53 protein-coding genes, 1 pseudogene and 1 CRISPR repeat array are annotated in these 57,671 nt (G+C 54.0%); of the genes and pseudogenes, 13 read left to right on the top strand and 41 right to left on the bottom strand.

Annotation, left to right across the window (positions count from 1 at the left end; genetic code table 11):
* The first annotated feature begins 84 nt into the window (after positions 1 to 84).
* The 3 genes and pseudogenes from L2W48_RS10985 to L2W48_RS10995 all read left to right on the top strand — a co-directional run bounded on the left by L2W48_RS10985 (position 85) and on the right by L2W48_RS10995 (position 3,392).
* Positions 85 to 1,983, top strand: a complete 1,899-nt coding sequence (locus L2W48_RS10985) for an ATP-binding cassette domain-containing protein (protein ID WP_236099120.1) — start codon at positions 85 to 87, stop codon at positions 1,981 to 1,983.
* Between the two features lie 12 nt (positions 1,984 to 1,995).
* Positions 1,996 to 2,418 (top strand): MarR family winged helix-turn-helix transcriptional regulator, encoded by a 423-nt coding sequence (locus L2W48_RS10990; RefSeq protein WP_236099121.1) that lies wholly within the window; start codon positions 1,996 to 1,998, stop codon positions 2,416 to 2,418.
* A 154-nt stretch (positions 2,419 to 2,572) separates the two neighbouring features.
* Positions 2,573 to 3,392: pseudogene (locus tag L2W48_RS10995) on the top strand (transposase).
* A 215-nt stretch (positions 3,393 to 3,607) separates the two neighbouring features.
* Here the strand turns inward: L2W48_RS10995 and L2W48_RS11000 are convergent.
* The 11 genes from L2W48_RS11000 to L2W48_RS11050 all read right to left on the bottom strand — a co-directional run bounded on the left by L2W48_RS11000 (position 3,608) and on the right by L2W48_RS11050 (position 17,484).
* Positions 3,608 to 4,144 (bottom strand): GNAT family N-acetyltransferase, encoded by a 537-nt coding sequence (locus L2W48_RS11000; protein WP_236099122.1) that lies wholly within the window; start codon positions 4,142 to 4,144, stop codon positions 3,608 to 3,610.
* Between the two features lie 138 nt (positions 4,145 to 4,282).
* Positions 4,283 to 5,035, bottom strand: a complete 753-nt coding sequence (locus L2W48_RS11005; protein WP_236099123.1) for a substrate-binding periplasmic protein — start codon at positions 5,033 to 5,035, stop codon at positions 4,283 to 4,285.
* A gap of 150 nt (positions 5,036 to 5,185) precedes the next feature.
* The gene (locus L2W48_RS11010) at positions 5,186 to 5,938 is read right to left on the bottom strand and encodes a substrate-binding periplasmic protein (protein WP_236099124.1); all 753 of its coding nucleotides are present in this window, start codon (positions 5,936 to 5,938) and stop codon (positions 5,186 to 5,188) included.
* Positions 5,939 to 6,031: 93 nt separating this feature from the next.
* Entirely contained in the window at positions 6,032 to 6,322 is a 291-nt protein-coding gene (gene cas2, locus L2W48_RS11015) for a CRISPR-associated endonuclease Cas2 (protein ID WP_236099125.1), read from the bottom strand.
* 21 nt (positions 6,323 to 6,343) lie between these two features.
* Positions 6,344 to 7,372 (bottom strand): type I-C CRISPR-associated endonuclease Cas1c, encoded by a 1,029-nt coding sequence (gene cas1c / locus L2W48_RS11020; RefSeq protein WP_236099126.1) that lies wholly within the window; start codon positions 7,370 to 7,372, stop codon positions 6,344 to 6,346.
* The gene (cas4, locus tag L2W48_RS11025; protein ID WP_236099127.1) at positions 7,369 to 8,037 is read right to left on the bottom strand and encodes a CRISPR-associated protein Cas4; all 669 of its coding nucleotides are present in this window, start codon (positions 8,035 to 8,037) and stop codon (positions 7,369 to 7,371) included. The genes cas1c and cas4 overlap by 4 nt, the downstream gene beginning before the upstream one ends.
* A gap of 47 nt (positions 8,038 to 8,084) precedes the next feature.
* Positions 8,085 to 9,884: direct repeats of the CRISPR family, unit length 31 nt; unit sequence GTTTCAATCCACGCTCCCGTGAGGGAGCGAC.
* A 231-nt stretch (positions 9,885 to 10,115) separates the two neighbouring features.
* Positions 10,116 to 10,955: a type I-C CRISPR-associated protein Cas7/Csd2 gene (gene cas7c, locus L2W48_RS11030; RefSeq protein WP_236099128.1), complete on the bottom strand. Its 840-nt coding sequence runs from the start codon at positions 10,953 to 10,955 to the stop codon at positions 10,116 to 10,118.
* Positions 10,955 to 12,991 carry a type I-C CRISPR-associated protein Cas8c/Csd1 gene (gene cas8c / locus L2W48_RS11035; protein WP_236099129.1) on the bottom strand — a complete coding sequence of 679 codons (2,037 nt, stop codon included), beginning with the start codon at positions 12,989 to 12,991 and terminating at the stop codon, positions 10,955 to 10,957. The genes cas7c and cas8c overlap by 1 nt, the downstream gene beginning before the upstream one ends.
* A complete protein-coding gene (cas5c, locus tag L2W48_RS11040; protein WP_329604260.1) occupies positions 12,975 to 13,706 on the bottom strand; it encodes a type I-C CRISPR-associated protein Cas5c in 732 nt (243 codons plus the stop codon). Before cas5c ends, cas8c begins: the two co-directional genes overlap by 17 nt.
* The gene (locus L2W48_RS11045) at positions 13,703 to 16,282 is read right to left on the bottom strand and encodes a CRISPR-associated endonuclease Cas3'' (protein ID WP_236099130.1); all 2,580 of its coding nucleotides are present in this window, start codon (positions 16,280 to 16,282) and stop codon (positions 13,703 to 13,705) included. The genes cas5c and L2W48_RS11045 overlap by 4 nt, the downstream gene beginning before the upstream one ends.
* Before the next feature lie 347 nt (positions 16,283 to 16,629).
* A complete protein-coding gene (locus tag L2W48_RS11050) occupies positions 16,630 to 17,484 on the bottom strand; it encodes a GNAT family N-acetyltransferase (RefSeq protein ID WP_236099131.1) in 855 nt (284 codons plus the stop codon).
* A gap of 128 nt (positions 17,485 to 17,612) precedes the next feature.
* On the opposite strand from L2W48_RS11050, the gene L2W48_RS11055 reads away from it, so the two are divergent.
* Both L2W48_RS11055 and L2W48_RS11060 read left to right on the top strand, forming a co-directional pair.
* Positions 17,613 to 18,731 carry an aminotransferase class I/II-fold pyridoxal phosphate-dependent enzyme gene (locus L2W48_RS11055; protein ID WP_236099132.1) on the top strand — a complete coding sequence of 373 codons (1,119 nt, stop codon included), beginning with the start codon at positions 17,613 to 17,615 and terminating at the stop codon, positions 18,729 to 18,731.
* 332 nt (positions 18,732 to 19,063) lie between these two features.
* Positions 19,064 to 20,410 carry a sodium-dependent transporter gene (locus L2W48_RS11060; RefSeq protein WP_236099133.1) on the top strand — a complete coding sequence of 449 codons (1,347 nt, stop codon included), beginning with the start codon at positions 19,064 to 19,066 and terminating at the stop codon, positions 20,408 to 20,410.
* A 41-nt stretch (positions 20,411 to 20,451) separates the two neighbouring features.
* Here L2W48_RS11060 and L2W48_RS11065 read toward each other — a convergent pair whose 3' ends face one another.
* The gene (locus L2W48_RS11065; RefSeq protein ID WP_236099134.1) at positions 20,452 to 21,489 is read right to left on the bottom strand and encodes a methyltransferase; all 1,038 of its coding nucleotides are present in this window, start codon (positions 21,487 to 21,489) and stop codon (positions 20,452 to 20,454) included.
* Between the two features lie 271 nt (positions 21,490 to 21,760).
* Here L2W48_RS11065 and L2W48_RS11070 point away from each other — a divergent pair, with 271 nt between their 5' ends.
* Positions 21,761 to 22,870, top strand: coding sequence for a linear amide C-N hydrolase (locus L2W48_RS11070; protein ID WP_236099135.1), 1,110 nt, complete (start codon positions 21,761 to 21,763; stop codon positions 22,868 to 22,870).
* Between the two features lie 161 nt (positions 22,871 to 23,031).
* Here L2W48_RS11070 and L2W48_RS11075 read toward each other — a convergent pair whose 3' ends face one another.
* The 8 genes from L2W48_RS11075 to L2W48_RS11110 form a co-directional block, all read right to left on the bottom strand.
* Positions 23,032 to 24,264 (bottom strand): HAD-IIA family hydrolase, encoded by a 1,233-nt coding sequence (locus L2W48_RS11075; RefSeq protein WP_236099136.1) that lies wholly within the window; start codon positions 24,262 to 24,264, stop codon positions 23,032 to 23,034.
* 79 nt (positions 24,265 to 24,343) lie between these two features.
* Entirely contained in the window at positions 24,344 to 25,906 is a 1,563-nt protein-coding gene (gene aroB, locus L2W48_RS11080) for a 3-dehydroquinate synthase (protein WP_236099137.1), read from the bottom strand.
* Positions 25,899 to 27,068: a chorismate synthase gene (gene aroC, locus L2W48_RS11085; protein WP_268906567.1), complete on the bottom strand. Its 1,170-nt coding sequence runs from the start codon at positions 27,066 to 27,068 to the stop codon at positions 25,899 to 25,901. Before aroC ends, aroB begins: the two co-directional genes overlap by 8 nt.
* Before the next feature lie 8 nt (positions 27,069 to 27,076).
* Positions 27,077 to 28,360 (bottom strand): 3-phosphoshikimate 1-carboxyvinyltransferase, encoded by a 1,284-nt coding sequence (gene aroA / locus L2W48_RS11090; protein WP_236099138.1) that lies wholly within the window; start codon positions 28,358 to 28,360, stop codon positions 27,077 to 27,079.
* Complete coding sequence (locus tag L2W48_RS11095; RefSeq protein ID WP_236099139.1) at positions 28,357 to 29,226, bottom strand: prephenate dehydrogenase; 870 nt, start codon at positions 29,224 to 29,226, stop codon at positions 28,357 to 28,359. The genes aroA and L2W48_RS11095 overlap by 4 nt, the downstream gene beginning before the upstream one ends.
* On the bottom strand, positions 29,202 to 30,242 hold the full coding sequence (gene aroF, locus L2W48_RS11100) for a 3-deoxy-7-phosphoheptulonate synthase (RefSeq protein ID WP_236099140.1): 1,041 nt from the start codon (positions 30,240 to 30,242) through the stop codon (positions 29,202 to 29,204). Before aroF ends, L2W48_RS11095 begins: the two co-directional genes overlap by 25 nt.
* A gap of 122 nt (positions 30,243 to 30,364) precedes the next feature.
* The gene (locus L2W48_RS11105; protein WP_156775076.1) at positions 30,365 to 30,514 is read right to left on the bottom strand and encodes a hypothetical protein; all 150 of its coding nucleotides are present in this window, start codon (positions 30,512 to 30,514) and stop codon (positions 30,365 to 30,367) included.
* A 118-nt stretch (positions 30,515 to 30,632) separates the two neighbouring features.
* Positions 30,633 to 31,562: a helix-turn-helix transcriptional regulator gene (locus L2W48_RS11110; protein ID WP_236099141.1), complete on the bottom strand. Its 930-nt coding sequence runs from the start codon at positions 31,560 to 31,562 to the stop codon at positions 30,633 to 30,635.
* 98 nt (positions 31,563 to 31,660) lie between these two features.
* Between L2W48_RS11110 and L2W48_RS11115 the strand changes: the two genes are divergently transcribed.
* A complete protein-coding gene (locus tag L2W48_RS11115; protein ID WP_236099142.1) occupies positions 31,661 to 32,218 on the top strand; it encodes a flavodoxin family protein in 558 nt (185 codons plus the stop codon).
* 184 nt (positions 32,219 to 32,402) lie between these two features.
* On the opposite strand, the gene L2W48_RS11120 is transcribed toward L2W48_RS11115, so the two are convergent.
* The 5 genes from L2W48_RS11120 to L2W48_RS11140 all read right to left on the bottom strand — a co-directional run bounded on the left by L2W48_RS11120 (position 32,403) and on the right by L2W48_RS11140 (position 35,192).
* Positions 32,403 to 33,227: an aldo/keto reductase family protein gene (locus tag L2W48_RS11120; protein WP_236099143.1), complete on the bottom strand. Its 825-nt coding sequence runs from the start codon at positions 33,225 to 33,227 to the stop codon at positions 32,403 to 32,405.
* Positions 33,228 to 33,290: 63 nt separating this feature from the next.
* Entirely contained in the window at positions 33,291 to 33,905 is a 615-nt protein-coding gene (locus L2W48_RS11125; RefSeq protein ID WP_236099144.1) for a flavodoxin, read from the bottom strand.
* A gap of 18 nt (positions 33,906 to 33,923) precedes the next feature.
* Positions 33,924 to 34,412 carry a flavodoxin gene (locus tag L2W48_RS11130; protein ID WP_236099145.1) on the bottom strand — a complete coding sequence of 163 codons (489 nt, stop codon included), beginning with the start codon at positions 34,410 to 34,412 and terminating at the stop codon, positions 33,924 to 33,926.
* 35 nt (positions 34,413 to 34,447) lie between these two features.
* Positions 34,448 to 34,768, bottom strand: coding sequence for a carboxymuconolactone decarboxylase family protein (locus L2W48_RS11135; RefSeq protein ID WP_236099146.1), 321 nt, complete (start codon positions 34,766 to 34,768; stop codon positions 34,448 to 34,450).
* 16 nt (positions 34,769 to 34,784) lie between these two features.
* Entirely contained in the window at positions 34,785 to 35,192 is a 408-nt protein-coding gene (locus tag L2W48_RS11140; RefSeq protein ID WP_236099147.1) for a cupin domain-containing protein, read from the bottom strand.
* Positions 35,193 to 35,460: 268 nt separating this feature from the next.
* Between L2W48_RS11140 and L2W48_RS11145 the strand changes: the two genes are divergently transcribed.
* Positions 35,461 to 36,378 (top strand): AraC family transcriptional regulator, encoded by a 918-nt coding sequence (locus L2W48_RS11145; RefSeq protein WP_236099148.1) that lies wholly within the window; start codon positions 35,461 to 35,463, stop codon positions 36,376 to 36,378.
* A gap of 38 nt (positions 36,379 to 36,416) precedes the next feature.
* Here the strand turns inward: L2W48_RS11145 and L2W48_RS11150 are convergent, their stop codons facing one another.
* The gene (locus L2W48_RS11150) at positions 36,417 to 37,391 is read right to left on the bottom strand and encodes a PLP-dependent cysteine synthase family protein (protein ID WP_236099149.1); all 975 of its coding nucleotides are present in this window, start codon (positions 37,389 to 37,391) and stop codon (positions 36,417 to 36,419) included.
* Positions 37,392 to 37,480: 89 nt separating this feature from the next.
* Between L2W48_RS11150 and L2W48_RS11155 the strand changes: the two genes are divergently transcribed.
* Positions 37,481 to 38,032, top strand: coding sequence for a helix-turn-helix domain-containing protein (locus L2W48_RS11155; RefSeq protein ID WP_236099150.1), 552 nt, complete (start codon positions 37,481 to 37,483; stop codon positions 38,030 to 38,032).
* A gap of 63 nt (positions 38,033 to 38,095) precedes the next feature.
* Here L2W48_RS11155 and L2W48_RS11160 read toward each other — a convergent pair whose 3' ends face one another.
* Together L2W48_RS11160 and L2W48_RS11165 are read right to left on the bottom strand one after the other, a co-directional pair.
* Positions 38,096 to 39,142 (bottom strand): linear amide C-N hydrolase, encoded by a 1,047-nt coding sequence (locus L2W48_RS11160; protein ID WP_236099151.1) that lies wholly within the window; start codon positions 39,140 to 39,142, stop codon positions 38,096 to 38,098.
* Between the two features lie 82 nt (positions 39,143 to 39,224).
* A complete protein-coding gene (locus L2W48_RS11165; RefSeq protein WP_236099152.1) occupies positions 39,225 to 40,025 on the bottom strand; it encodes a 4Fe-4S binding protein in 801 nt (266 codons plus the stop codon).
* 125 nt (positions 40,026 to 40,150) lie between these two features.
* Here L2W48_RS11165 and L2W48_RS11170 point away from each other — a divergent pair, with 125 nt between their 5' ends.
* The 3 genes from L2W48_RS11170 to L2W48_RS11180 all read left to right on the top strand — a co-directional run bounded on the left by L2W48_RS11170 (position 40,151) and on the right by L2W48_RS11180 (position 44,678).
* Entirely contained in the window at positions 40,151 to 41,392 is a 1,242-nt protein-coding gene (locus L2W48_RS11170; protein WP_236099153.1) for a cation:proton antiporter, read from the top strand.
* A gap of 36 nt (positions 41,393 to 41,428) precedes the next feature.
* Positions 41,429 to 42,517: a prephenate dehydratase gene (gene pheA / locus L2W48_RS11175; protein WP_236099154.1), complete on the top strand. Its 1,089-nt coding sequence runs from the start codon at positions 41,429 to 41,431 to the stop codon at positions 42,515 to 42,517.
* A gap of 64 nt (positions 42,518 to 42,581) precedes the next feature.
* A complete protein-coding gene (locus tag L2W48_RS11180) occupies positions 42,582 to 44,678 on the top strand; it encodes a diguanylate cyclase domain-containing protein (protein WP_236116548.1) in 2,097 nt (698 codons plus the stop codon).
* Between the two features lie 26 nt (positions 44,679 to 44,704).
* Here L2W48_RS11180 and L2W48_RS11185 read toward each other — a convergent pair whose 3' ends face one another.
* From L2W48_RS11185 to L2W48_RS11245, 13 genes are all read right to left on the bottom strand, one after another.
* Positions 44,705 to 45,181 carry a putative PDDEXK endonuclease gene (locus L2W48_RS11185; protein WP_236099156.1) on the bottom strand — a complete coding sequence of 159 codons (477 nt, stop codon included), beginning with the start codon at positions 45,179 to 45,181 and terminating at the stop codon, positions 44,705 to 44,707.
* A 410-nt stretch (positions 45,182 to 45,591) separates the two neighbouring features.
* A complete protein-coding gene (locus L2W48_RS11190) occupies positions 45,592 to 46,725 on the bottom strand; it encodes a hypothetical protein (protein ID WP_236099157.1) in 1,134 nt (377 codons plus the stop codon).
* 5 nt (positions 46,726 to 46,730) lie between these two features.
* Positions 46,731 to 47,180 carry a hypothetical protein gene (locus tag L2W48_RS11195; RefSeq protein WP_236099158.1) on the bottom strand — a complete coding sequence of 150 codons (450 nt, stop codon included), beginning with the start codon at positions 47,178 to 47,180 and terminating at the stop codon, positions 46,731 to 46,733.
* A gap of 353 nt (positions 47,181 to 47,533) precedes the next feature.
* Entirely contained in the window at positions 47,534 to 48,310 is a 777-nt protein-coding gene (trpA, locus tag L2W48_RS11200; protein WP_236099159.1) for a tryptophan synthase subunit alpha, read from the bottom strand.
* Positions 48,307 to 49,494: a tryptophan synthase subunit beta gene (gene trpB / locus L2W48_RS11205; RefSeq protein ID WP_236099160.1), complete on the bottom strand. Its 1,188-nt coding sequence runs from the start codon at positions 49,492 to 49,494 to the stop codon at positions 48,307 to 48,309. Before trpB ends, trpA begins: the two co-directional genes overlap by 4 nt.
* Positions 49,495 to 49,496: 2 nt before the next feature.
* A complete protein-coding gene (locus tag L2W48_RS11210) occupies positions 49,497 to 50,120 on the bottom strand; it encodes a phosphoribosylanthranilate isomerase (RefSeq protein ID WP_236099161.1) in 624 nt (207 codons plus the stop codon).
* Positions 50,117 to 50,863, bottom strand: coding sequence for an indole-3-glycerol phosphate synthase TrpC (locus tag L2W48_RS11215; protein WP_236099162.1), 747 nt, complete (start codon positions 50,861 to 50,863; stop codon positions 50,117 to 50,119). Before L2W48_RS11215 ends, L2W48_RS11210 begins: the two co-directional genes overlap by 4 nt.
* Positions 50,860 to 51,885, bottom strand: coding sequence for an anthranilate phosphoribosyltransferase (trpD, locus tag L2W48_RS11220; protein ID WP_236099163.1), 1,026 nt, complete (start codon positions 51,883 to 51,885; stop codon positions 50,860 to 50,862). Before trpD ends, L2W48_RS11215 begins: the two co-directional genes overlap by 4 nt.
* Entirely contained in the window at positions 51,866 to 52,477 is a 612-nt protein-coding gene (locus L2W48_RS11225; RefSeq protein ID WP_236099164.1) for an anthranilate synthase component II, read from the bottom strand. Before L2W48_RS11225 ends, trpD begins: the two co-directional genes overlap by 20 nt.
* Positions 52,474 to 53,946: an anthranilate synthase component I family protein gene (locus tag L2W48_RS11230; protein WP_236099165.1), complete on the bottom strand. Its 1,473-nt coding sequence runs from the start codon at positions 53,944 to 53,946 to the stop codon at positions 52,474 to 52,476. Before L2W48_RS11230 ends, L2W48_RS11225 begins: the two co-directional genes overlap by 4 nt.
* 312 nt (positions 53,947 to 54,258) lie before the next feature.
* On the bottom strand, positions 54,259 to 55,218 hold the full coding sequence (locus tag L2W48_RS11235; protein ID WP_236099166.1) for an SPFH domain-containing protein: 960 nt from the start codon (positions 55,216 to 55,218) through the stop codon (positions 54,259 to 54,261).
* An 8-nt stretch (positions 55,219 to 55,226) separates the two neighbouring features.
* Positions 55,227 to 55,721 (bottom strand): NfeD family protein, encoded by a 495-nt coding sequence (locus L2W48_RS11240; RefSeq protein ID WP_236099167.1) that lies wholly within the window; start codon positions 55,719 to 55,721, stop codon positions 55,227 to 55,229.
* Positions 55,722 to 55,766: 45 nt separating this feature from the next.
* Positions 55,767 to 56,276, bottom strand: a complete 510-nt coding sequence (locus tag L2W48_RS11245) for a free L-methionine (R)-S-oxide reductase MsrC (protein WP_236099168.1) — start codon at positions 56,274 to 56,276, stop codon at positions 55,767 to 55,769.
* A 77-nt stretch (positions 56,277 to 56,353) separates the two neighbouring features.
* Here L2W48_RS11245 and L2W48_RS11250 point away from each other — a divergent pair, with 77 nt between their 5' ends.
* On the top strand, positions 56,354 to 57,670 hold the full coding sequence (locus L2W48_RS11250) for a Na+/H+ antiporter NhaC family protein (protein ID WP_236099169.1): 1,317 nt from the start codon (positions 56,354 to 56,356) through the stop codon (positions 57,668 to 57,670).
* The last annotated feature ends 1 nt before the right edge of the window (position 57,671 follow it).

Genomic DNA, 57,671 nt, shown 5'->3' on the forward strand with positions numbered 1-57,671 from the left:
GCACACCGCAGGAGATCTACTTCGAAGAGGAAGACCTATAGCAGTCTGACCTAAACTAATCTAGGCTAAAAAATGGTCTTGACAATGGGGTCCACCATAGTTTTCTCATTCAATAATCCAGCCGGAATGTGCGGCCATTGTCAAGGGCTAGGAAAAATTGAAGCGATTGATATTGAACGACTGCTGGATAAAAGCAAATCGCTGAACGAGGGAGCTATCCGATTTCCTACTTTTGAACCAGGTGGTTGGCGGCTGACACGTTATATTCATTCGGGTTTTTTTGATAACGACAAGAAAATCAAAGACTACTTTACCGAAGAGTTGGAACTTCTGCTCCATGCTGATGGCATCAAGGTGACAAATCCAGCTCCCGAATGGCATAAGACATCCCTTTATGAGGGACTGATTCCACGTATTGAGCGAAGTTTTCTTAAAAAGGAAGACGGCGAGAAAGTAAGATACACCAAGAAAATTGAACGTTTTGTTTCCAGACAGGTTTGCCCACACTGCCATGGAACACGTCTGAACGATAAGGCGCTGTCCTGTAAGATAAACGGCAAAAGCATTGCGGAATGTGCCGATATGCAGATAAACGAACTTTTGGATTTTGTCCAGTCGGTTCACGCTCCTGTGGCTACTACAATCGTTTCAGAGCTAATGAATCGTTTACAGCATATGGTTTCGATTGGACTTGACTATCTGAGCCTAAGCCGGGAAACATCCACCCTTTCAGGCGGGGAAGCCCAAAGAATCAAAATGGTTTGTCAGTTAGGCAGCAGTTTAACTGATCTCGCTTATATTTTTGATGAACCCAGTATAGGACTTCACCCTCATGATATAAGCAAAATAAATGATCTTATGAAGCTTTTGCGTGACAAAGGAAATACCGTGCTCATCGTCGAGCATGACCCGGACATGATAAAAATCGCAGACCATGTGATCGATATGGGGCCGGGTGCAGGAATTCAGGGAGGTCAAATTGTTTATCAGGGTGATTTGCAAGGCTTAAAAACTTCCGGTACGTTGACAGGTAAGTATTTATCGCATACACCCGAGTTGAAATCCGATGTACGTACCCAGAAAGGCTGGTTATCGATCCAGAATGCAGCACTTCATAATTTAAAGAACGTTTCAGTTAAAATACCCAAAGGTATAATGACTGTCGTTACCGGGGTTGCAGGGTCAGGAAAGAGCACACTGATCAACCAAGTGTTGCCGCAGTTTTATCCTGAAACTGTCTTCATTGATCAAAAAGGCATACAAGCATCAAAGCGTTCCAACATAGCAACCTTCACAGGTATCTTTGACATTATCAGAAAGCTGTTTGCAGAAAGTAACGGTGTCAGCGCGTCCCTTTTTAGTTTCAATTCGCAAGGAGCTTGTCCCGTTTGCAAAGGTTTAGGGGTTACTCATACAGACTTAGCATTTATGGATACCATTGTAACGGTATGTGAAGAATGCCATGGGAATCGTTACACTGATGATGTTCTGAGATACAAACTGAGAGGTAAGAGTATCAGCGATGTCCTTAAAATGACCGTATCAGAAGCTTTGGATTTCTTTCAAGAAAAAAAGATTTTAACAGTACTCAAAAGACTTTCGGATGTTGGTATTACTTATATTTCTTTAGGACAACCGTTGAACACACTTTCCGGCGGTGAGTTGCAACGAATTAAACTGGCCTCTGAACTACAAAATAGAGGACAGATTTATGTTTTGGACGAACCATCAACGGGTTTGCATATGGCTGATATAAAGCAGTTGATTGGTGTAATGGATCGACTCGTGGAACGAAATTCTACCCTTATTGCAATCGAACATAATTTGGATATCATCTGTAAGGCCGACTGGATTATCGATTTAGGCCCATATGCCGGACAGAACGGTGGTAAAATAGTATTTACAGGCTTGCCAAAGGATTTAATCAAGTGCAAGAATTCGATGACTGGAAATCACCTAAAAAAATATGTCATGAGCGTGTAGGAGGTCCTTTTAATGGCCATGAAAGAATTGGAAAAAAGTTATATTCCCTTTCAATGCATGATTGTTTCTGATACAAACCGTTTTAATGTTGAGGGGGTTTCAACGGCGCAATACTATATTCTGGATACGTTGAACAAGCAAGGGCCTAAGACTACGAAGGAACTTGCTGAAATGAAGGGTATTTCGCAATCTGGCATTTCCAAACTGACGAAACGTTTATTAGAAAAAAAGTACATCATTCAAGAGAGGCACAGTGATGATCGCCGTTCTTATAACATTGTACTTACCAGCGAAGGAAAAAAATTTCTTAGCCGTGTTGAAGACTTGGGAAGCGAAATTATGAATCTAATTGAAGAAGCATTAACAGCAGAAGAGGTAAAATCTTTTTCAGAAATGTGCAATAAGGTTACAAAATTATATTCCGATAAGCAGTGATATTATTAGCCGAATGCCCAAAGCAATCTGCCCGATAACGTACAATATCTTTCGCACATTTACTTGAGGTAAAACTTGGCAGTAGCCCCCCACAAGGGTTATGTTTTAGGTGACAAAGCCAAAAACATATCGTCCCGAGGGAGGGCTACCGCAAATGTACGATACCACAGATAACACCGGGAAGACAAAGGGTGATTCCAAGATCCTAAGGATCGACGAACAGGAGATCCGTTCCCTTCGACCGTCTGGACACCCGTGCTGGCTATTACGGCAGGAAGCTTCAGACCAAAGCCGGTGAGGTGCAGCTGAAGGTTCCGAAGCTCCGTAAACTGCCCTTCGAGACTGCGATCATCGAACGTTACCGTCGTCGTGAGAGCTCGGTGGAAGAGGCCCTGGTGGAGATGTATCTGGCCGGATATCCATAGGGGTCAACCAGATGGGCTATAGAGAGGTTCTGGGCGTATGCGAAGGCAGCCGAGAGGATAAGGAAAGCTGGTCATCCTTCCTGAGGCATCTTAAAGAAAGAGGCCTGAAAGGGGTCCGTCTCATCACCTCCGATAAAAGCATGGGACTCTTGGAAACCCTACCCCATTTCTTCCCTGAAGCTCTATGGCAACGTTGCATAGTTCATTTCTACCGCAACGTCTACAGTGCCGTCCCGAAGGGGAAGGCACGAGAAGTAAGCCGCCAAGATCGTCCAGGAAGGCTACGAGGAGACCCTGAGTTACTTCCATTTTTCCTCGTAACACTGGAAGCGGCTCAGAACCAACAATTCGCTGGAACGACTGAACCGAGAGATCCGTCGAAGGACAAAGGTCGTAGGCAACTTCCCCGACGGGGAATCGGCCCTGATGCTGGTATCCGCCAGAGTCAGGCATGTAGCTTCCACCAAGTGGGGTAATAGAGCCTACATGAACATGGAGCATCTCAGAGAACAGATACTGGAGCAGCAAGATAACGCTGTCGTAAGCTGACACAGAAAGCCTTAAAAACCGAACATGGCCCTATATGGGTCTGCTGACTCAAATATTAATGTGCGAAACATACTGGACAGTACTGAGATTCCCGCAGCAGGACACTTTCGCTAATATTGTTTTACGTAACAAAAAAGACGGACCTCAAAGGCCCGCCTTTATATAGTTTTAAATCGCTACGTCCAAACAGGACGAAACGTCGTTTACCTGTTCGGTTATTTCACCTTCTCGAAGGGCAGCTCCATGATGTAACGGTGATGACCCTCTCCATACTCGTCTTTGTTCTCTCCGACTATCTCGAAACCCATTTTGTCCTTGTACAGCTTTATGGCCGGAGCATTTTCCGTGTCTACCGTCAGCCCCATCTTGGTGAAGTCCTGGTCTCTGAGGTTCCTCACTATGGCCCTGAGGAAATGATAGCCCAATCCCTGACCCTGAAGATCCTCGGATATGGCGTAGTCAAAAAGATAGCACTTCTCCAGATCCTCCCAGTCCCTCATCAGGATGGCGAGGCCTATTATTCTCTTTTTGTCCTCTTCCTTGAGGACGAAGACGTTTCCGTGACGTATCTGAGGCACCAATCCCCACTCGTCCATACCCAGGTCTCCGAATATGCCGAGGCCGAAGTTCACCATTCTCTTCAACAGGTTGACGTTGTAGTCCTGAACCAGGTAGACCTTCAGATTACCGATGTCTCCGTCCAGATTTTCAACGACTTTGCGAGGCAGTTTGGAAGTTTCTTCTAAATACAAAAAACCACTCCTTTCAGTCTTATAGCTTTGTTATTATACTCGAAAATCAATTGACTTGCAAGTGCTACCATTTTGTAACGGTTTCCCATAAAAAAAGAGGGGGTCGTATCGGACCCCCTCGACTCGTATATCAGGAGATCAACGTAAATATTTGTCCAATATCGCCTGGTAGGATCCGTCGGCCTTCATCTCGTCCAGCACCTTCTGGAGTTGATCTATAAGAGCCTGGTCGGTGTCCTTGTGGAAGGCGTAGTAAAGGTGGCTCTGGCTAAGGGCGAAGACCGTCTCGTAGTCCGCCGGATCGAACCCCATATCCTTGAGCTGCCACTGAGCGACGCTTTCCTCGTAGACCCAAACGTCGATTCGACCGGAGTTCAGTTTCTTGACGTTCTGAAGGTTGTTGGCCGCTATCTGAACCTTGGTCATACCGGCCTTACGGGCCAGGATATCGCCTATGTCCTCCTTTATGACCCCTGCGGAAAGATCGGCAAGATCGGCCTCGGAGCCGACCTTTATGCCCTTGCTCTTGAGAGCTACGACCGCCGTCCTGGAAGCTGCCAGAGGACCTACCCACTTGAACATGGGTTTTCTCTCGTCGGTATAGGTCATGCTGAAAAGACAGGTGTTAGGAGTCGATTGAACCTCCTTGTAGCCTCTGGCCCAGGGCAATACCTCCACATCCTTGGCGGTCCTGGAAGACCCCACCCTCTTGAACATCTCTGCCAGAACGTCCACCGCTATTCCCGTCGCGACTCCATCGTCGCCCTTCATGTTGTATGGCGGCAGTTCTTCGGTCATGAAACGAATATCGTCCACTCCAACTGCGAAAACGCTGCCGGCCGCAAGACACACGAATAAAACCGAGAGCACAAACTTTTTCAGATAGTCCAAAGCGATCCCTCCTTAAGGATATTTACCACTTAATTATTATACTGTCGATTCCGGCACATAGTCAAAATATTTCCTCTCGAGACACAACTGCATCGGGCGATGAGGGATTCCTTTGGATCATAGCCGGAACTCGGTCCTTATTTCAGGGGATCAGCGCAGATATTTGTCCACTATCGCCTTATAGGACCCGTCGGCCTTCATCTCGTCCAGCACCTTCTGAAGTTGATCTATAAGGGCCTGGTCGGTGTCCTTGTGGAAGGCGTAGTCCAGACGTCCGGCCTCCAAAACATATACGGTTTCATAATCGGCCGGATCGAACCCCATGTCCTTGAGCTGCCAAAGAGCCACGTTCTCCTCGTAAATCCAGATGTCCACCCTGCCGGAGTTAAGCTTTTTTATGTTCTGACCGTTGTTGGCAGTTCTATCTATCTTTTTGATCCCCGCTTTTTCCGCCAACTGGTCACCTATATCGTCCTTGATAACCCCGGCGGAGAGATCGGCCAGATCGGAGGCGGTTCCGGCGGCTATACCCTTGCTTTTTAAGGCGGTCGCTACAACCCTGGTGGAAGCGATCGGGCCAACCCACTTGAATAACGGTTCTCTTTCCTCGGAACGAGTCATACAGAAAAGGCTGGTGTTAGGTGTAGACTGAACTTCCTTGTAGCCCCTGGCCCAAGGCAGCACCTCCACGTCCTTGGCAGTCTTGGAAGAACCCACCCTCTTGAACATCTCGGCCAAAACGTCCACAGCTATTCCTGTAGCGACTCCGTCGTCTCCCTTCATGTTGAAAGGAGGATATTCCTCTGTCATAAAGCGGATGTCGTCCACTCCTGCTGCAAAAACACTACCGGCCGTAAGACATACGAAAAAAACCGACAGCACGAACTTTTTCAGATAGCTCAAAATCATCCCTCCTAAAGGATATTTTCTCTCTTTGTCATTATACTATTCATCTTAACAAGTAGTCAAAATATTCTCTCTCGAAGCAGGACGACATCAGACAATGAGAGAGCCCTCCGGATCATAGCCGGGTCTCGTTCCGATATGCTCTACCCGCCTTTTCCAGTTAGCCCCTAAAAGATAAAACCGCAAGCTGTCTTTCTCCTCATCTATCAATTTCACTAAACCATTTTTAAGTTGAACCCACTGATTTGGATCTACCAGACACTCGAAAACCGAATTCTGCACTCTTTGCCCATAATTTTCGCACAATTTAGCGACATGACGCAGCCTTTTCTGACCGGTAACGGATACGGTATTAACATCGTAGGTAACCAATACCATCACGACAAAAACTCCCTTCGGTGGCTACCGCCATCTCAACGGCGGATATTCCGGCAGATCTCCTCTCAAAAAACGAGCTAACAGAAGCGACTGACAGTAAGGCAGAAGTCCCAGCGAGATTTTTTCATCCAGAAAAGGATGGCGAAATTCATCCTGTTTCCTCTTTTGATATGCACCTAAAACTTTTTTCCGAGTCTCTTCGTTCATTGTCACTCCGCCGCTTTCTCTAACGATAAAACCGCTAGGAGAAACCTGCCTTCTATTTATGAGCGAGATAACAAGACGATCTGCAATAAGGGGACGCAGCTCCTCCATCAAATCCAAAGCAAGACTGGGTCTCCCAGGTCGATCTCTGTGCAAAAAACCCACCTGCGGATCCAAGCCCACACTTTCGAGAGCGCTTGAGACATCGTGACACAGCAATGTATACACAAATGACAACAACGCGTTCACGTTATCCAGCGGAGGCCTGCGGTTTCTGCCATGGAAGGAGAAATCCTCAGACTGAGAGGTTATCAAATTGCCGAAAGCGGAAAAATATGCCCTAGCAGCCTCTCCTTCTTTTCCTCTAAGAGAAGCTAGATTTATCGTTTTTTTCAACTCCGCCAAAATAACTGTCAACCTATCGGAACACGTCTCCAGGACCCCATTATCTAGAACATGGGCATCTCTTATACCTCTCCTTATGGAGGTACGACAGTTAGCTATCTTGGCTACTATCATATTCCTCGCTAATTTTGAGGCTTTATCACCATCTTCCGAAAACCGATACTGAGCCTTCCTGAGTAGAACATTACCGGAAATCGGACCAATCGAACGAGCCATAAACCTACCACTTTCGGAAAAGAACGATAAACCGATACCTCGCTCTCCGCAGAGACCCATCAGAAAAGGACTACAGGAAACGTTTCCAAAACAACAGATACCCTCAAGATTGTGGATAGGAAGTCGAAGACGTTCCTCCCTTTCGACTTTGACGACAACGGTCTCTCCCTTTTTAGCTAGATATGCCCCTTGAGTCATTACAAAAAGAGTATTTAGTAGCTTTTTCAACAGTCTTCCTCCTCAAAAAACGAATTTAAGTACCGGGAGAGACTTGAGCTGGACTTTTTAATTTGAGGCAGGCAAATTTCTTTCAACGAACAACTATCGCATTTAGGTCCGTAATCCCCTTTAGGAGTTACTCCCTCAGCAAGGAGATTTCTAAACTTTTTAATAAAATCCAGCGTAAGATTACGTAGTTTTTTATCGATTGGGACAATAAGCCTCCTTCTACTCTTACCGTAAAAAAGAGCTCCTTCTGGAATATCCACATTCAACATCTCCTCCAGACACAAGGCCTGTGAACAAAGCTGTATCTTATCGCAGGAGTCTTTTTTTCTACGTCCTCTTTTATATTCCACAGGATAAGGCAACCAGCTACCAGCCAATCCCGATAAAACTACCCCCTCTCTAGAAGAGGTTGGATGAAATTCCACCACATCTGCAATTCCAACCAAACCATATGAAATAGATTTTAAGGGTAACGATCTAGCAATTCGAATTCCGTCTCTGATCTCAACTTCTTCCGTATGAGCCTTTTCATGTAGAATCCGTCCTTCAGAAGTAAAGATGTTTTCCTCCCATACTCGCTCCAAGTGAATCAAAGCACATTGACGTTCGCAAAAAGCTAAATGTTGCAATCCTGAGATTGGAAGGAGCTCTTCCTCGGAAAACAAAAGATCACCTCCTCTATTTTTTGTTTTTAACCATTATTTTGATCTGTGTCTTACCCCACGCTCCCGTGAGAGAGCGACCTGGACGTAGGCGACGACGATCGAATCAACCACCCGTTTCAATCCACGCTCCCGTGAGGGAGCGACAAACACGTAGACATCCAGGCAGTCGGTGTGTTTGAGTTTCAATCCACGCTCCCGTGAGGGAGCGACGAGACCCCGATGCGCAGAGGCTAATCGGGGCAGGGTTTCAATCCACGCTCCCGAGAGGGAGCGACTTCATCCCTGTGGTCGTATGGGGAGCCCTGGCGGGTTTCAATCCACGCTCCCGTGAGGGAGCGACTGTTGCCTCACAATACGCCTCCGGCCGGAGCTGTTGTTTCAATCCACGCTCCCGTGAGGGAGCGACCAGCATCTCGCTGCGATACGCCAAGGACAACCCGACCGTTTCAATCCACGCTCCCGTGAGGGAGCGACAACCGGATGCGGTGTTTATAGACGTAGGCAGAGGTGTTTCAATCCACGCTCCCGTGAGGGAGCGACTGCCTCAAGTCCCATCATGCCACCCACGCTTTCGAGTTTCAATCCACGCTCCCGTGAGGGAGCGACAGCCAATACCTTCTTCGCCTCGTCCCTCGCCTGAGGTTTCAATCCACGCTCCCGTGAGGGAGCGACCCGGTCATCTCCTCCTGAGTGTATCCCAGCCGCCGTTTCAATCCACGCTCCCGTGAGGGAGCGACCAGGAGTATCACAGTGGGCAACGAGGACTATAAGGTTTCAATCCACGCTCCCGTGAGGGAGCGACATAGTGATACACCTCGTCAACTACTCCCCAGGAAGTTTCAATCCACGCTCCCGTGAGGGAGCGACTAAGGCCGTGCGCCTATTGCCCGCTCTTCGGCTAAGTTTCAATCCACGCTCCCGTGAGGGAGCGACAGATCCGCAACTTCCATATTTTCCTGCCCGTAGGCCGTTTCAATCCACGCTCCCGTGAGGGAGCGACTACCCATCTGGGATAGTTCCATTCTTAGGGTATCGTTTCAATCCACGCTCCCGTGAGGGAGCGACTTGCTTGGCGAGGCCGAGCCCCCGACCGACGACGTTTCAATCCACGCTCCCGTGAGGGAGCGACTTATTTCGAAGCCATTCACCAGGGTCAGGCAACGTTTCAATCCACGCTCCCGTGAGGGAGCGACAGTACCATCTACGTCAGCGGCATCAGTCAAGGAAGTTTCAATCCACGCTCCCGTGAGGGAGCGACAGATGTACGGTCCAGCTTCGGTTGTCGGAAAGGACGTTTCAATCCACGCTCCCGTGAGGGAGCGACTTTCATGGCTGCCAAATGTCCACTTTTGTCCATCGGTTTCAATCCACGCTCCCGTGAGGGAGCGACTTGCTACGTCATACCCAGCCATAATGGCGTTAGCGTTTCAATCCACGCTCCCGTGAGGGAGCGACCAGAGGCAGATAAAACCACTTCGGACCGTTGAGGGTGTTTCAATCCACGCTCCCGTGAGGGAGCGACCGAGACCTACTGTGAGGCGTGTTGGGATGTCTGGTTTCAATCCACGCTCCCGTGAGGGAGCGACGACATAGGGCGTTTTTTATCTCGGGCAGCGGGAAGTTTCAATCCACGCTCCCGTGAGGGAGCGACAAGTCCCCATTGCAGAGAGTGGCCGACAGGGTCGGTTTCAATCCACGCTCCCGTGAGGGAGCGACGGACTCTTCCCCGGCGTACCAGGGGTAGATGGCAGTTTCAATCCACGCTCCCGTGAGGGAGCGACTACTATATCGTTGCTATAACGTGGATGATAAATTTGTTTCAATCCACGCTCCCGTGAGGGAGCGACAGTGTCCTTCTCAATCGTTTGTATCACCGGGATTACTGACCCTTTTTCGCGAATCTCCAAGCACTTCGGCCTATCGGCTTTTAAAATCTCTGCAAAAAAGCTTCCGACCACTGCAAACTCTGAATCGCGAACCTCTTTTTCAACTCAACGTTACATTTATACAGACAGCTACTGGAGATCAAACCAATTTAGCAAAACTCCCAACATTGCTCGCTTATAATTCGCGATTCGTTAAAAACCGTCTATCTCCTCAAGAGAAATACCCTCTAAAAAATCCACTTCGTAGGACCCATCGGGGTTCACCGTCAAGGTTCCGTGCACTTTTGCCGAGGAAAAGTTCCCCATCTTTGAAGAATGCTCCCACCAGAGAACTTTTATGACAGACATAGATCCCTCTGGCCTAGCGGATGAGGCATCACCCTCGAAAATCTTGGGAAGAACTCTTTTTATCACTTCGGCATCCCCATCGCTAAAGCCAGTTCTCTCTGCCAACTGAGGACTGATCGCACCGTAGGTCACGTATATTCCATGATCGACCCGATGTTTCATCCCCATCGTATCGGAGCCTCTTTTCGAGCCATCCCCATCCCCGCTTACACTTTTTGTGATCTGTATACTTGCAACAGATACAGGCTCTACGGAAAAGGCAGACTGGATTGTCATGGGACCACGAATAGGAATGGAAACTCCGTTCTTGGTGTCACTCCCAAAAGCGAAGAGTTGTCCGAAGGTTCTCACGTCTAACCATTTTTCACAGGCTTTTTTAGCGAGATCCTCAGCTTTAGTCTTTTTAGAATCAAACGCATCCTTCCCCAGGCCAAACTCCTCCGACTCTGCCCTCTTTCTCAAACTAGGCATACTATCTACCCTATTTTGATCCGACTGCACGAATATAGAATGTCCGTCCTCCAGCAAGCGATCTCGTATCTTTCGCTTAAGACATACGTCTGAAACCTCTCCGTATCCTTCGTAGTCAATTCTGGGACGATTGCCGTTAAGCGGATCACCGTTAGGATTGGCTCTATCGACAGAGAATATCAAGGCGAAATCAATTTTCTTGCTCAAGCTCATTACTTGTTCCCTCCCTCGCTATTATCGGTAGCCGATTTATCCTTTTTTCTAAGCAATTCCAGCCTTTGACAATGAAACCCCAACAAGAACTCCCCTTTCAGAGGGGCATCGCTGGAGAAATCCGCACCGTCGAAAAGATCCATCACCGAGTCGAGATCCCTTTTCCTGTTGGTTATAAATCCGCCATGACCGCTACGCAAAAGCCTCTGCATATAGGGTTGAAGGGAGAGTTCTATGGTCCTCCAGGTCGAACAGGGATGACTGGCAAAACGCTGCATTAACCTTTCTGCCGATGTTGGTCTGGTCTCATCGGACTTGATAAGAGCAAAACTCTCCATTCCATCGGCGATCGCAAGAAGTCGCCCGAAAAGGTAACTTCTAGATCTGTTCTCAACATCCAATCCCACGGAGTAATACCTCCTTTTGTCTGTATTCTCATGTCGCCTGAAAAAGCCCCTGTAAAGGGCACAGGCGACACCTAAAGTTTTCTCCCACTCCTTGTAATCAGCTCCACCTTTCTTAGAGGCTCGCCTAGGAGCACAGGCTTTTCGAACTGATGAAGCGACTATGTCGTAGGGGATGTTTCTGGACTCCACTATCGCTGGCAAAATCCTCTCGTAGGTGAATCCCTTGAACTTCGTGTTCCCCTTCAAAGACTCGTCGTATGAACAGCCAACTATAAGAGGAGGAGCTGGGGCGAATTCCTCCCAATCCTCATATCTGCCTCTTCCAGTTCCTCCATCGTTCTTTCTCTGAAGCCAGGCGAAGTCAGAATGCCATTGGGCGACTCTCTCCACATATTCATGGGCAAAGCACTCTCTGTAGTATGTGATGCCCATTCTTCCAGGCGTAGCCGAATCGATAGACATTATGACCACAGACTCGTCGGGAGAAAGAGAACTTTTATAACCATTCACGTAGAGAGTCAGCTTTCTGGCAAACCCCTGCCCAAGATCGGAGGACAGATCAGGGCTCATGTCCCTTATGTCCACATCGGAGGTCTCGCATGCCCCTTCTCCTAGATCATCGAAATCAAACTCCGGCAGAGACTCCATCGGAGGTGGAACTTTTTTTCCGCTAATTGCCCAGGCAATAACGATCTGATCTCCATTCTTGAAACCCTGCCTATCTATGAGCCAGCGGAGAGCGCTGTGAGCCCTTTGAGAGACAGAACTCCCTACGTTGGCTGCCTGATAGCCCTCTTTCTCGATAGTTTTTCTACTATCGAAAAACTTTCCTCGAAACGTAAAACCGTCCTTATCGTTGCTCGATATGAGTTTTGCTTTGTCTCCGGAATTACGAAGCCTCGCCGGGTGATTTAGGGCTATGGCAACATCTTTTCCTGTCACATAGCACAAGCCCTTAATCGTTTCCTGGGACAATAAATAATCCCTCCAGGCTCGCTGAATCTCTAAATCTTTCCATGTGTTGGATTGGAGATCATGGGAGATCTCTACGGTCCAACACACTAAGGCACTTCCTTGTTCGAATTCTCCCTTCTCTTTAGGCAAAAACCTCAATAAAGAAGCCTTCTTTTGATCCTCATCGGAAAGTTGATCTGTACTACAGGCCAGTTTTCCCTTCGAATCCAGCCAGACCACGCTTTCTTTCACGAGATCGTCTATAACACATCCTTTACTAACATAGCTATACACTGCATTAACCCTTGAAAACGCGATATCCTGATGAGCCCTTAAAAAATCACGCCATTTTTTAAGTTGTTCTAAGTATCCATCAAAATACGGGGTTTTTTTACCTCCAAATTTAGCATAGTCACCTGCCACATATTGCAGTTTGTCAGCCAAAGGATGGGGGGCCTCTCCACTGGTTCTACCAGCGGATTTTTCAGTCGCCGGTAGAATTACCGGGACTTTCCCAATCACGCTGGCTCGCTTGAAATTCCCCTCGCCATCCAACACTATGTTTATGTGAGCGTTTTGAACTACGTGTCCCTCCGGGATCGGCTTTCCCTCCTGGAGGATGTTCAGTTCCATAGCTCTTTCATAGGTATCGTAAAGTTTACCCATCCAGCTCATGGCAATGCTCCTCTTCATCCACGTTCCGGAAATTATTCCCCTCAGAGAAAGATTTTGGCTCCATAGGACGGATATATCTCTTCACCGGGCAGTTCTCCGGACGGGGGAAGGTCACTATCCCTTTCTCCATAACCGGATACCAGAAACGACTGTACAGCTTCTCCTCCCCCGTCTCGTCGGGGTAGTCGAAACCATGGAACATCAGACCAAAAGCCAGTTCGTCCAGATCGTCATAATCACCCGAACCTTCGCCGAAAACACAGGGCTCCACGTATCCCTGGCAATCTCTGGTCCCTAAAAAGACATCCTGCCTACCCCCTCGATCCAGAGATCGCTTAGCTATGTTGTAATGCTTTCCGTCTATACGGTCACCGGCCAGTTCAGGTCTGTGTTCGTTCCACTCGAAATGGGCCACTACCTGGTACGAAACCTCATGCAGAAAGGTATATATGGACAAATCGTTTCCACCACCCCACTTAAGAGGCTTGGTACCCTTTGTCTGAGTGCGAAAAGAGCTCATCACCCTCACTTTATCGACATGCCAAATTATCGTTGGCTTCCAATATATCGATTTGAGGACTCCCTTCAGAGCCTCGTAAGTGGGGATATGATACGAGCACTTTTCCCCACCTATCCTCGTTATAGGGTCGGTGAACATGGCATATCTTCCCCACAACAAAAAGCTGAGACCGTTTTTAGGCATGTCGTATCTCATGACATCAACAGCTCCATAGGGGAGTCCTGCTCGAGGCAAAGACCAAAATCGGAGTTGTAGAAGGCTTTATCAAGGTAGAACACTCCCTCTCCTTCTTGAATTTCGTGAACGGCTCCCGCGTTACAGAGCCTTTTCCACACGTTTGGAAACACGTTTACGCTATATTGCTGAGCCCTCCTTAAAAGGGTTCCGTATTCTTCAAACTCGAACCCTATCGACAAAGAACACAGCTTCGAGATCAACTCCTTGCCTGCGCCGTAAGGACATATAACAGAGTTGGTCGGGGCGTCTATAGCTCTAAAAATGTCTCCTGCGAACTTAAACGACTGCAACAACAGAGGGGCCTTACCAGTGCTTTTTCTCTTAACATTGAACTCGGCTAAACCACTTTTATCGTTCAAAGAGAGCAGATTCAACAGGTTATCGTCCCGACTACCTTTACCGCTGAAGTTGTAGCCCATCTCGTCAGTCCGTTCGAAAAAGAAATAATCGAAATACCTGTATAAAGTAATCGGATCCAACAGTCCACTATAATCTGTAGCCTCACATGCCTTAAGCTCATGTCTATGTTCTTCCTCGTACTCACTTAAAATCCGTTTGGTCTTTTCCTGACCGATGAGAATATCCTTGAGGGTGGAGATTTTTTCCTCTGACGGATTTACGATAGAGACGTCTCCCATCATGGGAACTCCCTCGGAATCGCGTAACTCACCGTGTCTGTTGCAACGGCCTGCGGCCTGAGCTATGGAATCCAATCCCGCTATAAAACGTATTACCGCCCCGAAATCCACGTCCACCCCTGCTTCTATAAGCTGGGTGCTTATACACAAAACCCTTCTCCCCTCGCTCAACCTCTTGCGTATCACTGCTAAACGTTCTTTACGATGAGCCGGACACTGTCCGGTGCTGAGATGGAATGTCACCTCCGCTTCCGTCTCTGAGGAGCAATACTCGAAAAGCCTCTTCGCCCAGGTCTTCGTATTGACCACGACCAGACAATTGCCAAAATCTTCCAGCCTTTTCAGCGCTAGATCTCCGATCTCCTCTTTGCTCCAGCCCCCGGACCTAGATAGATTACTGACCCTGACTCTCCTAAGATCGTCGAAAAGAGAGGTTTTATCCGATACGAGCTCGCTGTTTTCAGCCATATGAAGCTCTCCTTTTTCCGCCAACCCCGGATTCCCTAGAGAGGAGAGCCTATCCAAGGTAGGCTGAGTAGCCGTGCAGAGAACCGCAGTGCTCCCAGCCTGCTCCACCAGAAAATTAAGGGCGTTACAAAATAAATGGGTACACTTTATTGGCAAAGACTGTATTTCATCGAACACTAGAACGGTCTTGGCCAACATATGCATACGTCGAACCCTGCTATTACCCCCTCTGAACAGGGTCTCAAGAAACTGGACCATAGTGGTAAACACCACTGGACAATCCCAGTTTTCCGCCGCCAGCTTGTAACTCCAGGTCTGTCTTTCCGGTTCTATATTGGAATGATGTTCCAACACCCAGGGACAGGCGTCGCCTTCTCCCTCGAGAATCGATCGAACTTCCTGGGCGTTCTGCTCTATGATGGATGTGAAAGGAACTACGTATATGATTCGATGTAGATCGTGACGTAAGGCATGTCGCATGGCGTATCTTAGACTGAGCAGTGTCTTCCCTCCGCCGGTGGGTACTGATAGGGTATATATTCCTTGGGGATCATCGGCCCTTTCGAGGCACTCGTCGGAGATCCGACGCCTTATCTCGTTGACCTGGCTATCCTGCTTATAGGAATCCAGGACTCTCTCCAGTCGGTCTATTCCCGTTTGCCAGTCAAAATCACGTCGTCTCAGACGTTCTTTTTTTCTACTGGGATCCTCGAACTCGGCGCTGTCGATTCTGTCGGCATCCACCAGACAACTGAGGAGAAATCTGGCTGTCATTCCCAGGTTGAAGGCCCCAATTGTGGAAAAACCATATTTTTCGCCGGTAGAAAACCTGGCGGTTTTGTTCAGATAACTAAAAAAACTGTTCACCGTCGAATTTACTTTAGAGTCATCGAGACTCTCGTTCAAAAGGGTCTTCAGCTCATTCTCCATTGCCGACAAACACTCAGAGTAGCGAGTACCTTCGTCGGGTTTGTCCATTCTGTCCCAGAAAACCAGCTTATCGTCCTTTGAAAGACAGTCGATCATGCCACTGTGATGGGAGGCGATACACAGAGCCATAATCTGAGCGCAGACCTCTCCTTGTCCGCATTTACCTACCCCTCGGAGCTTTTCCCATATATATTTTGCCCCGGCAGTAGAGTGATCTATCTTGCCTTTTTTGGAGAAAGGATCCATATATTCCTCGCTGTCGGGATTAATCTTTCCCGAGGACGAAAGCAGGTAGTTCTGGAATGATCTACTGTATTTACCTAAGTCATGGAGAAGACCGATCATCTTTCCCGCATCGCCTAATCCAATTTTCCCCGCAAAGCTTTCGCTCAACCTTCCAACATTTCTCAAATGGTCCATTAGCGGTTGTTCCCATCCATCTCCGCCTCTGACGTGAGCCAAGTATCTGACAAGACGATCCTTTAAAACCATGGACATCAGTCCCTTCGTCTATGAAAGAGTTCTTTTCGTCGATTACCTCTTCAAACCAAACACGGCGTTTTAAGAGGTAATCGACACAATACGCATAACATAAGACTTTGCTTCAATCCACGGGCCTTGCTGACCCGACTTATAACATAATACTTTGAACCAAGGATCTCCTGCGTTTTTATTATGGGGGTCGACGACTCCATCTCTTCAGATGAACCTCTCCCCCCAAAATCTTTATCGCAGAAAAACCGATGCCACTGTTCTGATAATACATCTGTTTTTTCTCATGTCAAGACAAATAACAATGCTAGGTAAATCAGAAAAAATTCTCCGCTCCCCGTCGCCTCTCCCTGTTAAACCATCCTGAACATCTCGTACTGTTCTACCGACTCCTTGACGAAGCCCGTTTCATCTAGAAAAGGACGGATATCTATGTTATCTGGCATACTGACGCTCAGCTTTTCCGGGCGGACCGCATCGACCCCACGGCAGAGAAGATTCCGCCCTATTCCCCTCCTTCTGCAAGAGTCCGACACCCAGAGAAAATAGACCTTTCCCGAGCCTGATATCACCGTCGCTCCGACCATCTCGCCCCTTTCGTATGCGGCGAAACACCGGGAGGTTCGATCGGAACAAAAATAATCCGCCTCGTTCTGCCAGTTGATATGGACCGACGACATTCCCTCCCTGCATTCCCTCGCGATCGAGACATCCGTCTCCACCACATCGACGCCGACGGGGGGACGAAGAGGGCTCTCCACCGTATTTCCCGTCGACCTGCCGAAGTAAAGCAGCTTGTTCCTCCTCTCGTAGCCTCGCCTCTCGTAGAACCTTATGGCTCTTTCGTTGTCCGCCAGGACCTCTAAGCTGAGACGCTCGCACCCTATCTCCATAGCGTTCTCCAGAAAAAGCTCGAAAAGACGTCCACTGACGCCGGTTCCCCGAATCTCGGGAGGAACGCATAGAGTACCGCACCTCATGTTTCGATATCCGTCGAATCGTCTGACACCGCCCAGTATCAGCCCGGCAGGCGCTCCATTTTCGACCGCGACGAAAGAGTGGTCCGTACCGTTGCCCTCCGGACCGAAGAATCTGTCGAAAAAACCGTCGACGTCCAGAGTCATAGGGACGGGATAATCGGAAAATCCCAGGACAAACGATTCGTATATAACCTCTCGGTCCACCTTCGAACATCTTATGTAATCCATGCAGCATCTCCTTCCGCAAGAGTATTTTAAATCGATGATACACCATCGCCCCTCGATTTCACTTGCATCTGCCCTACCCAGAGGCTAAAGTGATCTAAGAATCTTGAAACGATAAGGAGCTGATTCACTTGAAGATACGCCCGTTCAAACTGGAGCGATATTTCGCCAGATACGAGTTCTCGGTGAAACACATAATGAGCGCCTCGGACTGCGAGAGCGTTACAGTGGCCGAACTGATGGCCCTCGGGGGCGACGAGACCATGGAGGCCTGGAAAGACCTGCGCCTCAACTACACCGAGCCCAAGGGGCATCCTGACCTGCTGGCCGGAATCGCCGATCGCTATGACGGAATCGGCCCGGAGAACCTGATAACTCTGGTCCCGGAGGAGGGCATATTTCTGGCGATGAACGCCCTTCTGGAACGAGGAGACCACGTAATAGCCCTGTCGCCTATATATCAGTCGCTGCTTGAGATTCCAAGGTCGATAGGATGCACACTGTCCGAATGGCCCCTCGTGCTTGAGAGAAACCGCTGGAAACTGGACCTGGATCGCCTGGAGTCGCTTTTAAAGCAGGAGACCAAGCTGCTGGTTGTCAACTTTCCCCATAACCCCACGGGATTCCAGCCCACGAAGGAGGAGTTCCGAAGGATACTGAGCCTGGCGGAAGAGAGGGGAGTATGGGTCTTCTCCGACGAGATGTACCGGGGCCTGGAGCCTACCTCGGAGCTACGTCTACCATCGGCGGCGGAAATATACCCCAAGGCCGTAAGTCTTTCGGGGCTTTCCAAGTCGTACGGACTGCCGGGGCTGAGGATGGGATGGCTTGCCAGCACCGACCACGACCTGATGGAAAAGGTGACCTGTCTGAGAGACTACACCACGATATGCGGCTCCGCCCCGTCGGAACTCCTGTCCATAATGGCCCTGAGATGTGCCGACGATCTGATGGAACGTTGCAGAAAGATAGTGGCTGAAAACGGCGTAACCGCGGCGGAGTTCTTCGGTAAACATGAGGACCTGTTCCGCTGGATTCCTCCGATGGCCGGATCCATCGGCTTTCCAGTGCTGAACGGAGACTTTCCGGCGGAGGATTTTTTCGCCCACGTCGTGGAGAAGAAAAACCTCATGGTCCTGCCAGGATCGGTGTTCGGGGTCGACAAAAACCACTTCCGAATCGGCCTGGGACGTAAGGACTTTTCCAAATGCTGTGAGATCCTGGAGGAATATCTGAAAGAAAGAGGCTAGCATCGCGTCCAGGAGGATAAAACTCCCTCTTGCCAAACTTCGCTTTAGTGTCTACAATATCGCATAATCCAAGACGCCTAAAAGAGAGGAGGACTTGCTTTGAACAGTTTTACCGATTTTAAAGTCGCATCGGCAGTCATAGTCATGAACCTAGTTATTAGCTGCAGGTCCTATCCTGGAGCTTCCGTTGGCGTTTAAACAAAAGCTGACCACACTTCAGGCCGGGATCTTACGAGATCCCGGCCTTTTTTTATAGACACATCTAAAAAGGCAGGTCTTCCGTAAGGACCAGTCGTCTTGGATATCACTACATCACCTAGGAGGTTTTGCAATTGAGTGGAAACGGCAACGGAACCGAAAGAGAGCAATGGGGAAGCCGAATGGGATTCATGCTCGCCGCGGCAGGGTCCGCGGTGGGATTGGGAAATATATGGCGTTTTCCCTACGTAACGGGTAAAAACGGAGGAGCGGCCTTTCTCATAATCTACCTCGCCATGGTGTTCTGCATCGGCGCCTCGGTCATGCTGGCCGAGTTCGCCATAGGCAGGGCGTCCAAGAGAAACTCCGTCGGGGCCTTCCGCAAGCTCAAGGGCGGAGCCTGGCCTATAGTCGGGTGGCTCGGTCTGATAGTGGCCTTTTTGATCCTCTCCTACTACGCCGTAATCGGAGGCTGGACACTGGCCTATATATTCAAATCCTTCACCGGGCTTATGACGGCAGGGAGCGCCGAGGACGTCCAAAACATCTTCCTCACATTCATCGCCGATCCGGTCCAGGTCATCGCCGCGTTCTTCGTCTTCATGGCCCTGGTGGTCGTCGTGGTCTACCGAGGGGTCGGCGAGGGTATCGAGAAGTACTGCAAGGTGCTAATGCCCGGACTTTTCATAATACTGATAATCCTCATGGTCAGGGCCCTCTCGCTGCCCGGAGCCGCGGAGGGAGTGGCCTTCTATCTCAAGCCGGACTTCTCCAAGGTCACTGGAGCAACCGTCATAGACGCCCTGGGACAGGCCTTCTACTCCCTCTCTCTCGGCATGGGAATACTGATCACCTACGGAAGCTACATCTCCAACGACGAGGACCTGCCTAAATCGGTGGCCACAGTCACCTTCCTGGACACCATGGTGGCGTTTCTCTCCGGATTGGTGATATTTCCCACCGTCTTCGCCTTCGGTGTGGACGCAGGAGCCGGGGCCGGACTGTCCTTCATAGCCCTCCCGGCGGTGTTCTCCAAGATGTGGGGAGGACCGGTCTGGTCCGCTCTCTTCTTCGCCCTGCTGTTCATAGCGGCACTAACCTCCTCGGTGTCGCTATTCGAGGTGGTCATCTCCTACTGCATGGACGAGCTCAAATGGACCAGAGCCAGATCTTCCTGGATCATGGGAACGGCCATATTCCTCTTCGGCATACCGTCGGCCCTCTCAAACGGGGCCATGGACATAAAGCTCTTCGGCATGGGCTTTCTGGACGGTCTGGACTGGCTCTGCAACAACCTGCTGCTTACCACCTGCGGCATACTGATCTGTCTGTTCGCCGGATGGGTAGTAGGGGACAGGATGAAAAAGGAGGTCACCAACGACGGCGGACGTCCCTTCGCCCTGCTCTCGCCCTGGACCTGGATCCTCAGGGTGGTGGCCCCCGCCGCCATACTTGTGATCATCTACAACGGACTGAAGTAGAACCGCACTGAAAAAGGCGTAGACGGTTCGTCAAAAACCGTCTACGCCTTCTTCCTTCCCACGGTCATCTCCACCGGGCCATGGCCCTGCATGCCGCCCTCGTCGGGGAGAACCCTGACCTCCGTCGACCCGAAACCTACCTCCAGCATGGCGCTCGAGATCTGACCGGTCCTTATTGACATATCCTCGCCCTGCAACGTGGTGGGCAACCAGCTCAGAACGCTGTCCGCCGGGCCAGTGCCGTCGAAACTGATCCCGTCGGACATGACCACGAAAACACCGCCTGGGTTGAGCGCATCCCGCACCTTCGTCATTACGGAGGACAGATCGTCACGATAAAAATTCAAGGTAAAATTAGCCATTATCAGGTCATACCCGGAGCCGATATCGTCTTTCATGTAGTCGCCGGACCTCACGGTCATACGGTCCTCCATACCGTACTCTCGGACGATCTCCTCGGCCACCTTGGCCACCGGAGACTGGTCTAGAACCACGGATTTCATCGAATCGTGGACCGAGGTCACGGCGACGGCGATTATCCCGGGCCCGGCACCGAGATCCAGCATGCTGCCAAACGACTGGAACTCCGGCAGTTCGGATACCCTATCGGCTATGAACTGAGCGCGACCGCAACGGGAATGATTGACGGTTATACGCGCCCCCTGCTCCCATATGGCAGGATCGGCTATGTTCTTTCTCTCCTTGGGACCGTTTTTCACCAGGTCCTTCATACCTCCGTTCATGACGGGCAACATCCATTTTTCCATATACAGCAAGGACTCGCCCAGCGAGGTCTCGCCTTCGGACGTGAGGAACGACTCGGCCTGTCCGTTGTTTACGTACTTTCCATCTTCCTTCGACAGACACCCCAGAGCGACCAGGGCGTTCATCATATGCTCGGTATTTTCCCTATGGAGACACAGCCCGTCGGCCACCTCGTCGGAGGTAACGGCCTCGGTAGTAAGATCGAACAGGCCGAGCTCTATTGCGGTCTTAAGCAGTTCCCATCGGAGGGTCTCCCGCTGAAACATAAAAAACCTTCCCCAATCCGAATTCACCTTAGGCAGTTCTTTTCTCATCGTATCTTCCCTTCTTTCTGCTTTTATATCCGAATACGAGAACCTTGCTCACTCATAAGTTCGATTGACTAAACTAATCGATTATATCCTCTCTGTCAAGAGAATCTCTGGCTCATCCTAGACGTAAGACGGTCCCGAGAGCGGAGCCGCCATCGATTTTCTAGAAGAACAAGCTATAATTTACTATAGTTTTATACTACCGTTCCAAGCTAAAGATAGTCCCTGTAACAAGTCGTCGATCGCTGGCGTAAAAACGAAGGGAGATATGATCGTGAAGAAACTACGAATAACCTTGATATTATTCATCGTCTTTTCGAGCTTAACCATGAAGGGATCGGCATGTTCCATCTCTCTTCTAGGAAACGACCAAAAAACCTTGATCGCCAGAAACATGGACTGGCCGGAACCAACCGGGATGGTCTTGAAGAACCTGAGCGGGATAGAGAAAACAGCCATGCTTTCCCCCGACGGTTCCACTCCGTATACTTGGACCTCCTCCTACGGAAGCATAACTTTCGACCTTGTGGTGGAGACTCGCTCGTATGGGGAGCTCAGCGCTCCCGGGTGCGGACTCAACGAAGCGGGTTTCTATGCGGCCACGCTGTTCGTGGACCCGCCGAAATATCCCGGACCTGGAAGCAAGCCTTTTCTCAGCTGCATAGAGGTGGCAAGGGTTCTGCTGGACACTTGCTCAAACGTGTCGGAGGCTTTAAGCAAATTCAACGAATTCGGGATTACCGGATTGGTCATAGACGATGAGCTCTCCTGCGATATGCACTGGTTTCTCGCAGACAAAGAGGGAAACTGCGCCATCGTGGAATTCCCCCCGGAAAACTCGGGGACGATCTCAGTCAACTATCCGGGTAAAAAGTGCATGACCAACGATTATTACGGCCCCAGTTACGCCAACTTGGCTAGGTACCAGGGATTCGGAGGGACTCTGCCCATTCCTTCCGACGAACACAAAAGGACGTCCGACGTAAGGTTCGTTCGCGACGTTTATTTTTCGGAAGAGGTAATGGCGAAAGAGGACATATCCAAAGACGACGGATTTTTCGTAATGGGGAAGGTGGCTCAGACGGAAGGGACCAAGGGCTCGGACTCCCCGACGGATTGGACCATAGTCTACGACCTCAAGGGTCTCAACCTTTCCTGGACCGCTGTAAACAACGAGCTGCGAAGGGATATCGATCTTACCCGCCTTGACTTCTCTTCGTCGGAAAAGGTGACGTCAATGGATATCCAGTCGTCCGGCTCGGGAGACGTGACGTCGAACTTCGGTGAAAAAACCGAAGGAACCAGCAGCGGCTGTAACGTCGGAGCTACATCCTCCACCCTGGCGCTTCTACTCGTCCCACTCGTGTTTATGGGGAAACGATAATAAAGAAACGTACAGGCCCCACGGTTCTGAGAACCGCGGGGCCTGTTTATCATTGATAACCACACATAGCAACTTTATCGCAAAAGTCTACAAGCCTAAACACATGTATTACATAATCATCTCTAAGAATCTGACATAATTACAAACAAGAATCTTACTCTTTATCTAACAAAAGGCCTTCCGGAAGGGGCCAAAGCGTCGGCCAGCCATCTGGGATGCATGGACATCAGAGGCTCCGGCAGAGCGTGGGGATCGAAGAAACCGGCGTCCAGCGTCTCGGGTCCGGAGGTGATCAGAGAGCCACCCATTACTCGGCAGAGGAAACAGCTGGTCACGAAATGGCAGATGCGACTGTCCGGATAGGTTATCACCTGCGACACCGGATCGGAGTAGAGCCCTATCAGCTCCTCGACCTCCACCTCTAGACCCGTCTCCTCACGGATCTCCCTGACCACGGCGGTCTGCACGGTCTCGCCGGGCTCGACGTGCCCCGAGGGGATGCCCCATCGTCCGTTATCGGAGCGGCGCATCAGAAGGACTCTGCCCGATTCGTCCAGCACCACCCCTGCGACCCCGGGCTCCACCGACTCGGGCCAAGGATAGGTGGGAGAGTCCCAGGCTCCCATGGAGATCGATTCGTCGAAGAGGTCGCCCAATCCGTCTATCCGTCCATCCGGATTTCTAAAGTCCAGCTTGCCGGGATAGGTCTCGGCGGATCCCATTAGTATGGCGTCTATACCGGCCCTGTGAGCTCCCAGAACGTCCACGTAAGGGGTATCGCCGATCATGACGGCACGTTTTCCCGGAGCCAGGGTCCTCCTGGCCTGCTCGAACATGGCGGTCCAGGGCTTGCCCACCGAGAGGGGTCTGGTTCCGCTTCCGGCGATGAGTGCGTCCACCACCACCCCAACCCCGGAGAGGACTCCCTCCGAACTGGGATAAGTGGGGTCCTCGTTGGTGGCGACGAAGAGAGCCCCCTGTCGGATCGCCAGAGCAGCCCGTCGGATCTGTCCCAAGGTGACGTCGTCGTCCCATCCCACCACGACCGCCTCGCATGGCGGAGCCTCCGTCAGAGACAGCCCCGCGTCGGTCATGGCCTTTCTCAGTCCGCCGTGGCCCAGCACCCAAACCGGGCCGATGCCCCTGTCGGACAAAACCCTGGCGGTGGCGGTTCCGGAGGTGATCACCTCTTCCTCCTTTGACTCTATCCCCAACTCCTTCAACCGGCAGACTATATCGCTTCCGTCAGTGGGGTTATTGGTGAGAAACCGGACGTCCTTGCCCATGGAACGGAGCCTGTCCAGAGCAGAGGCGGCACCGTCGGTCTGACGATCTCCCACGTATACGACCCCGTCTAGGTCGAGAAAAAAAGCGTCGTATCTATCGGCTATCATAAAAACCACTTCCTTCGATGGCTAACTGTATATGCAAGGCCATCATGATACAACGGAGGCGGTAAGTTTGCCAGAAGACCTAGGATCTGTAGACCTCCTCGTAGGCTCTTCTCAGCTCTTCGATGGGGCCCTCCCATACGAAGGAGACCTCGCCGCTTCTGGGAAGCACCAGTCTGGGGCTGCCTTTTCTGAACTTCTTGTCTCTTGCGATATGGCACTCCAGATCGGACCAGGGGCGATCGGGACGGCGGGGAAGCCTCAGATCCGTCAGAAGCCGGTTGAGCCTGTCCAACCTGTGTCTGTCGCACTCGCCCAGCCTACAGGAGAGCTCGGTCGCCACGACCATTCCTACGGCCACCGCGTCTCCGTGGCTCCAGTCGCGGTATCCCGAAGCCGCCTCCAGACCGTGAGCCACAGTGTGTCCCAGGTTGAGTCTGGTCCTGACGTCGTGCTCCCTCTCGTCCCGGGAAACCAGGTCGAGTTTTATGGAAGCACACCGAGCCACAACCTCCACCAGCAAACCGGGGTCGCGCCGCAGAAGGCCTTCGACGTTTCTCTCCAGAAGGTCGAAAAGCTCTGGATCCTCTCCGAGACCGTATTTGACCACCTCTCCCAGTCCCTGACGGTAGTCCTTCCAGGAAAGGGAGGTGAGACAGTTCACGTCGGAAAGGACTATTTTCGGACGATGGAAGGCTCCGACCAGGTTTTTGCCCTGAGGCAGATTCACCCCGACCTTGCCTCCTATGGAGCTGTCCACCTGGGCCAGAAGGGTGGTGGGACACTGGACGAGCTCTATGCCCCTCATCCAGGTTGCGGCGGCGAATCCGGCCACGTCTCCCACGCAGCCGCCGCCCAGGGCCAACACCACGTCGCCCCGGTCCATGCCGACGGAGAGAAAGTCGTCGTACAGTCCTTCCACCACATCCATGGTCTTGGCATCCTCGCCTCTCGGTAAAACCGAACGTCCTCGGGTCTGGCCTACCACCGGCTCGAAGAGAGGTCCCGTCATGGAGTCGGCCACCACGTAGGTGTCGGTCCGTCCGAGAAGCTCCGGAAGTTTCGACAGCACTCCCTGGCCTACCACCACCAGGCCGGTCCTCTCGTCCCCGAGGATCCTCTGATCGCAGTCGCCCTTCAGCGGAAGTGATAGCCCCTCCCGGACCGCCTCCGCCACTTGGGAGACGTTAAGATGATCCGTCTCAACCCTCAGGTCGCCGTCGCTGTAAAGGGGACGCCGCCTCTCCCAGAGGTCCTCCAGGTTCTCCATCTTCAGAAGAGGCCTCTGTCCCGGTTGGGCCGCCACCCTGTTTTTTACCGTGTCCGCCGAGGCATCCAATATAACAAGTCTGCCCTTCTTGCGGATAAGCTCCCGACCCTTGGGATCCTTCAGGGCACCGCCGCCCAGGGCTACTATGCACCGCTCCAGGTCCGATATCTCTCTAAGCGACTGGGCCTCCAGTCTGCGAAAGCCTTCCTCCCCCTGAGAGGCGAATATCTCCGCCACGGAGGCCCCGGCCCTCAGCTCTATGGCCTTGTCCAGATCCACGAAGGGAAGTCCCACCGCCTCGGCCAGCCTCTGGCCCACCGAGGTCTTTCCGGATCCCATGAACCCTCCGAGAAAAACCAGCTCTCCTCTACTCACGACGATCCCTCCCTGTCTCCAGACGAAGTTCCGAGACCCTCCGCTCCAGGTCCGCCATAACGTCTCCTCCGAACCTTTCCGTGAGGGCCGAGGCGGCCACCCAGGCCACCATGGCCTCTCCCACGACGCAGGCGGCGGGAACCGCGCAGCTGTCGCTCCTCTCGAAATGGGCCATGGTATTCTCACCTCTGGCCAGGTCCACCGACCTCAGAGGCTTCCTCATGGTGGGGATGGGCTTCATCGCCGCCCGCACCAAAACGTCCTGGCCGTTGGTCATACCTCCCTCGAGGCCGCCGGCTCTGTTCGATAGGCGGACTATCTCTCCGTCCTCGACGGCGATCTCGTCGTGAACCAGACTGCCGGGGAGCGCCGCGAGGTTGAACCCTCCGCCTATCTCCACTCCCTTTATGGCAGGTATGGACATAACCGCCCCGGCCAGCCTGCCGTCCAGACGTCGATCCCACTCCACGTAGGACCCGACCCCTACGGGCATACCCCAAAGGGACACCAAGAAAGTCCCTCCCAAAGAGTCTCCCTCCTCCTTAGCCTTGGAGATCCGGGATATCAGGACTTTCTCGTCCACCTCTCTGGGACAGCCGAGATCGGAGGTCTCCGCCCTGGTCCACTCTTCCTCCGACAGAGGATCCTCTATGGCGACCCCACCGATGGAGGTGACCGCACCCCTGACTGTTACCCCGAGCCTATCGAGAAGAGCCCGGGCGACGGTCCCGGCCAGGGTCAAGGCGGCGGTGGACCTGGCGCTGGAGCGCTCCAGCACGTTCCTCATGTCCGAGTGTCCGTATTTGATACCTCCGACCATGTCCGAGTGCCCCGGTCTGGGACAGTCGATCCGCCTGTCCTCCGCCTTCTCCGGATCCACCTTGTGGGGATCCAGAGCACCTCTCCAGGACTCCCACTCTGTGTTCTCCAGACAGATAGACAGAGGCGCCCCGGTGGTCACTCCATCTCTCAGGCCGCTCCACACCTCCAGGCGATCCCTCTCTATGGCCATCCTGGGGCCTCTTCCCCATCCTCTGCGTCTTCGGGCCAGCTCGGACTCCAGCAGATCCCTGGGCAGCTCCAGTCCGGCCGGAAGTCCCTCTACTATCGTGACGAGACCTCTTCCGTGGGACTCGCCTCCTGTGAGAAAACGGATAGCCATGATCCCGGTCAGCCTCTCGTCGGCACGAGGTCTTCGGAGAGTTCCTCCAACTGGGAGAAGAACTCGGGGTAGGAGATGGAGACGCAGTCGGAACCCAGTATCTTCACAGGTCCGTCCGCCGCCAGTCCCGCCACGGCCATGGCCATGGCGATACGGTGGTCCCCTCTGCTGTCCACGGTGGCTCCCCTGAGCCTCTGGGATCCCGGGATGGTCCAGCCGTCGTCGTGCTCGGTTATATCCGCTCCCATGGCCCTCAGTCCCTCGGCCACTGCGGCTATGCGGTCGCACTCCTTTACCCTGAGCTCTCCCGCTCCTCTTATCTCGGTGGTTCCCTCCGCCTGGGTGGCTGCCACTGCCAAAACGGGCAGCTCGTCGACCATGGACGGGACCATGTCGGACCCTACCGATACGGAGCTAAGAGAGGAGCTTCTGACGATCAGGTCCCCGACCGGCTCGCCTCCCTGGGCGCTCTCGTTCTCGACAGAACAGTCCAGCCCCATGGACCTAAGGACCTCCAACAACCCCGTCCTGGTGGGGTTCAGTCCCACTCCGGAGAGCCGGACCGACGAGTCGGAGCATATCGCGGCCGCGACGATCCAGAAGGCCGCTGAGGAGAAGTCTCCCGGCACCCTCCAGGATCCTCCGGGAAGGTCGTCGAAGGGATACACCGTGACCGAGTCCCCGTCCCGCCTTATGGGAACCCCCAGATGCTCCAGCATTATCTCCGTGTGGTCCCTGGTCGACAGGGGCTCCACGACCGTCACGCTGCCCTGGGCTGAGAGTCCCGCCAGCAACAGGGCGCTCTTGACCTGGGCGCTCGCCATCGGCAGGACGTACTGGCCTCCGGTCAGCCTGGTTCCCCTTATGGAAAGGGGGAGCCTCTTGCCTCCGTCCCGGCCGTCTATCCTCGCCCCCAGAACCCTTAGGGGATCTACGATTCTGCTCATGGGACGACGTTGCAGGCTGTCGTCGCCGGTGAGCACCGAGAAGGTTCCGGGGACCCCGGCCAGCAGTCCGCAGAGCAATCTGGCCGTGGTGCCGGAGTTTCCTGCGTCCAGCGTGCGGGACGCCTCGGCTATGCCCTCTCCTCTGGCGACCTTGACCCTGTCTCCCTGGCGTTCAACCGAGCAGCCCAACCTCTCCACGCAGTCCAGAGTGCTGGCGCAGTCCGCTCCGGAAGAGAAGTTGGTCACCTCTATTCCCCGGCTGGACAGAGCTCCGAGGATACCCACCCTGTGGGATATGGATTTATCTCCAGGCACCTCTACCGTGCCGTTTATGGATCGAGTCATCTCGTTTCCTCCTTAGACGGGCCAGCCAAAACGGCTTCCCTGTATCGGGCCGCTCGAGCCGCCCCTCGAAGAGCTTCCTCGGGAGATGCGTCGATAAAGGCCTCCAAAATCTTCACGGTACGACGAATAGCCGGCACCAGTTTTTCGTTGTGTTCCAGGACCGAGGCCGTCAGCCAGGAAGGTCCGGACGCCACCCGGGACGTGTCCCTGAAGCCTCCCGCAGCCATCTTCGAGATCCCGGGAAGCCGCTCCATGGCCTCTCCGGCTCCGAGAGCCAGTGCCGAAGCCAGAACCATGGGAAGATGGCTGATCCAGGCAACTGTCTCGTCGTGCTCGTCTGGATCCATGCATAGGGTCGAAGCCCCGAGGAGCGCCGCCATCTCCTCCGCCAGAGACACCGCCTTCTCATCGACGTCGGATCCCGGAACGAGGGCGATCGTCGCCCCCTCCACCAGGTCCGGCGAGGCGTTGGCCCCCCCTCCGATCTCCTTGCCGGCCATCGGGTGAAAGCCAAGGTGCCTTTTTCCCCATATACGCCCCAGGGTCCGATGAAGGTCTCCCCTCACGCTGGAGAGATCCAACACCGCCTCCAGTCCGTCGCCGAAGGGCGCCGCCGACAGGGAGACGGGAACCATGAGTTCCACCGGGACCGCCAGAATCAGGACTTCGGATCGTGCCGTCAGCCTCTCCAGCGAGGGGGCCCTGTAGGAGAAGAGTCCCATGGACTCTCCCAGGTCCAGGGCGGAGGAATCTCTATCCCAGGCGGCAACCGAGGCGCACCGCCCCCAGGACGTCAGCCTCCCTGCCAGGGAGCCCCCCATAAGTCCCAGTCCGACGATCCCTACATGGCGACCTTCAAGCCCCATTCGGATTCCTCCGGTTCCAAAGCCTCCATAAGCCGGGAGATCCGGTTCATCAGCCCGTCGAAGGCTGGAAGGTCCAGCGACTGGGGGCCGTCGCAGAGGGCCTCCTCAGGCCGGGAGTGGACCTCCACTATGAGACCGTCCGCCCCTGCGGCCAGAGCCGCCAGGCTCATGGGAGCCACCAGATGTCTCTTGCCGGTGGCGTGGCTCGGGTCCACCACCACGGGAAGATGGGTCAACGATTTGACCAGAGGCACTATGCTCAGATCCAGGGTGTTTCTGGTGCTCTTGTCGAAGCTTCTTATGCCCCTCTCGCACAGGATCACCCGGGAGTTTCCCCCGGCCAGTATGTACTCCGCCGCCTGAAGCCACTCGTCGACGGTGGAAGCCATCCCCCTCTTGAGGAGTACCGGAGTGTCCACCCGTCCCAACGCCTTGAGCAAGGGGAAGTTCTGCATGCTCCTGGTTCCCACCTGGAGGATGTCCACCTGAGGGGCCAGCCATTCCACGTCCTCCGGCGACATGACCTCCGTGACTATGGGAAGCCCTGTATCCTCCCTGGCCTCCAGGAGGAGGTCTATTCCCTGACTGCCCAGCCCCTGGAAGGAGTAGGGGTTCGAACGGGGCTTGAAGGCCCCTCCCCTGAGCACCGAGGCCCCGGAGGACGCCACGCCTCTGGCGGTCTCGAGAAGCTGTTCCCGGCTCTCCACCGAACAGGGCCCTGCCATGACCGCCACGGAGCCGCCGCCGATGGAGAGCCCCCGACCTATCTGGACCGGACCCTGAGGCCCCGACACCTCCAGGCTGGCAAGAGGGTAGGAGCAGTTCGTCCGCGAAACCGCCTTCACGGAGGGAAGTTTTTTAAGCTCCAGGTCCGTCTCGGAATGTCCCTCGCAGACTATGGTGCTGCCTCTGCGTCCCGGAACCACCCTTATCTGCATCCCTCTGCGTTCCTGATGGTCGCAGACCCTGGCTATGTCGAGACTGGAACTCCGTTCGTTCATTTGGACGACTATCATATTCGTGACCTCCCGTCAGATAATTAAAAAATCGAATAAAAAAAGGGCCGGAGCCCGGATGAAAAATCCGGATTCCGGCCCTTTAAGCCTGCCTTTATTGCGATACCCCTCCTGTGGAGGGTCTACCCGACGGCAGCAGGTCCCGATGACGGATTTCCATGCGAGCTGAGACCACTGGCGTAATAGCGCCACTGGCCGTCGGTAAAGCTATAGGAGTAAGAACTATCGATGGAGATGGAGACTATCGGCTGGTTCTTAGCTCGTTCCGTCACGGGTATTCCTCCTTTCGTCGTCGGATAATTTTATCGTGCTGTATTGTCGATGCATTTTACGGGGTTACGGAGAATTGTCAAGGGGCAGTTTCTATTTTTCGATCCACCGGGAGTCCCCTTATAGGAAATAACGCCTGTCATCTCCGATAAATTGTCTAGGAGAGCGGGTCATGTATTTCTTAAAGACACGGGAGAAATAGCCCACATCGTCGAACCCTACGGACATAGCCGCCTCTGTGACGTTGCAACCTTCCAGGCTCAGGAGAGCGGCCGCCTTCTCCACCCTCATGCGGTTGACGTAGTCCACGAAGGTTCTCCCGGTACTTCTCCTAAACAGACGACAGAGGTGTCCCACCGACATATGAGCGATATCGGCAGCCTCGGGCAGAGAGACGCCCTCTCGATAGTTCTTCTCTACGTATTCGAAAACGGCCGACAGAGCCTGCCTCTTCCTCATGAGGATTTCCACGTCGCTGGAGACCAGGGACATCACTCCGCAAGAGCGAAAAAGTTCCTCCAGTAAACCGAAAACTCCCCCTAAAACTCCCAGTTCGTAGCCCTCGTCGCACCTACGACATCTTTCCACGACAGAGTCCAAAAGCCGCCTTATGCCATCGCCTACGGGCCTTCGTCGAAAGGTCACGAGCCCATTCCTCAAAGGGCTCAGATACCTCTCCCCGCAGGGGAATATGCCGTAGGAAGACAGCAGATCTATGTCGATTCTGAAGACGAAATAACGAAGCTCGTCCGAAAGCCCCTCTCCATAGTGCAGTTCTCCCCTGTTCACTATCAGGACTTCGGAGGATTCCATCTCGTACTCCCTCTGATCGCAGAAGATCCTGGCCCTTCCGCTTAAAAATCGAAAGAACTGCAGGTGATGGTCGTGAAAATGGGGCTCGAACAGGGGACCTCCTCCTATTTTCACATGTTCCAACACGGAGACGGGAAAGGACATGTCGGAGAGAGTTACAAGTTCGCCGTCCATAGCGGCCTCCACATACATCAAAATAATCCCTGTCGCCGTCAATATGCTGCATGCCAGATCCATCGTATAAGCGTATCTTACGGTGGAATATCGGACAGGGGACCGATCCGTCGAGATCCTCTCATGTCAATTTTATACCACAGAAAGCGGAGTGATGCGGGATGAAAAGCCTGATACTGTACTGGAGCGCGGGAGGCAACACGAAGAAGGTGGCCGACACCATCGAGACCGTCCTGGTGGACAAGAGCATCCCGGTGGACAAAGTGAAGATAGAGGAAAATCTAGAGGTCGAGCTTTGCGATTACGACTTGGTGTTCATGGGAGCGCCGTCCTACCGATGGATACCTCCTCTTCCGGTCCGGAAGTTCATCGGCAACACCATGGACCGCTACAGAGGAGGAGCAAGGCCCATAGGAGCTCCGAGAAAACCGGGAAAGTTCGGTGTGGTGTTCTGCACCTTCGGCGGCATACACACAGGGATCAAAGAGGGCTACGTTGCCGGGAAATACATGGCTCAGTTCTTCGAGCACGTCGGATTTCTCGTCCTGGACGAATGGTACACGCCGGGAAAGTTCCATGGATGGGAGGAGGGCAGCAAAAGGGGAAAAATGGGAGACATCTCCGACAGGCCCAACCTAAACGACCTCAAAATCGTCGCCAACAGCACGAGGGAGATCCTACAGGGACTGGACTTCGAGATAAAGATAGCTAAGAGGTAATAACGTTATCCATCGTGAAAAAATTCTATGAGAACCGGCAAAAAGCTACAGGACGAGAAATTCTCCAGCTTTAAAAACTGGAGAATTTCTCGTTCAACCCTAAGGAGTTCGCTCGACAAAAGCATTAAGCTCAGTCAAGCGAAACCCCCTATAAACGCTGGCCCTCGGTTAAAATCCTAGGTTATTACTTGCCGCTGAACACAGGGAAGAAGCTGAACTCTCCGTAATCCTTCATGTCGGAGAGCCCCTTCAGGATTCCCATATCCTCGTCGGAGACGGTAAAATCCAACTTGGCGTTGTCCGCCATGTGAGCTGGGTTCGCCGTCTTGGGAAGGGCGACAGTGCCCAGCTGCAACACGTATTTGATGCAAAGCTGGGGAACGGCGACACCGTATTTTTCCGCCATCGCCACCAGATCCCGGTTCCAAAGCGCAACCCCGTGAGCGATGGGAGCGTAGGCCTCCACCAAAATATCGTTCTTTTCACAGAAAGCCATCAGTTCCTCGGGGGTATTGCCGATGTGGGCCAATATCTGATTGACCATGGGCTTCACGGTGCAATCCGCCAGCAAGCTCTCCAGATCGTCGACGAGGAAGTTGGAGACGCCGATGGCCTTCAGCTTGCCGGCTCGATAGCCGTCCTCCAAAGCCCGCCAGACGGCCTTGTTCTCCTCGTAATACCGCCTTTCGTCGCGAAACTCGTCCCAGGGCTGAGGGCTGTGGATTATCATCATGTCCAGATAATCCAACCCCATCCTGGAAAGGGTCTCGTCGATGGACGAAGTCGCGGCCTCGTAGGTCTTATACTCGGCCGCCACCTTGCTGGTGACGAAAAGCTTCTCTCTCTCGATTCCACAGCTCTTCACACCGGCTGCTACACCTGCCTCGTTCTCGTAGGCCTGAGCCGTGTCCATATGGCGATATCCCAGCTCGACGGCCTGTCTGACTGCCTCTCCAGCCTGATCGTCGGGGATAAACCAGGTTCCCAACCCCAGTTTGGGTATTTTCACTCCGTTGGATAAACTGTAAGTCTCTTCAAAAATCATAGCGAAACACCTCGCAAAGCAATCTTTCTACAAGCCCAATCCTTCAATCCAGGGCTGGATCTCTTCTTCTTTCACTCCGGAGGAGAAACGTCTTCCCTCCAGCCAGTTTCCGTTTCCGGCGGCTTTTCTCAAGAGCTCGCCGCTCTCTCCCAGACCGGAGGCGGCGGAAGTGCAGAACGGGATTACCGTTTTTCCGGTAAAGTCGTTCGCTCCTATAAAGCCGTCAATCGGCCATGCTGCGATCCCCCACCAGATGGGATAGCCGATGAACACGGTATCGTAGGAATCCCAATCATCGACAGATACGGATAGAAGCTCTACATCCCTTTCATGCTCGTTATCATGTTCTCTGGACACCCTACTACCCTTGTCTCTATAGTTCAGATCGTCTTTAGTGTAAGGATCGGCCGGTTTCAACGCAAAGAGATCCGCACCCGTTGACGTCGCGATAAATCCCGCAACTCTTTTCGTGTTTCCGGTCGCAGAATAGTAGACTACCAACGTCTTTCCGGCCTCCGAGGAGGCGGAGTCTACGGTGGCAGGGTTTTCCGACGTTGAAGGGCTGGACGACGAGGCGCTGCCGCAAGTCGCAAGGCTAAACACCATCAAAAGCTCTACCAAAACAAACGCCATTTTATTCATCGCAATCCCCCCCTTTGTTTAGAAACTCGACTTGCCTACCCATCGATTGATCTCGCTCTCCGAGGCAGACTCACTAAATCTTCTTCCGGCACCCCAAGTGGCCGCACCGGGACAGGACAAACGAAGAATCTCCTGCGTATCTCCCATCCCGCTCATCCCGGAGGTCGCGAAAAGCGAGATCTTCTTACCGGAAAAATCGTAGCTCTCCAAAAAGGTCTGTATTATCCTCGGAGCTACGTACCACCAAATGGGGAAACCGATAAAAATCGTTTCATACCTCTCCATACCATCAACCATGTGGGCGATCTCCGGCCTGGAGGAACGATCGTTCATCTCCAGGGAACTGCGACTCATACCGTCGTGCCAGTTCAGATCGTCCTTAGTGTAAGGTTCAGCCGGGACGATCTCGAAAAGGTCCCCTTCTACCACCTTCGCCACCTTCTCCGCGATCTTCGCAGTAACGCCGGTAGCCGAGAAGAAAGCCACCAAAGCTTTCTTTTCGTTCATGATTTCAACCTCCATTCCCAAAAACGTTTTATCCATCACTCGGAGTAGACTTCCTTGGCCATGCGGAACGCCGCCCACGCCTTGGGCCAACCGGCGTAGAAGGCCAGCTGGGTAAGAACCTCAACCATCTCCTCTTTCGTCACACCGTTGTCCTTCGCCTTCTGGATGTGAAACTTGAGGGAACTGTCCAAAATTCCGCTGGACAGAAGAGCCGACACGGTGACGATGCTCCTCTCCCTGGGGGCCAGCTTGTCCTCCCTGGACCACACCTCTCCGAAAAGCACGTCGTCGTTGAATCCCGCAAACTGAGGGGCGAAATCCCCCAGCATTTCTTTTCCCGCGGTAACCTTGCCCATATTGCCGTACCTCCCTTTAGGCCAGTTTTTCGTACTGCTCGTCGTCCACGATCTCCAGCCATTCGTTGGAACAGTCCTCCCCCGGCACCTCGACCGCTACATGGGCGAACCAGCTGTCCTTGGCTGCTCCGTGCCAGTGCTTGACGCCTGCCGGTATGTTCACCACATCACCGGGTGCCAGCTTCCTGACGGGCTTTCCCCACTCCTGATACCAGCCGTAACCGGAGGTACAAAGCAGAATTTGTCCTCCTCCGGACTTAGAGTGATGAACGTGCCAGTTGTTGCGGCAACCGGGCTCGAAGGTTACGTTCCCTATGACCACGCCCTCCAGTGAAAGCATGTTCAGATAACTCTTTCCGAGAAAATACTTGGCGTAAGCGGCGTTCTCCCCGCCTCTGGGAAACAGATCCTCTATCTCGTTCATGTTCAGGCCCTCCTTCTCTGCGTCTACCTCCATTTACTATTAAAAGCCTCTACTGTCTCACGATATGCCATGCCCAAAACGTCGATCCGTCGTGATATCCGTCTCATCTCTAAAAAGGATTTATACACCCGGTGTAAAGATAGGCGATATACAGATACTGTCCGTTCCTTGCCTGATCCTGCGATAAGGCGGAGAAAAGCTTGATTTCTCGGTCGGAGCGTTCTATCTTGACGGAAAGAACTCGGGAAAACGGGAGGACAAAATAAGGATGAGCGATACGGCGAGATCTTGCGATGATCGGATAGATACTATACAGAGGGCTTTAGCCATGGAGATCGACAGGCGAACCAGGACACGGCCTCGACTGGAAACGGAGATCGCCGGACTGGTTCTCATAAGGGGGAACTCCCCTACCGAACCGTTGAGCTATACGATGGACTCCAGCATATGCCTGATAGCCCAGGGAAGAAAGCGGATCTTTCTGGGAGAGGAAAGCTATATATACGACGACAGACATTTTTTGATAACCTCTGTGGATCTTCCTGTCGTAGCCCAGATTCTGGAGGCCAGCGAGGAAAAGCCATACCTGGGACTCACCCTGGAGCTGGATAAAAAAACTATCGCTCAACTGATAATGGAGGTCGACTCGAAACACGCCAACTCGAGGAGACAGGACAGGGGAATGGAGATCAGCGAGGCGACTCCGAACATGCTGGAGGCTTTTCTTCGATTGGTGAACTTGCTTAAATCACCGGAGGATCTACCGGTGCTGGGCCCGATGGTCAAACGGGAGATATTCTACCGGCTTCTTACCGGCGAACAGGGCCCCAAATTAAGACGGATAGTCACGGCGGGAAGCCACAGCCACAGCATAGCCAACACGATAGAGTGGCTCAGGAGAAACTTCGCGGATCAGATCAAGATGGACGAACTGGCCTCTCGATCGGGCATGAGCCAATCCACCTTTCATCACCATTTTCGCTCGGTCACAGCCATGAGCCCGTTGCAGTTTCAAAAAAGGCTCAGGCTGAACGAGGCGAGACGGTTGATGCTTACCGAACGTCTGGACGCAGCGACGGCGGCGTTTCAGGTGGGATACGAAAGCCCCTCACAGTTCAGCCGGGAGTACAAACGGCTTTTCGGAGCCCCTCCGGCACAGGACGTAAAAAACATGATCAGGATTTAGACGACAGAGAACTCGAAGTAAGCGGAAAAAGAGGAACGTCAGGGGAAGAGATCGGAGCTTAAATACTTCAATCCGCTATCGTTCAGGGTCAAGGCTATCGTCCCGCCTCTCTCCTTTCCCCTCAACAACTGTATCGCAGCCCATACGTTAGCCCCGGACGAGATGCCGACGAAACACCCTTCCAGCCTAGCCAAATCCCGAGTCGTCCGACAGGCGTCCTCGTCGGTCACCTGAACGCATCCGTCGATATGCTTTCGCTTTATCTTCGGCAGATCCATGGCGTAGCCGCAGCCCTGTATCCTATGGCGCCCACCGTTGGACAAAGGGCACCCGGCATACACTGCGGCCGCCGCAGGCTCGGCCACGTAGCAGCGTATATCCGACCGGTAACTCTTTAGCTTTTCGGCGCACCCCTCGAATGTCCCGCCGCTGCCTACTAAATCCACGAAACAGTCGATCCGGCCATCGCTCTGCTCCCACATCTCCACGGCGGTATTCTCCAGATGAGCTCGATAGGAGCTGTCCAGACGAAATTGATCAGCACGAAACGCCTCACGTTCCATTACCAGAGCCCCGGTTCTACGTTCCACCAGCTCCAGGTCCCTCCCAGACACCTGTCCCTCAACGGCACCTTCGCTCTGTGGAACCAGGACGACCTCCGCGCCTAGAGCCCGCATCATCCTTGCCCGCTCGGGAGAATTGCCCTCGGACATCACCGCCACGAAGGGATGTCCCTTAGCACCGCAGACCAGGGCGAGACCGGTACCGGTGTTCCCGCTGGTCAACTCGACGACGGTTTGACCGGGTTTCAATTCTCCCGACCTCTCGGCCTCCTCGATCATCTGCAACGCGGGGCGGTCTTTCTTGCTGTAACCCGGATTCAGATACTCCAGCTTGGCATAGATGTCTCCCTCCACATCGTAATGCTTTACGATCCTTTTCAGACGCAACAACGGGGTTTCTCCGATAGCCTCGTAGATGTTCTCTATGAGCTTCTTCACTTCGCTTGTCATCTCCTTGTCCTCGAGGTAAAATATCCCGGAATATCGTAATATATACCTTACGTCCGTTAGATATACTTTGTCAAGAAGGGGGCGGAAAGATGGAGGCAATTTCTTTAATCGCCAAGAACCTCAAAAGACTTAGGGAAGAACGCAATCTAAGCCTTGGAGAGCTTTCGAAGAAATCCGGAATCAGCAAGGTGATGCTTTCTCAGATAGAGAAAAAGGAGGGCAATCCAACCATAAACACGATCTGGAAAATAGCCAACGGTCTGCACGTGTCCTACACGGCCCTTCTGGAACGACGGGAACCGGAGATTCAAGCGATATCGAAGAGGGACATAACACCCCAGGAGGACGACGGAGGACACTACAGAATCTACTGCTACTATCCCAGCTCTCCTACACGCAATTTCGAGCTGTTTCACCTGGAGCTGGACGCCGGACAAAAACATGATTCGGTCGGACATCCCGGTAAATCTCAGGAATACGTGATGGCTAACGAGGGACACCTGACGATCTGCATAGAAGATCGAAACTACGAACTTTATCCCGAGGATTCTCTGTCCTTCGACGCCTCCCTGCCCCATAGATACGAAAACAACGGCGAGAAAACGGTCGAAGCGACCGTCGTCAACCTCTACCCCGGTTGAAAACCACGCCTAGGCCATAAAAAACGGGGATCCCGACATAAGATCGAGATCCCCGCATATTTCTCATGGCTGCGCTTCTAAAAACTCGAAGGGCGTCGAAGTTTCAAAATTACCGGAGGCCTCGCCTCCCAGTGCGACGTCCTTCAGGGGCAGATGAAGGACCGGAGCCCCCTCCGCCAAGTCCAACTTATCCAGGTCAACCCAGAACAGGCTCGGGCTGAGCACCCCGTCGAAGTAGTACCTTCTGTTTTTATGATCCGCCAGAGTACGCCACAAAGTCGAGGAGATGTTGGGCTTGTCGGGGGTGGATATTCCCAAAGGTACCGACGCGTTTCTGATAACCCCGAGCACCCCCGCCAAAGCGGTCCTTATGTCCGACGTTTTGGGTATGGCATCGATGTAGAAGGCGGCCCTGACGAATCGATCGGAAGCGCGGTTGGTCCCGGGGAGCATGGTCAATCCGCCTATCTCCTGCCAGTAGGCGCAGAGTGCCAACTGTTTGTCAAATGAAGGCGAGTTGGTCATAACTTGATATTCTCCGCCGTGGTGGATCACGAGCTTCCCCTCCAGGTACTCGAAGATGGCCGAGTCGCCGGAAGGATCCGATATGGCAAGATGGCCGTTTCCGGCGTGTCCATCCGGGGTCATGGTGGATACCACGTAAAATGGCTCGGAGCTCAGAGCCTCCACCGCCTCTTTCACCGTGGCGAACCTATCCAGAACGTACTGAGCCCAGGCCGCTATCGAGATGGGGGCTCTGGGATCGCCTTTTTTCGGCTTGGGATATTGCGACTCCACCAGATAGAGCAAATTAACCACCAAGCCTTTTTCGTTTATTCCATCAACAGTAGCGGCGTCGAAAGCGGAGGCCACCACGCTGCCGTAGAGGGAGCTCCACTCGACCGAGTCCGGCCCGGCAGCGCCGTCTCTCTCCATACCGCGAGGGAAAATCCAAAGGTTGCTCCCTATATCGCTCCCCCAATCCATGGTACGGCCGGTTATGATCGTATCCTCCGGACCGACGTAGGTCACCCTGGTACAGCCGAAAGCCGGCACGGTCAACAGCAAAAGGACGGCGAAAAACGAAAGTCCCAACGATTCTATACGCAAATAGACCTCCCCCTTCTTGTAATATTAAGTAAATTATACAGCATAAGTTTTTCCGGCGCAGAAGAGAGAGATCCAGAAAGACCTATCTCGGCATAAAAAACTCGGGCTCCCGACGGGAGGAAAAGTTGTCCCACATCTTCTTTCCCAAAGAGGCCACAGGCTCCAGCTTCAGCACCCTGGCACCGGTAGGACAGGCCTTCACGCAGGCGCAGCAGAAGGTACAGGCCACACCGTCGGTTGCGTTGGGGTCCTTCGGATCCACCGCCCCTACGGGGCAGACCGCGGCGCATTTTCCGCAATGGACGCACGTCTCCACGTCGGTTACGGGAGATCCATCCGGCATGGTAGAGGGAACCTTGTAGGGCCTATTCCCCGGCAGATCCGCCTCTGGCAGCTCGGATACGGAGTCGGCGGCGCCAAGCATCTTGGGCACCTTGGCCCCGAAAGACCGTATCACGGGCATATCGTAGTCGTCCGGCCTGCCTATGGCCGTAGGATACTTTTCGTCGGCGAAGGAATGCTCTCCGATGAAAGCCGCTCCGGCTATCACCTTGAACCCCTTCTCCTTCAGGATATCCCCGAGCTCCAACAGTGCGTCGTCGTAGTGTCTGTTGCCGTAAACCACCACGGCTACGGCGGGCCGTCCGTCTCCCCGGAGTTTCTCCAGCAAAGCCCGCCCCTCTCTGGCGATCCTGCCGGAATATACCGGCATCCCCACCAGCAGGACGTCTCCCTCGGGAAGAATGGCCGTCTCTCTCGCCTCCGGCAATGTAGCGTCCAAAAAGGAAAGCTTCGACCCCATTCCCTCCACGATCCCCTTCAGAACCCTCGTGGTCGTCCCGGTGGGAGAATAGCTTACGACAGACGCTGTATCGAATTTCAAGACAAAGACCCCTCTCTTGTTGATAAAGATTCTCTAATATCCTACACCCTGAAGGTCCTATCGTCACCATCGTCCTTCCATGATGTAGAATGGTCGGCAAAACCACTAAAACGGAGGACGGCTATATGAACTTTCCCTTTATGCAGGATCCCTTGCTCGGCATGGGACTGGTGATCTTCTTCGGCTATTTTCTGGGACACCTGGCGGTGAAGGCAGGGCTCCCCAAGATAACTGGCTATCTCGCCGCGGGATTGATACTGAACCCCACCGTCTTCGGCCTGGTTCCCCAAAGTGCCATAGCGGGAACTAATACGATGGTGAACGTGCTACTGTGCGTCATAACCTTCGAGATCGGGGGATCTCTGGCTATAGATAAAATACGCTCCCTCGGCAAAAGCATCGTGGCAATGACGATTCTGGAGGCCGAAGGGGCCTTTCTGGCTGTGATACTCGGGATGATTCCCTTCTGCGTGCTCTTCGGATCCTATTTCGGCATCTCCGGAACTCCGGCGGTGCTGGCCTTCTCCATTCTGATGGGCGGCCTGGTCTCCCCTACCGACCCGGCTGCGACGATAGCGGTAGCCCACCAGTACGGAGCGAAGGGACCTGTGACCTCGACCATATTGGGCGTATCCGCCTTCGACGACGGCTTCGGCATAATAAACTTCGGTCTGGCTCTTGCTTTGGCCAGGACGATAATGGGAGGCGGAGAACTTTCCCTCTTCTCGGTGGTGCTCTCTCCGGTCTGGACGATCGTCCTCTCCGCTGCCGTGGGATGCGTCTTCGGAATAATGGTCGATCGAATGAGCTCCAAGGCCCTGGACGGCGAGGGAGGCGGAGAGCTCACCATAGTGCTCGTAGGAGGGCTTATGGCCTGCTTCGGCGTCGCGGAGGCGCTGAAAGCCGACGAGCTTCTGGCCACCATGGTCATGGGAATCTGGGTGGTTAACGCCAACGATCGCTCCGACGAGATCTTCGACTTCGTACAGTCCACCCTGGAGGAGCCGGTGTTCCTCATCTTCTTCTGCGTGAGCGGAATGACCCTCGACATGCCGTCGCTTCTGTCTTCCCTGGCCTTCATCCCGGCGGTCGTGCTCCTAAGGGTGCTGGGCAAGGCGGCGGGAATCTACGGAGGGGGCGACCTCACAGGGGTGGACGGTAGAACCTGTCGATACGTGATAGGAGGGCTAATCCCCCTGGGCGGCATAGTGATAGGCCTGGCGTTGACCCTCAAGAGGATCCCCGAGATGGCCCCCTTCGCGGACACTCTGATAAACGTCATCATAGGCTGCACGGTAATACACGAATTCATAGGCCCGATGACGGCCCGATGGGCCCTGAAAAGCTCCGGCGAGATCGACGAATAGCTCGCTGAGACACGGAAAAAACTCCGGAAAGAACAGGTGATAGAGTTGAAGGACAGGCTGTACGAACTCAGGACGACCATAGACGAACTGGACAAAGGCATAGCGGAGCTGCTGGCGAGACGGGTGGAGACTGCCCAAGAGATAGGCAGAGCCAAGGGAGACGGCCCTATCTACGACCCGGCCAGGGAGGAGCGGATCATACGCCGTTTCAGCGAGATGAACCCCGGCCTGGATCGAGAATCCCTGTCCACCATACATAAAGAGATAATATCCCTGTGTCGATCGGTCCAGGGTAGACCTACCGTGGCCTGCATGGGCCCCGAGGGATCCTACTCTCAGCAGGCCATGGAGAGAGCCCTGGGGTCCTCTATAGACCCCCTGTTCGTGTCCGGTCCCAGAGAGGTGTTCAGGGCGGTCGAGACCGGCAGGGCCTCTCTCGGGCTCGTGCCGGTGGAGAACACCGTGGAGGGAACGGTCTACGCGACCTTGGACGGATTCTCCGAGACCGGACCGGAAATGACAGTGATCCAGGAGGTTAGCCTTCCTATAAGACACGTCCTTGCCTCGGCCTCGCCTCTCTCGGAGATAAAACGGGTGGTCTCCCACCCCCAGGCCCTGGCCCAGTGCAGACTCTGGCTGGAGGAAAAACTACCGGGGGCGAAAAAGGAACCGGTTGCCACGACCAGCCACGGAGCGGCCATAGCGTCGTCCGAACCGGGAACGGCGGCGGTGTGCAGCGCCAAGGCGGCGGAGGTCAACCGAATAGAGATACTTTCCAGGGACATACAGGACAGATCTCACAACAGGACCAGGTTCTGGGTGGTAGGACCCAAGGGTTCGACCAGATCCGAGGGGGAGAAAACCTCCATACTCTTCTCCGTACCCCACAGGTCGGGATCCCTCCTGGGAGCGCTGGACCCTCTTCGTACGGCAGGGGTTAACCTGACTGCCATACAGTCCCGCCCAATGCAGGGCAACCCCTTCGAGTACCTGTTCTTTCTGGACATGATGGGCAGTTCCTCCGATCCGGAGATATCCGACGCCCTGGAAGCCATGAGGAGGTCCTGTTTATCCATGAGGGTGCTGGGCTCCTATCCCTCCGACATCGTGGTTCCAGGAAAGTAATAGGTGTAAAATAAACTGAGAACATCTATTTTCAGAGAAAAAGATAACTCTCAGGAGGGATCCTATGTTCGTCGTATCCAAAAGCGTAAGAAGCACCTTCGTAGCGATACTGGTCATCCTCATATCGGTGACAGCCTTGCCGATCCTAATATTCGTAAGAAACGAAAGCGACAGAGAGGCCGACCTGGCCCTAACGACTTTGAACAACGCTCTGGAACTCCAGACAAACTATATGACCCGCTGGTTCGACCTGAACATAATGGAGGACATGAAGGCAGTATCGAAACTCCGCTCCGTCCAATCCCTCGACCTCGACGCCATGGCGGAAGACCTAAAGGCAATGGCCGAAGAAAGAACCGACCTGGCCAAATTGCTCTATTTCGATCGAGACGGAGACCCAGTCTTGGACAGCGAGGTCGGCGATATCTCCCAGGGACAGTTCAACGTATCGGACCGAAAATACTTCAAGGCGGGACAGAAAGGACTTCCCTATGTAACCTCGATCATCCAGGCCAAAGACAAAAATTCGGTTCAATTCATCGTATTCTCCGTACCCTTAATCATAGACGGGGCGTTCGAAGGAGTCATACTGGGCTCCGTAAGACTCTCCAACCTTATAAATTTGATAAAAGATCACAGCTTCGGAAAAGGAGGGTATTTCCGAATCTTCGACCATAACGGAATACCCTTAGGCGAGAATTTTTCGGAGGCAACCCCTTGTTTTTCCCCGGATGAGGTAAAAAACGGAGAGGGGCTGTTGATCGATAACATCTCGGAAAACGGTAAAAAACAAATGCTGAAAATAGCGCCCCTTGCCTACGGGAATCTTTTCGTAGGAGCAGTATTAAACATGGACGAGATCAAGGCCGGATCAAGTCGCATAGTTAAAACGCACCTCAAAATACTGATTTTCTCAATAATAGTAGGAATATTTTTCTTCCTGCTTCTGTCTTACAGCATCACCAAATCCATAGACAAACTGCAAAAACAGCTCTCCTCGGCCTCGGAGATGAACTACGCTCCGACCCCCATCCCCCCGTCGGGTATGCCGCTGGAGATAAAGCAAATCTGGAAGAGCGTAGAAAATCTTAAAGAGCGGGTTCGTAGATCCATCGAAGAGATCAGGGAGATGAGCGTAAGGGATGCACTGACGGGGCTCCACAACAGACGGTACTTCGAGGAGGAAGTCTCCCGACTGGGGCGTGGAGATCAAGACCCGATAACAGTGGCAATGTGCGACGTCAACGGACTAAAGCTGGTCAACGACGCCCTGGGACACGAGTGGGGGGACAAACTCATAAACAAGGCCGCAACGGCATTGAAGAACGTATCCCAACCGGGAGACATCGTTGCCAGGCTGGGAGGCGACGAGTTCGCCCTTCTGGTGCCGAAGTACTCGGAAAAAAGGGATATCGGGGCAGCCCTAAAGGCAAGGATGGAGACGGCTGATTCGGACGAAGATATCCCCCTACAGATGGCCTGGGGAATAGCTACAGGCAAGGCATCGAGAAGATCGATAGAGGAGATAATCAAGGACGCAGACGAGAGAATGTACGCACTTAAGGAATCTCAGAGAAACGACGCCAGAGACACCATACTGACCTTCTTCTTGAGGATGATCTCCTCAAGAGAGGATCGCAAGGTCGGACACATGAAAAGGTGCCGCTCGATAATGGCGGCCTTCGTTCCGACCATAGACGAGGTGGACGAGATCTTCCGTAAGAGGATGATCCGTCTTGCCGAAATACACGATATCGGCCTGGTAGGAGTGGATCCGAAAATACTTGGCAAGAAAGGTCCTCTAACCGACGAGGAGAGAAAAGAGGTTCGAGCCCATCCTGAGATAGGCTACCGGATCGCGATAGCCGCCCCCACCCTCTCGGACCTGGCCGACGCCATACTGCACCACCACCAGAGGTGGGACGGAACCGGCTATCCCTTCAGGAAGGACGCCGTATCGGGAAAGGGTATCCCTCTGGAAAGCAGGATAATGAACCTGGTGGATTCCTACGAGGCCATGACCCACAAATATTACGGAAAATCCATGACCCACGAGGAGGCAATCGAGGAGATACGCCGCTGTTCCGGAACTCAGTTCGACCCCGAATGGGCCGATCGTTTTCTGGCGTTTCTAAAAGAAAAAGGCCCCGGAGTTCTATGACTCCGGGGCCTCTACAGAAAAGACAATCAAAACTCCTTAGGCAAGGTTTTCAACAGGTTTGACATCGTCGTTATTTCATATCCATCCACTATAAACCTCTTAGTTGGGGTCGGTATATTTAACGAGTTATTCAATATCATAACATACCCATCCCGCTGATTTGGCCTAGCGGCTATCAGGATAGACAGAAAGCTCAAAGACGGGAATTTCGCTTTGAATTTTTTCTCTGATTCTTTTGCCTGGTCTACCCAGGATAAAACGTTAGAGTTAAAATACGGAAAAAACCAATCTAATGAAATTTCCTTTCTGTATTTGCATTCCACTATCAGTGGATGCCTTTCTTGGTCTTTAAAATATATATCGCCATATTCCGTTCGAAAATTTCCAGAAGCCTGTGCCCTGTGACATTCATGATCAGTTAAGCCAAAATGGTCCTGAAGAGTTTTTGCTATTTTTGATTCAAAATAGTTACCTCTGATTTTATTCTTACTATGAATTTTCATCAACTCCTACTTCGTAGATGCTAACCATAGCCAAATATCACGCAGCTTATCAAACGGTGGATCTCGAATGGTCCCGTTTCTCTCTATAGGGCATCTCTAAAAACGCTACACCTCGGAGAGGTCGTTTCTACGGAGCCCGTTCGAGCCCATCACGGCGAACCGTTTCCAACATGGAAACAGTTGTTTCCCGCTCCAATTCCCCAGAATCGAAGATATTCCCCAGATGTTTACTGATGGCATGAACTTCAACGTTAAATAGCTGTGCAATGGCCTTCTGGGTCAGCCAGAATTTCTTGTCCCCTTCCGGGGTACTGTCTGCTTAACCGATTATGATGATATCACTGTTGCACAAAACAAACCCAAGCACATCTCAACAAGATGGTATCCATGTCATCCTCCGGAGTAGGAAACTACAACGAGACCCTTGATTTACTGTTTCCCTGATCGAACAGGGTCTGAGCCGTTAAGGAGTTATCCATCTTGAAGAACAGATCCCGGAAATACGTGTCCTCTACTCCGAGATCCGAGTAGATTTCGTCTTTGAAAAACGAGTCCACCTCTGCGAACATCCCCCCAAGAGGGCTAGCTGCGTCGATCAGACGAAGGTCGGATAGGTCAGCACCGAAGGAGAAAGCCATGTCGCCTAAAGGCGAGTTCATCTTGTTCTGAAGGTCCAGCATGTCGCAGTCCAAGGCGAGGCGCTTGCTCTTCCCGGTGGCTTTTGCCCCCTTCATATCCTCCACAAAAACCTCGAATTTGGCAGACATCTCACCGAGTTTCTTAAGGTTGGCGTCGATCCTTTCCGTTATCTTGGCAGAGCTTTCCGGGTCGGTAAGCATCATCGTGTCTTGCTCAAACATCGGCTCGGCTGCGACCTCAGACAGCGTTTTACCCGACTCTCCCGCCTCGGCCAGCGCGGATATAAGCCGATCGGTATGGCTCTCCAAGACATTTCCCTTGCCGGTAGCCACTAGAGCAATGAAATGCACCGTAGCGCCGTTTTTTATAGGCCGAGCTTCCTTAGGGTCGAGTTTTCTGATGCCGAAGGCCCGCAGACCGTCTACCCCTAGTCTGGCCTGGTTTAAGGATTGGTCTGGGCTTAGTTCCAGGAAATAGCTGTAAAACCCGTCCTCGTCGGCTCCCTTGGGCCCCTCTCCCATCATGCTCCTCGCTCCATCGGTAGGGAGTGTGGACTCGTAGGTCTTTCCCGCAAGCTTAAGGACCACAGAATGGACCTCTCGATGGAGGTCCGACTGGAACTCGGCCATACGGGACTGGAGCAAAAGTCTATCATCCTCGGAGAGCGACTCCTCCCCCTTTAGAGAGAGAAGCTTCATCCCCTGCATGACTTTATCTATTCGCTCGAAACTCTCCCTCACCGTGGATATCGCCTGGCTTTGCTCCAGAGAAAGCTCAGATGAGGCGGTCCTCAGCGCTCCGCAGTTCTCGACGGCCTTTCCTCTTACCCTCAGGGCCATCCTCTGGGATCCAAAGGATTTGCCGATAACCCCGGATAGGAGCGACTCGTTTCCCGGTATCCTCATCACGTTTACCTCCTCTCTTCTGCGTCGAAGGCCTCCAGATAGCCCAATGGATCTCTACAGAAATCGCATTTGCCCGAAAGCCATTTCCCATCCGCGTCTTTTCCCTCGGCCATAACAGAACAGTTAAACAATGATTTGGAATTGTAGGGTATGCCGGTGTCGTAATATACGGTGTTGCCTACGAGAACGTCCTTTCCGGTGTACTTGTCCCTCTCGGTCCGCTTTTTCACCTTGACAACGGTCATAGGCCTAAAATCCGTCTTCCCCGGTATTTTAACCTTACCTCTCCTGACATCGGTAACTCCCTTTTCTTTTACCTCGACGATGACCGTTCCATTTCTCTGAGTCAGCTCTCCTTCGACCTGAACCATATAGAGCCAATCGGCGTAGGCCGTCACCGCCAAACCCGACAAGGACACGAAAAGGACCGATAACGCAACAAGCCATTTTCTCAAAACGAACATCTCCCTCCTGAAAATTGTTAGATGCCCGTGGAATCCTCCACTATTTTTGTCGGACGAAAAGGATTTTATAATAATTAACAGAATACTGCCTAAACATCTAAGGATCGGCATACCGAGTCAAAAGAGATACCTCTCCGTAATCGCTTGAGACAGGGAATGCCACAGGAAGCTTTTATCCTGGATTCCTGGTAGCATTTGAAAAGGACAGTCAGACGTCTTAGCTTCAACAAAATACAACAGTTTTTATTTAATCGATATCAGCAATTCCATCGACAAAAAGTCGTTTTTTATGCTAGGATCAGTTAAAAATACCGACCTTAATTATGCTATTGTTGAACAAAGATCTACCCAATTGCGGAGGCTATCTCACCTATCAGTTTCGCTCCGCAGGCCACTCCCTTTGGTCCTCCGCCGGAGCCGTGGACCGCCTTCACCACGGCGCTTCCTACCACAACGCCGTCCACCAGAGGGGCCACCTGTGCGGCTCTCTCCGGACCGTCTATTCCGAACCCCAGCGCCAGAGGCACCGAGACGTTACGCCTCACCCTTTCGATGTAGCTCGCCATTCCCTCGTGAAGGCTTCCCTGACCCGTCACCCCCAGCAGGGACACGCAGTAGACGAACCCCTCTGCCCTGCGGCCTATCTCGGCCAGCCTGTCGTCGGCTATGTTGGGGGAGACCATCAGTATAGGCGTCACCCCATGGGCCCTCAGGGCGTCGTGAAGTTCGTCTCCCTCGTCGAATGGCAGGTCGGGAACTATCACCGCCGCCACACCGGCGTCTGCCAGGTCTGAGGCGAAACGGTCCACCCCGTAGGACATGATCGGGTTGAAATATCCCATCAGGATGATCGGCACCGCTACCTTTCCGGCTATCTCTCCGGCGATTTTCACCACCGATTCCAGGGTGGTGCCACAGGCCAAAGCCCTCTGCCCCGCCTCCTGTATCACCGGACCGTCCGCCAACGGATCGGAAAAGGGCATGCCCAGCTCAACCGCGTCGGCACCGGCCTTCACCATGGCCTCCACCAGGCTGACGGTGGTCTCCAGGTCCGGGTCTCCCGCCATCACGAAGGGGATCAAAGCGGTTCCCCCGTCGAAAATCACCTTAAGGTCTCTCATATCCGATCGTCCTCCTTCAGAAGAAACGGCCTCACCGAGTCCATGTCCTTGTCGCCCCGGCCGGACAGGTTCACCACCACTACGGTGTTTTCGTCCAGCTCCGGAGCCATAACCGAGACCTGGGCCAGAGCGTGGGAGCTTTCCAGGGCCGGTATTATCCCCTCCAGGGAACAGAGCTCGCCGTATGCCGCCACGGCCTGGTAGTCGGTAACTGAGACGTACTCCACCCTGCCGCTGTCCTTGAAGAAGCTGTGCTGGGGTCCCACTCCGGGGTAGTCCAGCCCCGCTGATAGGGAGTAGGGCTCTATGACCTGTCCGTCGTCGGTCTGGAGCAGATAGGATCTGCTACCGTGGAGGACGCCGACTCGGCCCTCCGACAGCGTGACGGCGTGCTCTCCCGTCTCGACCCCGTGTCCCGCCGCCTCGACCCCTATCATTCGGACCGATCCGTCCTCCACGAAGGGGTAGAAGATTCCCATGGCGTTGCTTCCTCCGCCCACGCAGGCCACGACGACGTCGGGCAGACGTCCCTCGTCGGCCATGATCTGTTCTTTGGTCTCGTCTCCTATGATTCTCTGGAAGTCTCGGACCATGGACGGGTAGGGATGGGGGCCTACGACCGAGCCTATTATGTAGTGGCAGTCCTCCACGTGGGCGACCCAGTGGCGTATGGCCTCGTTGGTGGCGTCCTTCAGGGTCTTGTTTCCCGAGGATACCGGGACGACCTCGGCGCCGAGTAGCCTCATTCGGTCCACGTTCATCCTCTGTCTCTCTATGTCCAGCTCGCCCATGAAGACGGTGCATTCCATGCCGAATCTGGCGGCGGCGGTGGCGCTGGCGACGCCGTGCTGTCCCGCTCCGGTCTCGGCTATTATCCGCCTCTTGCCCAGGCGGCGGGCTATGAGTGCCTGGCCCAGGGCGTTGTTTATCTTGTGGGCTCCCGTGTGGTTCAGGTCCTCCCTCTTGAGGTAGATTTTTGCGCCCAGAGCGTCGGAAAGCCTCTCGGCGTAGTACAGAGGCGTGGGACGACCGCTGTATTTGTTCAGCAGTACCTTAAGCTCCTCCTGAAAATCGCCGTCGGTCCGCACCTCCTGATAGACCCGGTCCAGTTCCTCCAGGGCCGGGAAAAGCGTCTCCGGTACGTAGCAACCACCGTATGGACCGAAATATCCCTTTTTATTCATGATTACAGCTCCTCTCCCTCAAGGACCCTGACGATCTCGACCGCCCGAGCCATCCTTTTTCCGTCCTTTATTCCCGGGGCGGTCTCCAGGGCGCTGTTCAGATCCACCGTCGGAGGCATCGCGGTCCGGACCGCCTTTTCCAGGTTGTCCGGCCCGAGCCCTCCCGCCAGTATCCACGGTCGGCCTATTTGCCTGCCTCGAAGCATCTTCCAGTCGAAGGGACGGCCCGTTCCTCCGGTGGCCCGACCGACCCTGCCGTCCAGCAGAAGCCAGTCCGCTCCGCCGTAGGACAGGGCCTCGTCCAGGTCCTCTTTCGAGGCTATGCCGAAGGCCTTGATCGTCTTTATGGGCACCGAAGCCACGATCTCGGGGCTCTCGGAACCGTGAAACTGGACGCAGTCGAAAAGGCGGCTGGAGACTATCTCCTCAAGCTCCGACTCGGACGGGTTCGCCACCACCGCGACGGTGGAGGAAAAGGGAGGCAGGCCCCCTACGAGACTCGACACGTCCTCCAGGGAAACTTTTCTCGGGCTGTCCGCCAGTATGAATCCCAGGGCGTCCACCCCCAGGGAAAGGGCCGTCTCCACGTCCTCCCTACGGGTGAGGCCGCATATCTTGATCTTCACGGCGCTCCCCTCAGCTCGACGACAATCGAGGCGGGGTCGTCGGACCTCATAAGCGCCTCTCCCACCAGAACGGCGTCCACCCCGGAGGCCTTCAGCCTTTTCGTGTCCTCACCGGAGCCTATGCCGCTCTCTGCAACGACTACGCGTCCGTCTCTGGCACCGAGGCGGACCATCTCTCCGATAAGACGCTCCGAGACGGAGAGGTCCACGGAAAAGTCCCTCAGATCCCTGTTGTTGATGCCCACTATTTTCGCGTCGGCCTCCAGTGCCCGATGCAGTTCTTTTTCGTCGTGGACCTCCACCAAAGGCTCCATGCCTAGTTTCGCCGTCTGAGAGATCATCTCCTTCAGTCCGTCTCCGGGAAGTATGGCGGCTATGAGCAGCACGGCGTCGGCCCCTATAAGGCGGCTCTGTTCCAGTTGAACCGGATGGATCAGAAAATCCTTCCGAAGTATGGGCAGATCCGTACCGGGACGGAGGGAGCACAGCACATCCTCGCCTCCCAGGAAGAAATCCCTGTCGGTCAGGATGGACAGTGCGGCGACCCCGCCTCTCTCGTAGGCCTCCACCTTTGCCGGAAGATCGGCGTCCGGGGCGAAGGCTCCCTTGCTGGGAGATCCTCTTTTTATCTCCCCTATGACGGACGTTCCCGAAACCGCCAGGGCCTCGAAGAGGGATTTTCTGGGAGCGGTCAGGGCCGCCACCTCCTCCGCCTTCCTGGCGACTATGCGGTCCAGTATCACGCCGCCCCCTCCAGAGAGCGGGCGGTCTCGGCGATCTCTTCGAGCTTTTTACCCGCCAGGCCCGAGTCCATAACCTCTTTCGCCATGGAGACCCCCGCGGCGATCGACTCCACTCGACCTGCCACGAAAAGGGCCGCTCCGGAGTTCAGTAGGACGACGTCTTTTTTCGGCCCCTCCTTTCCCTTCAGTATCGAGAGGACTATTTCCCGGTTGACCTGGGCGTCTCCTCCGACGGCGAAACCGATCGGGGCGGAGGAGAGCCCCACCGACTCGGGGGTTATCTCCATCTCTACAATCTCGCCGTCGTCGAAAAGGCAGGCTCTGTTTGGTCCGGAAAGGGACAGCTCGTCCATTCCGCCGTGGCCGTGGACCACCATGGCCCTCTTCATCCCCAAGGATCCCAGGACCTTCGCCATGGGAGTCACCAGCTCCGGCGAGAAGACGCCCATGAGCTCCCGGTCGGGCATGGCCGGGTTGGTGAGGGGACCGAGGACGTTGAATATGGTCCTAACCCCCATGGCCTTTCTGATAGGGGCCACGTTTTTCATGGCGCTGTGGAAGTTCGGAGCGAATAAAAAGCCGAAGCCGGTCCTGTCGATGCATTCCGCCACCGAGCCGGGAGAGGACAAAAAGGGAACCCCCAAGGCCTCCAGAACGTCGGCGCTGCCGCATCTGCTGGAAACGGACCTGTTGCCGTGTTTTGCCACGGCAACCCCGGCGGAGGCGGCCACTATGGCGGCGGCTGTGGATATGTTGAAGGTTCCGGTGCAGTCTCCGCCGGTTCCCACTATGTCCAGAAGAGGCGCCCTCGGAACGGACACCGCCATGGCCTTGCCCCTCATGACCTTGGCGGCGGCGGCGATCTCCTCCACAGTCTCGCCCTTGGCCCTCAGCCCGGTGAGAAAGGCGGCGACCTGAGCCTCCGACGCCCTGCCGTCCATGATTCCGTCCATAGCCTCTTCCATAGCGTCTTTCGTCAGGTTCTCCCTGCGGAGTAAGGTCTCAAGCGCAGTTCTCAACATAGCGGTCACATCTCCTCTCGTTTTTGCCGGACGTCAGTCCGCAGAAATTCTTCAACAACAGCCTTCCCGCCTCGGTAAGCACCGCCTCGGGATGGAACTGGACTCCGTAAAGCGAGTGCCTCTCGTGTTCCATCGCCATGATCGTTCCGTCGCCGGTCCTGGCGGTTACCCTCATCTCCGGCGGAAGAGTTCTCTCCTCGACGACCAGAGAGTGGTATCTGGTGGCGCCGAAGGGCGACGGAAGCTGTTCGAAGATCCCCTCCCCCCGGTGAAACACCGGCGACACCTTGCCGTGGCAGGGAACGTCCGCCCGGACCACCTTTCCTCCGAAAACCTCGGCCATGGCCTGATGGCCCAGACATACGCCCAGAACCGGGATCTTTCCGGCGAAGGCCCCTATGGCGTCCTTGGATATACCCGCCTCCGAAGGCGTTCCGGGGCCGGGAGAGATCACTAGCCGGTCCGGCGCCATGGCCTTCAGGTCACTCACGGTTGGCCCGTAGTTTCGGACCACCTCCACCCGGTCGAAGGACGAAAGCATCTGGACCAGGTTCCAGGTAAATGAATCGTAGTTGTCTATCATCAAGATCATCTCTTCGACCTCTTTTCCGCCGCTCTCTCCAACGCCTTGAACAAGGCTCTGGCCTTGTTCTCCGTCTCCATGTACTCCATCTCTGGAACCGAGTCGTAGACTATTCCCGCCCCGGCCTGGACCGTTACCCTGTTACCCCGTCTGCTCATCGTTCTTATGGCTATGCAGGTATCCATGTCGCCGTCGAAACCGACGTATCCCACCGCCCCGGCGTAGGGCCCCCTCGGGGCGGGCTCGAGATCCTCTATGATCTCCATGGCCCTTATCTTCGGGGCGCCGGAAACGGTACCGGCGGGAAAGGACGTCTCCAGCAGATCCAGAGCGGTCTCGTCGTGCCTTATACGACCCTCCACCTGCGATACCAGGTGCATCACCTGGGAATAGCGCTCCACCCCCAGAAGCTCGGTGACCTCCACGGAGCCAAAGGAACAGGTTCGTCCCAGATCGTTTCTTGCAAGGTCCACCAGCATGACGTGTTCGGCCCTCTCCTTCTCGTCGGTGCGAAGCTCCTCTTCCAGCTCAAGGTCCCGCTCCTCCGAGGAGCCCCTCTTTCTGGTCCCGGCCAGAGGTCGGATAAGGGCCTTTCCTCCCTCCAGCTTCACGTGTACCTCCGGAGAGGAACCTATCAGCTCCAGTCCGGGGAACTCCATCCTGAAAAGATAGGGCGACGGGTTTCCCTCACGGAGCGCCCGATATATTTCGTCGGAGGAGAGGTCCGTATCGGCGGAGAAGGCCTGCGACAGCACCACCTGACAGACGTCTCCGGCCACTATGTGCTCCTTGCCTTTCTCCACCATCTCCATGAAATTTTTACGGTCCATCTCGGCCTCTATCGGGTCCACCTTTGCCGGACCGGTCGGGAGTTCCGCCGGAACGACGGTATCGATCGTTTTCGCCAGGTCTTCCAGAAACTCGACCGCCGACCGATACAGATCTTCGATCTCTTTTTCCGAAGCCCCGGAAGGGATGCGTACGTTTCGGATCAGAAAGAGCTCGTCGGTCTCGTGGTCCAGTGCCACAACCGAGGTAAAACCCATGAGAACGGCCCTCGCCGTGTCCTCTTTTCTCAGGCGGCGATCCGTTCCGTGAAACAGGGGCTCCCAGGCCTCGGCCATGCCGTAGCCGAAGTATCCCGCCACCCCTCCGGTGAAGGGTGGGAACCCCTCCAGCTTCGGCCTTCTTACGTCGAGATAGGAATCAAGATCGGACCTGAGGGACTCGCCGCCGTCGTCAACGGAGAAGACCCTCTCGGGTTCGACCCCCACGAAGGAGTACCGCCCGGAACCGCCGCTCTCCAATAGAAAGGCCCCAAGGTCCGACCGATTCAGTCCCTGAAAAAGGTCGGCCGGATCGAGCCCGTCGGAGGGACCTCGCCAGACCACCGGCACCATATCGTGTTCTTCAGCCATGGACCTGAAAAGGTCGACAGACGTGACCTCTATACTCGGGACTTTCGTGAAAGCGCTCATACCCTACCTCCTTCGTTTTGATGAAAAAATATAATAAAAAAGGGAGAGGTCCCCTGCGGGCCTCTCCCTTTTTTATTGCTGAAAATACGGCGAGAGGCATCAAAAGTGAATCCCCTTTGGGGATCCGCCTCCAATGCCTCTCGTCAAAAAATGATGCTATCTATGGGCAATGGCGGCAGACTAGTAGGTCTGCCACCACCAGTTTTGTCCTGAAAGAATTCGTTTCATGATAATCGCTCCAGTCGATTCGTAATTGTGGGGTAGTTTATACTCCGAACGAGAGGGTGTCAAGGGAAATCTTTAAAGAACGTATCACGCCCGCTCTTTAAACAGTTCCTTCATGGCCCCTACGGAACTCAGTATGGACGACGCTTCGTACGGCAGGTAGACCATCTTGGTCTTGTCTCCGGCGGACATCTCCTTCAGGGACTCCAGATATTTCAGGGCAACCAGATAGGATGTCGGATCCTTGCTTCCGGCGTGGGCCATCAGGGCCTCGGAGATCTTTGACAGAGCCTCCGCCTCCGCCTCGGCAAGTCTTATCCTGGCGTTGGCCATTCCCTCTGCCTCGAGCTCGATAGCCCGTTTCTTTCCCTCGGCTCGGTTAACCTCGGCGTCCCTCTGTCCATTGGCCTCGGTTACAACGGCCCGTCTGGTTCTCTCCGCCTCCATCTGGCGCTGCATGGCGGTCTGTACCGACTCGGGAGGATTTACGTCCTGGATCTCAACCCTGGTAACCTTCACTCCCCAGACGTCGCTGGCCTCGTCGAGAGTGCTCCTGAGGCTCTCGTTTATCTCGGACCTTTTACTGAAAATCTCGTCCAGCTCCATCTCGCCCATTACGCTTCTGAGAGAGGTCTGGGTAAGCTTCTCCAGGGCCATAGGCAGGTTAGCTATCTCGTAGATGGCCTTGAAGGGGTCGCTGATCTGAAAATACAGCATGGCGTTGATCTCCATGACCACGTTGTCTCTAGAGATTATGTTCTGCTTGGGAAAGTCCAGGATCTGCTCTCTCATATCCAGACTGGACGTCTTGCGTAAACCTCTTCTGAAAACCCACTCCGTCGCCTTGGGACGATCCAGCACGGGAAAGATAAAGTTGACCCCCGGCGAAAGGACGCGATGAAACTTGCCGAGACGCTCCACCACGACCCTGTGGGCCTGAGGAACTATCTTTATCCCCGATAGGAGGATCACCACCGCGAAAAAGGCGAAGAAAACCAAAACCGCAAAGTCCATGGAATCCTGAATCACCCATATTATCTCCTGCATACCAAAGGTCACCTCCGCTCGTCTTCTTCGGAAGCCCTTCCGGACTCCCGCACCATCACCTTGGCCCCTGAAACCCGAACGACCTCCACCTCCGTCCCCTCGGGAACGGAACGTCCGTCCACATGAAAGGCCCACCACTGGGATCCTCTGAGCTTGACGTATCCTCCGCCGGTCTCTCCGGACGGGATGGCCTTGACTACCACCCCCAGAGAGCCGACCATGCCGTCCACGTCCGACTTTCGCTCCTTGGCCCCGTAGAGATGGCGTACCACCGACGGACGGATCAGCCACAGTCCGGCCAAAGATGACAGTGCGAAGACCGCCAACGCCAGGCGGCCGTCAAGAGACGCCCCCGCTACGGACGGCCATACCAGCCCCAACGCCAAAGGAGGAAGACAGGCCAGGGCGAAGCATCCCAGCACGAACCCGGGAGAGGCTATCTCTCCTATTAGAAGCACTATCGCCAGAACGGCCCAAAACTGCCAGAGTGACAAAAACGCCATATCTTCACCGCTCCTCTCTTTACACGAAAATCGATAGCCCTCACATCAAAAAAGATCGTCCCAGGCCACATACTTATGCAGGGTCTCCACGAATTTTGAAAGCCCTTCCCCATCCTCCGATGAAAAACGTTTCCGGAGAGGACTGTCCAGATCCAGAACCCCCAATACCCGGCCTTCCCGTATCAGAGGAAGGACGATCTCCGAGGCGGATGCCCCGTCGCAGGCGATATGCCCGGGGAAAAGCTCCACGTCCGGCACGATCTGAATTTCTCCGGTTCGGGCCGCCGCACCGCAGACGCCTTTGTCCAAAGGAATGCGGGTACAGGCCGGTTTCCCCTGAAATGGCCCCAGAACCAGGGCGTTTTCCTTTTCTCTCATCAGATAGAACCCCGCCCAGTTCAGATCGTCCAGAAGCAGATAGAGCAACGCCGCGGCGTTGGCCAGATTTGCCAGGGGATCGGGCTCTTCGCAGATCAAGCCGAGAAGTTTGGCGTTTACGTAATTGTAGAGCTGCTCCGACGTTTCCGTCTCTATCTTGAGAATTTCCTTGGACATAGACAAACACTCCTCTTTTACTGTGCTAAGCTAGCTGAAGCTCAACGGACAAACCCTACAGAATCGGCGGTCATAACATGGACATTATAACCCTGTTGCTCTTCATTATAGCCCTTACGACCTGCATCGCCCTGGACATCTCCATTCTACTGGCTCTTTCGACGGGATACTGCATATTTTTCACACACGCACGGCTCAGAGGTTACTCGACGAGATCTATCCTTAAGATGTCCCTCGAGGGGCTCTATACCGTCAGAAACGTCGTCATGATCCTTCTCCTGATCGGCGTGCTGACGGCCCTGTGGCGAGCTTCCGGCACCATTCCGGCCATAGTCAGCTACTCCTCCAGACTGGTGAAGCCCTCTCTTATGGTACTGATGACCTTTCTGCTCAACTGTCTGGTATCGTTTCTCACCGGAACCGCCTTCGGAGCAGCCGCAACCATGGGAGTCATATGCATGACCATGGCCCTTTCCATGGGGATAAACCCTGCGATCGCCGGAGGAGCGATTTTATCGGGAATCTACTTCGGCGACCGATGCTCGCCGGTATCCACGAGCGCCTTGCTCGTCGCAGGTATAACCTCTACGGACCTCTACAGAAATATCGGCGCCATGATGAGATCATCGGCGGTCCCGTTCCTGATAACCTGTCTGATCTATGCCGTAGCAGGCGCCCTCCTGCCCCACCAGCCTGTTACGGATAAAGCCATACAGACCGTCTTTGAGAAAAGCTTCAAACTCGGCTGGATACCGCTGCTTCCTGCCGTAATCATACTGATAATGTCGTTTTTTCGGATCAACGTGAGATACACCATCGGAGCCAGCGTCCTCTGCGCCACCGCGATCTACGTTATGTATCAAGCCCGGGAATTTTCATCTCTTCCCGGGCTCGTGGTCTACGGCTATAGGGCGACAGATACGCAGCTTGCAGCCCTCATGGACGGTGGAGGCATTCTGTCGATGGTCAGGGTGGTGGCCATAGTCTCCATCTCCTCCTCCTACGCCGGAATCTTCGAGAAAACCGGCCTGTTGAACTCGCTGAAGAGACAGGTCAACGGCCTAGCCGACAGGATATCTCCCTTCGGTGCCATGCTTCTGGGCTCGGTCGTCTCCGGAGTCATAGCCTGCAATCAGACCTTGACCATAATGCTTACCCATCAGATATGCCGGGGCCTGAAGATCGACCGAGAACAATTCGCCCTGAACCTGGAGGACACAGCTGTCCTGACCGCCCCTCTGATTCCCTGGACCACTGCGGCGGCGGTGCCTCTGGTGTACATATCCGCACCGACGACGAGCATTCTGGCTGCCTGCTATCTGTATTTAGTACCTCTTTGGGGGCTGATCGGTGGAAGGACGTTAATAAAAAAAGGCATTGGGCCGGAATCTTGAT

Origin of the sequence: Dethiosulfovibrio russensis (assembly GCF_021568855.1) — a bacterium.
In the GTDB taxonomy this organism is placed as follows: Bacteria; Synergistota; Synergistia; order Synergistales; family Dethiosulfovibrionaceae; genus Dethiosulfovibrio; species Dethiosulfovibrio russensis.

Excerpts from the sequence above, each read along its gene's own strand:
- L2W48_RS11045 (WP_236099130.1), bottom strand. The coding sequence starts at position 16,282 with ATGTCCATGGTTTTAAAGGATCGTCTTGTCAGATACTTGGCTCACGTC.
- L2W48_RS11135 (WP_236099146.1), bottom strand. The coding sequence starts at position 34,768 with ATGGGCAAGGTTACCGCGGGAAAAGAAATGCTGGGGGATTTCGCCCCT.
- aroF (WP_236099140.1), bottom strand. The coding sequence starts at position 30,242 with ATGATAGTCGTCCAAATGAACGAACGGAGTTCCAGTCTCGACATAGCC.
- L2W48_RS11185 (WP_236099156.1), bottom strand. The coding sequence starts at position 45,181 with ATGAAAATTCATAGTAAGAATAAAATCAGAGGTAACTATTTTGAATCA.
- L2W48_RS11065 (WP_236099134.1), bottom strand. The coding sequence starts at position 21,489 with ATGAGAAAAGAACTGCCTAAGGTGAATTCGGATTGGGGAAGGTTTTTT.
- L2W48_RS11050 (WP_236099131.1), bottom strand. The coding sequence starts at position 17,484 with ATGGATTACATAAGATGTTCGAAGGTGGACCGAGAGGTTATATACGAA.
- trpA (WP_236099159.1), bottom strand. The coding sequence starts at position 48,310 with ATGAGAGACCTTAAGGTGATTTTCGACGGGGGAACCGCTTTGATCCCC.
- L2W48_RS11095 (WP_236099139.1), bottom strand. The coding sequence starts at position 29,226 with ATGGGGCTTGAAGGTCGCCATGTAGGGATCGTCGGACTGGGACTTATG.
- trpB (WP_236099160.1), bottom strand. The coding sequence starts at position 49,494 with ATGAATAAAAAGGGATATTTCGGTCCATACGGTGGTTGCTACGTACCG.
- L2W48_RS11170 (WP_236099153.1), top strand. The coding sequence starts at position 40,151 with ATGAACTTTCCCTTTATGCAGGATCCCTTGCTCGGCATGGGACTGGTG.
- cas5c (WP_329604260.1), bottom strand. The coding sequence starts at position 13,706 with ATGAGATACGACATGCCTAAAAACGGTCTCAGCTTTTTGTTGTGGGGA.
- aroA (WP_236099138.1), bottom strand. The coding sequence starts at position 28,360 with ATGACTCGATCCATAAACGGCACGGTAGAGGTGCCTGGAGATAAATCC.
- L2W48_RS10990 (WP_236099121.1), top strand. The coding sequence starts at position 1,996 with ATGGCCATGAAAGAATTGGAAAAAAGTTATATTCCCTTTCAATGCATG.
- L2W48_RS11155 (WP_236099150.1), top strand. The coding sequence starts at position 37,481 with ATGGAGGCAATTTCTTTAATCGCCAAGAACCTCAAAAGACTTAGGGAA.
- L2W48_RS11150 (WP_236099149.1), bottom strand. The coding sequence starts at position 37,391 with ATGACAAGCGAAGTGAAGAAGCTCATAGAGAACATCTACGAGGCTATC.
- L2W48_RS11250 (WP_236099169.1), top strand. The coding sequence starts at position 56,354 with ATGGACATTATAACCCTGTTGCTCTTCATTATAGCCCTTACGACCTGC.
- L2W48_RS11180 (WP_236116548.1), top strand. The coding sequence starts at position 42,582 with ATGTTCGTCGTATCCAAAAGCGTAAGAAGCACCTTCGTAGCGATACTG.
- L2W48_RS10985 (WP_236099120.1), top strand. The coding sequence starts at position 85 with ATGGGGTCCACCATAGTTTTCTCATTCAATAATCCAGCCGGAATGTGC.
- aroC (WP_268906567.1), bottom strand. The coding sequence starts at position 27,068 with ATGGCTATCCGTTTTCTCACAGGAGGCGAGTCCCACGGAAGAGGTCTC.
- L2W48_RS11230 (WP_236099165.1), bottom strand. The coding sequence starts at position 53,946 with ATGAGCGCTTTCACGAAAGTCCCGAGTATAGAGGTCACGTCTGTCGAC.
- cas8c (WP_236099129.1), bottom strand. The coding sequence starts at position 12,991 with ATGAGCTGGATGGGTAAACTTTACGATACCTATGAAAGAGCTATGGAA.
- L2W48_RS11125 (WP_236099144.1), bottom strand. The coding sequence starts at position 33,905 with ATGAATAAAATGGCGTTTGTTTTGGTAGAGCTTTTGATGGTGTTTAGC.
- L2W48_RS11130 (WP_236099145.1), bottom strand. The coding sequence starts at position 34,412 with ATGAACGAAAAGAAAGCTTTGGTGGCTTTCTTCTCGGCTACCGGCGTT.
- L2W48_RS11190 (WP_236099157.1), bottom strand. The coding sequence starts at position 46,725 with ATGAGGATACCGGGAAACGAGTCGCTCCTATCCGGGGTTATCGGCAAA.
- L2W48_RS11235 (WP_236099166.1), bottom strand. The coding sequence starts at position 55,218 with ATGCAGGAGATAATATGGGTGATTCAGGATTCCATGGACTTTGCGGTT.
- L2W48_RS11075 (WP_236099136.1), bottom strand. The coding sequence starts at position 24,264 with ATGATAGCCGATAGATACGACGCTTTTTTTCTCGACCTAGACGGGGTC.
- L2W48_RS11115 (WP_236099142.1), top strand. The coding sequence starts at position 31,661 with ATGAAAAGCCTGATACTGTACTGGAGCGCGGGAGGCAACACGAAGAAG.
- L2W48_RS11140 (WP_236099147.1), bottom strand. The coding sequence starts at position 35,192 with ATGAACGAGATAGAGGATCTGTTTCCCAGAGGCGGGGAGAACGCCGCT.
- L2W48_RS11145 (WP_236099148.1), top strand. The coding sequence starts at position 35,461 with ATGAGCGATACGGCGAGATCTTGCGATGATCGGATAGATACTATACAG.
- cas7c (WP_236099128.1), bottom strand. The coding sequence starts at position 10,955 with ATGAGCTTGAGCAAGAAAATTGATTTCGCCTTGATATTCTCTGTCGAT.
- trpD (WP_236099163.1), bottom strand. The coding sequence starts at position 51,885 with ATGTTGAGAACTGCGCTTGAGACCTTACTCCGCAGGGAGAACCTGACG.
- L2W48_RS11240 (WP_236099167.1), bottom strand. The coding sequence starts at position 55,721 with ATGGCGTTTTTGTCACTCTGGCAGTTTTGGGCCGTTCTGGCGATAGTG.
- L2W48_RS11110 (WP_236099141.1), bottom strand. The coding sequence starts at position 31,562 with ATGGATCTGGCATGCAGCATATTGACGGCGACAGGGATTATTTTGATG.
- L2W48_RS11225 (WP_236099164.1), bottom strand. The coding sequence starts at position 52,477 with ATGATCTTGATGATAGACAACTACGATTCATTTACCTGGAACCTGGTC.
- L2W48_RS11245 (WP_236099168.1), bottom strand. The coding sequence starts at position 56,276 with ATGTCCAAGGAAATTCTCAAGATAGAGACGGAAACGTCGGAGCAGCTC.